The 51,491-nt window shown below is 61.8% G+C and carries 44 protein-coding genes, 1 tRNA gene and 1 pseudogene (1 of these 46 cut by a window edge); 11 read left to right on the plus strand and 35 right to left on the minus strand.

What is annotated here, in order from left to right; all coding sequences use genetic code 11:
- Window positions 1–104, plus strand: partial view of an ABC transporter ATP-binding protein gene (locus FLO80_RS08505; RefSeq protein WP_111365616.1) — the end only. Its footprint begins 880 nt before the window's first position; the window shows 104 of its 984 coding nt (coding positions 881–984); its start codon lies beyond the left edge, outside the window; the stop codon is at window positions 102–104.
- Window positions 105–125: 21 nt separating this feature from the next.
- Here the strand turns inward: FLO80_RS08505 and metG are convergent, their stop codons facing one another.
- From metG to dtd, 3 genes are all read right to left on the minus strand, one after another.
- Complete coding sequence (gene metG, locus FLO80_RS08510) at window positions 126–1,838, minus strand: methionine--tRNA ligase (protein WP_111365618.1); 1,713 nt, start codon at window positions 1,836–1,838, stop codon at window positions 126–128.
- A gap of 97 nt (window positions 1,839–1,935) precedes the next feature.
- Window positions 1,936–3,156, minus strand: a complete 1,221-nt coding sequence (locus FLO80_RS08515) for an MFS transporter (RefSeq protein ID WP_111365751.1) — start codon at window positions 3,154–3,156, stop codon at window positions 1,936–1,938.
- A gap of 256 nt (window positions 3,157–3,412) precedes the next feature.
- Entirely contained in the window at window positions 3,413–3,859 is a 447-nt protein-coding gene (gene dtd, locus FLO80_RS08520) for a D-aminoacyl-tRNA deacylase (protein WP_111365620.1), read from the minus strand.
- Window positions 3,860–3,970: 111 nt separating this feature from the next.
- Here dtd and FLO80_RS08525 point away from each other — a divergent pair, with 111 nt between their 5' ends.
- Window positions 3,971–4,387, plus strand: coding sequence for an Hsp20/alpha crystallin family protein (locus tag FLO80_RS08525; RefSeq protein ID WP_111365622.1), 417 nt, complete (start codon window positions 3,971–3,973; stop codon window positions 4,385–4,387).
- An 81-nt stretch (window positions 4,388–4,468) separates the two neighbouring features.
- Here FLO80_RS08525 and FLO80_RS08530 read toward each other — a convergent pair whose 3' ends face one another.
- From FLO80_RS08530 to FLO80_RS08560, 7 genes are all read right to left on the minus strand, one after another.
- Window positions 4,469–5,143 carry a nitroreductase gene (locus FLO80_RS08530; RefSeq protein ID WP_111365632.1) on the minus strand — a complete coding sequence of 225 codons (675 nt, stop codon included), beginning with the start codon at window positions 5,141–5,143 and terminating at the stop codon, window positions 4,469–4,471.
- The gene (locus FLO80_RS08535; RefSeq protein ID WP_111365634.1) at window positions 5,140–6,288 is read right to left on the minus strand and encodes a TFIIB-type zinc finger domain-containing protein; all 1,149 of its coding nucleotides are present in this window, start codon (window positions 6,286–6,288) and stop codon (window positions 5,140–5,142) included. Before FLO80_RS08535 ends, FLO80_RS08530 begins: the two co-directional genes overlap by 4 nt.
- An 80-nt stretch (window positions 6,289–6,368) precedes the next feature.
- Window positions 6,369–7,502 carry an SPFH domain-containing protein gene (locus tag FLO80_RS08540; protein WP_111365753.1) on the minus strand — a complete coding sequence of 378 codons (1,134 nt, stop codon included), beginning with the start codon at window positions 7,500–7,502 and terminating at the stop codon, window positions 6,369–6,371.
- Window positions 7,503–7,524: 22 nt separating this feature from the next.
- Complete coding sequence (locus tag FLO80_RS08545) at window positions 7,525–8,472, minus strand: DUF2927 domain-containing protein (RefSeq protein WP_188078243.1); 948 nt, start codon at window positions 8,470–8,472, stop codon at window positions 7,525–7,527.
- Window positions 8,473–8,493: 21 nt separating this feature from the next.
- On the minus strand, window positions 8,494–9,696 hold the full coding sequence (locus FLO80_RS08550; protein ID WP_111365636.1) for a toxic anion resistance protein: 1,203 nt from the start codon (window positions 9,694–9,696) through the stop codon (window positions 8,494–8,496).
- Between the two features lie 12 nt (window positions 9,697–9,708).
- Window positions 9,709–10,599 (minus strand): 5-bromo-4-chloroindolyl phosphate hydrolysis family protein, encoded by an 891-nt coding sequence (locus FLO80_RS08555; protein WP_111365638.1) that lies wholly within the window; start codon window positions 10,597–10,599, stop codon window positions 9,709–9,711.
- Between the two features lie 216 nt (window positions 10,600–10,815).
- Entirely contained in the window at window positions 10,816–11,724 is a 909-nt protein-coding gene (locus FLO80_RS08560; RefSeq protein ID WP_111365640.1) for a pseudouridine synthase, read from the minus strand.
- A gap of 53 nt (window positions 11,725–11,777) precedes the next feature.
- Between FLO80_RS08560 and FLO80_RS08565 the strand changes: the two genes are divergently transcribed.
- The 5 genes and pseudogenes from FLO80_RS08565 to FLO80_RS23185 all read left to right on the plus strand — a co-directional run.
- Entirely contained in the window at window positions 11,778–12,227 is a 450-nt protein-coding gene (locus tag FLO80_RS08565) for a nucleoside deaminase (RefSeq protein WP_111365642.1), read from the plus strand.
- 121 nt (window positions 12,228–12,348) lie between these two features.
- A complete protein-coding gene (locus tag FLO80_RS08570) occupies window positions 12,349–13,896 on the plus strand; it encodes a cation:proton antiporter domain-containing protein (protein ID WP_188078244.1) in 1,548 nt (515 codons plus the stop codon).
- Window positions 13,897–14,506: 610 nt separating this feature from the next.
- Entirely contained in the window at window positions 14,507–16,021 is a 1,515-nt protein-coding gene (locus tag FLO80_RS08575; protein WP_246156614.1) for a flavin monoamine oxidase family protein, read from the plus strand.
- 5 nt (window positions 16,022–16,026) lie between these two features.
- On the plus strand, window positions 16,027–16,968 hold the full coding sequence (locus FLO80_RS08580) for a Rid family hydrolase (RefSeq protein WP_146611034.1): 942 nt from the start codon (window positions 16,027–16,029) through the stop codon (window positions 16,966–16,968).
- 281 nt (window positions 16,969–17,249) lie between these two features.
- Window positions 17,250–17,405, plus strand: a pseudogene (locus FLO80_RS23185) (integrase); the annotation flags it as partial.
- A 170-nt stretch (window positions 17,406–17,575) separates the two neighbouring features.
- On the opposite strand, the gene FLO80_RS08590 reads toward FLO80_RS23185, so the two are convergent.
- From FLO80_RS08590 to FLO80_RS08605, 4 genes are read right to left on the minus strand one after another with little or no spacing between them, the layout of a single operon-like run.
- Window positions 17,576–17,899 (minus strand): AtuA-related protein, encoded by a 324-nt coding sequence (locus tag FLO80_RS08590; RefSeq protein WP_111365648.1) that lies wholly within the window; start codon window positions 17,897–17,899, stop codon window positions 17,576–17,578.
- Window positions 17,886–19,229, minus strand: coding sequence for an acyclic terpene utilization AtuA family protein (locus FLO80_RS08595; RefSeq protein ID WP_111365650.1), 1,344 nt, complete (start codon window positions 19,227–19,229; stop codon window positions 17,886–17,888). Before FLO80_RS08595 ends, FLO80_RS08590 begins: the two co-directional genes overlap by 14 nt.
- Window positions 19,226–21,088: a TRAP transporter permease gene (locus FLO80_RS08600; RefSeq protein WP_111365652.1), complete on the minus strand. Its 1,863-nt coding sequence runs from the start codon at window positions 21,086–21,088 to the stop codon at window positions 19,226–19,228. The genes FLO80_RS08595 and FLO80_RS08600 overlap by 4 nt, the downstream gene beginning before the upstream one ends.
- A 10-nt stretch (window positions 21,089–21,098) precedes the next feature.
- The gene (locus FLO80_RS08605; RefSeq protein WP_111365654.1) at window positions 21,099–22,061 is read right to left on the minus strand and encodes a TAXI family TRAP transporter solute-binding subunit; all 963 of its coding nucleotides are present in this window, start codon (window positions 22,059–22,061) and stop codon (window positions 21,099–21,101) included.
- Between the two features lie 97 nt (window positions 22,062–22,158).
- Here FLO80_RS08605 and FLO80_RS08610 point away from each other — a divergent pair, with 97 nt between their 5' ends.
- Window positions 22,159–23,088: a LysR family transcriptional regulator gene (locus tag FLO80_RS08610; protein ID WP_111365656.1), complete on the plus strand. Its 930-nt coding sequence runs from the start codon at window positions 22,159–22,161 to the stop codon at window positions 23,086–23,088.
- Between the two features lie 52 nt (window positions 23,089–23,140).
- Here FLO80_RS08610 and FLO80_RS08615 read toward each other — a convergent pair whose 3' ends face one another.
- From FLO80_RS08615 to FLO80_RS08660, 10 genes are all read right to left on the minus strand, one after another.
- The gene (locus FLO80_RS08615; RefSeq protein ID WP_246156615.1) at window positions 23,141–23,464 is read right to left on the minus strand and encodes a biotin transporter BioY; all 324 of its coding nucleotides are present in this window, start codon (window positions 23,462–23,464) and stop codon (window positions 23,141–23,143) included.
- A complete protein-coding gene (locus FLO80_RS08620) occupies window positions 23,440–24,237 on the minus strand; it encodes a crotonase/enoyl-CoA hydratase family protein (protein ID WP_111365658.1) in 798 nt (265 codons plus the stop codon). Before FLO80_RS08620 ends, FLO80_RS08615 begins: the two co-directional genes overlap by 25 nt.
- On the minus strand, window positions 24,234–25,109 hold the full coding sequence (locus FLO80_RS08625) for a hydroxymethylglutaryl-CoA lyase (RefSeq protein WP_111365660.1): 876 nt from the start codon (window positions 25,107–25,109) through the stop codon (window positions 24,234–24,236). The genes FLO80_RS08620 and FLO80_RS08625 overlap by 4 nt, the downstream gene beginning before the upstream one ends.
- A gap of 10 nt (window positions 25,110–25,119) precedes the next feature.
- Window positions 25,120–27,114, minus strand: a complete 1,995-nt coding sequence (locus tag FLO80_RS08630; protein ID WP_111365763.1) for an acetyl/propionyl/methylcrotonyl-CoA carboxylase subunit alpha — start codon at window positions 27,112–27,114, stop codon at window positions 25,120–25,122.
- A gap of 2 nt (window positions 27,115–27,116) precedes the next feature.
- Window positions 27,117–28,661, minus strand: coding sequence for a carboxyl transferase domain-containing protein (locus FLO80_RS08635; RefSeq protein ID WP_281286980.1), 1,545 nt, complete (start codon window positions 28,659–28,661; stop codon window positions 27,117–27,119).
- A gap of 138 nt (window positions 28,662–28,799) precedes the next feature.
- The gene (locus tag FLO80_RS08640) at window positions 28,800–30,089 is read right to left on the minus strand and encodes a TRAP transporter large permease (RefSeq protein WP_149187065.1); all 1,290 of its coding nucleotides are present in this window, start codon (window positions 30,087–30,089) and stop codon (window positions 28,800–28,802) included.
- Window positions 30,090–30,163: 74 nt separating this feature from the next.
- Window positions 30,164–31,165 (minus strand): TRAP transporter substrate-binding protein, encoded by a 1,002-nt coding sequence (locus FLO80_RS08645; protein WP_111365666.1) that lies wholly within the window; start codon window positions 31,163–31,165, stop codon window positions 30,164–30,166.
- Window positions 31,149–31,682 (minus strand): TRAP transporter small permease, encoded by a 534-nt coding sequence (locus FLO80_RS08650; RefSeq protein WP_223145470.1) that lies wholly within the window; start codon window positions 31,680–31,682, stop codon window positions 31,149–31,151. The genes FLO80_RS08645 and FLO80_RS08650 overlap by 17 nt, the downstream gene beginning before the upstream one ends.
- 34 nt (window positions 31,683–31,716) lie before the next feature.
- Window positions 31,717–32,853 carry an FAS1-like dehydratase domain-containing protein gene (locus FLO80_RS08655; protein WP_111365668.1) on the minus strand — a complete coding sequence of 379 codons (1,137 nt, stop codon included), beginning with the start codon at window positions 32,851–32,853 and terminating at the stop codon, window positions 31,717–31,719.
- A gap of 36 nt (window positions 32,854–32,889) precedes the next feature.
- Window positions 32,890–34,449 (minus strand): acetate--CoA ligase, encoded by a 1,560-nt coding sequence (locus FLO80_RS08660; protein ID WP_111365670.1) that lies wholly within the window; start codon window positions 34,447–34,449, stop codon window positions 32,890–32,892.
- 145 nt (window positions 34,450–34,594) lie between these two features.
- Between FLO80_RS08660 and FLO80_RS08665 the strand changes: the two genes are divergently transcribed.
- Genes FLO80_RS08665 through FLO80_RS08675 form a run of 3 tightly spaced genes read left to right on the plus strand, consistent with a single transcriptional unit; the run spans window position 34,595 to window position 37,032 of the window.
- Window positions 34,595–35,380 (plus strand): IclR family transcriptional regulator, encoded by a 786-nt coding sequence (locus FLO80_RS08665; protein ID WP_111365672.1) that lies wholly within the window; start codon window positions 34,595–34,597, stop codon window positions 35,378–35,380.
- 3 nt (window positions 35,381–35,383) lie between these two features.
- On the plus strand, window positions 35,384–35,812 hold the full coding sequence (locus FLO80_RS08670) for a PaaI family thioesterase (protein WP_246156616.1): 429 nt from the start codon (window positions 35,384–35,386) through the stop codon (window positions 35,810–35,812).
- Window positions 35,809–37,032, plus strand: a complete 1,224-nt coding sequence (locus FLO80_RS08675) for a CaiB/BaiF CoA transferase family protein (protein ID WP_111365674.1) — start codon at window positions 35,809–35,811, stop codon at window positions 37,030–37,032. Before FLO80_RS08670 ends, FLO80_RS08675 begins: the two co-directional genes overlap by 4 nt.
- Before the next feature lie 559 nt (window positions 37,033–37,591).
- Here the strand turns inward: FLO80_RS08675 and rpoC are convergent.
- The 11 genes from rpoC to FLO80_RS08730 form a co-directional block, all read right to left on the minus strand.
- Window positions 37,592–41,839 carry a DNA-directed RNA polymerase subunit beta' gene (gene rpoC, locus FLO80_RS08680; RefSeq protein ID WP_111365771.1) on the minus strand — a complete coding sequence of 1,416 codons (4,248 nt, stop codon included), beginning with the start codon at window positions 41,837–41,839 and terminating at the stop codon, window positions 37,592–37,594.
- Window positions 41,840–41,896: 57 nt separating this feature from the next.
- The gene (rpoB, locus tag FLO80_RS08685) at window positions 41,897–46,036 is read right to left on the minus strand and encodes a DNA-directed RNA polymerase subunit beta (RefSeq protein WP_111365676.1); all 4,140 of its coding nucleotides are present in this window, start codon (window positions 46,034–46,036) and stop codon (window positions 41,897–41,899) included.
- Window positions 46,037–46,272: 236 nt separating this feature from the next.
- On the minus strand, window positions 46,273–46,656 hold the full coding sequence (gene rplL, locus FLO80_RS08690; protein ID WP_111365678.1) for a 50S ribosomal protein L7/L12: 384 nt from the start codon (window positions 46,654–46,656) through the stop codon (window positions 46,273–46,275).
- A 72-nt stretch (window positions 46,657–46,728) separates the two neighbouring features.
- Entirely contained in the window at window positions 46,729–47,241 is a 513-nt protein-coding gene (rplJ, locus tag FLO80_RS08695; RefSeq protein ID WP_111365680.1) for a 50S ribosomal protein L10, read from the minus strand.
- Window positions 47,242–47,611: 370 nt separating this feature from the next.
- Complete coding sequence (gene rplA / locus FLO80_RS08700; protein WP_111365682.1) at window positions 47,612–48,310, minus strand: 50S ribosomal protein L1; 699 nt, start codon at window positions 48,308–48,310, stop codon at window positions 47,612–47,614.
- 1 nt (window position 48,311) lies between these two features.
- Window positions 48,312–48,737: a 50S ribosomal protein L11 gene (gene rplK / locus FLO80_RS08705; protein WP_111365684.1), complete on the minus strand. Its 426-nt coding sequence runs from the start codon at window positions 48,735–48,737 to the stop codon at window positions 48,312–48,314.
- A gap of 148 nt (window positions 48,738–48,885) precedes the next feature.
- Entirely contained in the window at window positions 48,886–49,419 is a 534-nt protein-coding gene (nusG, locus tag FLO80_RS08710) for a transcription termination/antitermination protein NusG (protein ID WP_111365686.1), read from the minus strand.
- Between the two features lie 262 nt (window positions 49,420–49,681).
- Window positions 49,682–49,879 carry a preprotein translocase subunit SecE gene (gene secE, locus FLO80_RS08715; RefSeq protein WP_111365688.1) on the minus strand — a complete coding sequence of 66 codons (198 nt, stop codon included), beginning with the start codon at window positions 49,877–49,879 and terminating at the stop codon, window positions 49,682–49,684.
- A 504-nt stretch (window positions 49,880–50,383) separates the two neighbouring features.
- Window positions 50,384–50,459 (minus strand) — tRNA-Trp (locus FLO80_RS08720).
- Between the two features lie 56 nt (window positions 50,460–50,515).
- The gene (locus FLO80_RS08725) at window positions 50,516–51,184 is read right to left on the minus strand and encodes a CatB-related O-acetyltransferase (RefSeq protein WP_111365690.1); all 669 of its coding nucleotides are present in this window, start codon (window positions 51,182–51,184) and stop codon (window positions 50,516–50,518) included.
- A 159-nt stretch (window positions 51,185–51,343) separates the two neighbouring features.
- A partial coding sequence (locus tag FLO80_RS08730) for an EF-Tu C-terminal domain-related protein (RefSeq protein ID WP_500676333.1) occupies window positions 51,344–51,491 on the minus strand: 148 nt, incomplete at its 5' end.

A 51,491-nucleotide genomic window follows, 5' to 3' on the forward strand; every position in this document is an offset into this window, starting at 1 on the left:
GCTGCCCGCGCGCGCAGGACATCTGCCGCGAGGTTCAGCCCGATCTCGAAGACAAGGGTCCGACCCGCGTCGCCTGCCACTTCCCCGGCCCGATCGCCGCCTGAGTCAGACGCCGCACCCGGGCATCACCCGCGTTTGCCCGCGAACCGTGCCTGCCACTCTTCGCGCTGATCGTCCGTGATCTTGGTAAACAGGTTCTCGGGCACGGTGAACCCGTGCCCCGGCTCCAGCTCTCCGAATGCAGCGGTCACATCATCGGGCCATTGCATGTCCTCGCAACGCAAGGCATCCCTGATCGTCTCCGTCGCATCGGGGATGAACGGCTGCGACAACACCCCGTAAAGCCGGATGAGGTTGAGCGCGACGCGAATCTGCATCGCCGCCTGCGCCTCGTCCTCCTTGAAGGTGGCCCAGGGCGCGGCCTCTTGCAGATACTCGTTGCCCACCACCCAGATCGCGCGCAGCGCGGCGGCGGCGCGCCGGATCTCCATCCCTTCCATATGCGCCTCATAGGCCTTGATCCGGGTGCTCAGATCCTCGAACAACGCCGCCTCTCGCGCCCCCTGTGTGCCGCCCGGCGGTACCTCTTCGCCGAATTTCGAGCGGCAGAACTTGGTGACGCGACTCACGAAATTGCCCAGGACGTCGGCAAGATCCTTGTTCACACCGGATTGGAAACTCTCCCAGGTAAACTCGGAATCCGAGGTCTCGGGCACATGCGACAACAGCCACCAGCGCCAGTAATCGGCAGGCAGGATGTCAAGCGCCTGGTCCATGAAGACGCCACGCCCCTGGCTGGTCGAGAACTGGCCGCCGTCATAGTTGAGGTAATTGAAACTCTTGATGTAATCGACCAGCTTCCACGGCTCGCCGCTCCCGAGGATCGTGGCCGGAAAGCTAAGCGTGTGAAACGGCACGTTGTCCTTGCCCATGAACTGGGTATAGGTCACGTCATCCGCGCCCTTGTCGGTGCGCCACCAGCGTTCCCAATTTTCGCCCTTGCCCGCATCGACCCATTCCATCGCGCAGGCGATATATTCGATCGGCGCATCGAACCAGACATAGAAGACCTTGCCCTCCATCCCGGGCCAGTCCTCGTCACCGCGTTTCACCGGAATGCCCCAGTCGAGATCGCGGGTGATCCCCCGATCCTGCAGCCCGTCACCATCGTCAAGCCATTTGCGCGCAATCGAGGTGGTCAGCACCGGCCAGTCGGTCTTCGTGTCGATCCACGCGCGCAACCGGTCGCGCATCTTCGATTGCTTGAGGAAAAGATGCGTGGTCTCGCGTACTTCAAGATCGGTCGAGCCGGAAATCGCGCTGCGCGGGTCGATCAGGTCGGTCGGGTCGAGCTGCTTGGTGCAATTCTCGCACTGATCGCCGCGCGCCCTGTCATAGCCGCAATTCGGGCAGGTGCCCTCGATATAGCGGTCGGGCAGAAACCGCTTGTCGGCATTGGAATAGACCTGTTTCTCGGTCACTTCCTCGATCAGCCCGGCCTCGTAGAGGCGCCCCGCGAAATGCTGGGTGAGCTTGTGGTTCTGCGGGTTCGACGAGCGCCCGAAATGGTCAAAGCTGAGCCGAAAACCACGCGCGATCCCGGCCTGAACCTCGTGCATCTCGGCGCAATATTCGGCCACCGGCTTGCCCGCCTTCTGGGCGGCGATCTCGGCCGGGGTGCCGTGTTCATCGGTGGCGCAAAGATAAAGAACCTCATGCCCGCGCGCACGCTGGTAACGGGCAAAGAGATCCGCGGGAAGCTGGCTCCCCACGAGGTTTCCAAGATGCTTGATCCCGTTGATATAGGGAATGGCCGATGTGATGAGGTGGCGTGCCATGGTCGCTCCGGTATCTGCGCTCGGCTCCCCTGTAGACCATCGCGCAGGCGAGTTCCAGCCGCGACGCGGGCGGCGAAATCCGCGCCGGCACCCGGGGTTAGCGTTCGCGCGATTTGCCCAGCAGACGCCCGATCAGGAACGAGGTGCGCGGCGCCCAGACGTAGGATGTGCGATCCTTCGGGGTAGCGCGGGCGCGCATCCGGGTCAGACCAAAGATCACCAGCACGATATGCCCCACCGCGATCATCGCGAAAAGTGCCGGCGGCCCGAACCATTCCATCAGGAACGAGGCGAGATAAGGCGCCGCGATGGCCCCCACCGCGAACCAGAACATGAGCGCGGCCGAAAGCTCGACCCGCTGGTCACTTTCGGCGAAATCATGGGCATGGGCGGCCGAGATCGAATAGATCGGAAACGTGGTCAGCCCGAAAATCCCGGCATTGAGCATGATGCCCGTGGTCGACAACCCGGTCATCAGCGCGGTGGCAATGCAACTGCCCACCGCGGCCAGCGACATGCCGATCAAAACCCAGCGCCGGTCGAACCGGTCGGCAAGCCATCCCACGGGATATTGCGCCAGCGCCCCGCCCAGCACGAAGGCCGCCAGAAACCACGCGATCTGCGACGTGGCCAGCCCCACCTCCTGCCCGTAAACCGGCCCCACCATGCGAAACGACGCCGATGAAAGCGCCGCCACCACCACGCCCGCCACCGCCAGCGGCGAAAGGCTGATCGCGAGCATCGGATGCAGCCGCGGCGCGCCGGGCGTTTCCGGCTGCGTGGTTCGGCTGAGCGTGAGCGGCAAGAGCGCCGCGCAACACACCAGCGCCAGCAGGTTGTAGGACACGTAAGAGGCCGGCTCCAGCACCGAGATCACCATTTGCGCCGCCAGCGACCCGGTCATGTCGACCACCCGGTAGATCCCCATGGTGCGCCCCCGTGTCTCGTTCGTGACCTTGGCCTGCAGCCACGCCTCGACCACCGTATAGGCACCCGCCACGCAAAACCCCGACGCCACGCGAAACAGCGCCCAGGCATAGGGGTCGATCCACAGGTAATGCGCCAGAAGCCCAATCGCGCCGCTGGCCGTGAAGGCGGCAAAGGCGCGCGAATGGCCGACCGCCCCCATCAAACGCGGCGCCCACCAGCAGCCGATGAAAAAGCCAAGGAAATGGGCCGAGCCCAACATGCCGATCTCGGCACGGGAAAAGCCCAGCACCAGCCCCGACAGCGCATCGAGCGGACCAACACCACCGGTCGAGAGCTGCAACAGCAGAACCGAGAGAAAGAGGGCGGCAAAGGAAATCAACAGGCGCATATCCTGCACCATGACATCCCCGGCTCCAATGGCAAGCAGGCCCGCGACGGGCGCATGTCGCAACCGGCCCTTTCAAGATCGACCGACGGGCGCGGCTCATGCTCCCGCCCGCTGCTCTTTCTTGGCAAAAATACTCATGTGCACGACCCAACGACCCGCCCCAGCCGTTAGTCAAAGACCGTCACAATCCCACACCCGGCCGAGCGAAGCGAGGCCCCGCCGCGACGCGGGCCATGCCGCGGCGCAATCCCCCGGCTCACGCCTCGCGCGTGTCGATCCAGATCGTCACCGGCCCGTCATTGACAAGGCTGACCTTCATGTCCGCCGCGAACTGCCCGGTTTCGCAGGCCACGCCCTGCGCGCGCAAAGCCTCGGTGAAATGAAGGTAAAGCCGCTCCCCCTCGTCCGGCGGTGCCGCCCGGGAAAACCCGGGGCGGTTGCCGCGGGCGGTGTCGGCGGCCAGCGTGAATTGCGACACCACCAGCGCCGCGCCCGGAACATCGCGCACCGAACGGTTCATCCGCCCCGCAGCGTCACGGAAAATGCGCAATTTCGCGACCTTCGCGGCCAGCCGGTCGGCATCCTCTTCGGTGTCGCCCTGCATCGCGCAGACAAGGATCATAAGGCCCGCACCGATCTGCCCGACCACCGCGCCATCGACATGGACCGAAGCCTCTGAAACACGTTGCAACACTGCGCGCATATGCGATCCTTTCCGCGTGGAACCCGGGCGAAACTTGTCCCAGGTCAAAGCGGCCCGGGGACGACTCGCCTTAAATATCCCCGTGTGTAAACTTGGAAAGGAGAGCCCACAATGGTCGAGAAATCCCACACGGCGGGCCTGTGGCCCTCGGTTTACGAACCGCTTCGCAATTTCGGGGCGCGGGTGGCTGACTGGCTGGCACCCGCCTCGGACGCAAGCGCCAGCGACGCAGCCTATCGCATCACGATGGAGTTGCCCGGCGTCGAGGAACAGGACATCGACATCTCGGTCAATTCCGGGGTGGTGAGCGTCAAGGGCGAGAAAACCGCCGAGCGCGAGGCAAAGGGCGCCACGTGGTTCTTTTCCGAACGCCAATACGGCGCGTTCTCACGATCGTTCCGCCTGCCCGAGGACGCTGATGGCGACGGGATCGAGGCGGATCTCAAGGATGGTGTGCTGAGCATCAGCGTGCCCAAACGCGCACCGGAAACGACCGAGACCAGGAAGATCACGATCAAGCGCGGGTGAAACTGGCAAGGGACAGACCCGCGCCCGCCCGGGGGCAGCAGGAGGAGCCACCCCCGGGCATCTTGGGGTATCGCCCCCGCGTTATCCTGCGCGCCAGTCGATCACCTCGTCGAGCGGCGCGCGGGTGGTGCGGAACCTGTTGGCCGGGTGGTCCGCGTCCTCGAACCCGAACGAGATCGCGGCGATCACCAACCGGCTGTCGGGAATGTCGAAAAACTCGTGCACGAAACGCCCATGCCCGGCAATCGCCGCCTGCGGGATCGTCGCCACGCCCAGCGCCTGCGCGGCAAGGCAGAACCCGGCGATGAACCCGCCACAATCCATCACGCCATAAGTGCCCAGATCGGCCTCGGAGGTGAGGATCGCCACATGCGGTGCGCCGAACAGGCGGAAATTCTCCATCATCTGCGCCATGCTGGCCGCACGGTCGCCCTTCTCGATCCCCACCGCCTCGTAAAGCTGCCAGCCACAGGCGCGGCGGCGATCCTTGTAGCGGCCGACATATTGTTTCGGCCAATCGAGATCGGGCTGCGAATTGTTGGCCTGCGCATGGGCGAAAAGCGCCTCGCGGAACCGGTCGGTCTCGGCCGCGTCGGTGATGATCGCCTGCCACGGCTGGGCATTGCACCACGACGGCACCCGGCAAGCGGCGGTGACGATCCGCTCCACCGTGTCGCGCGGCACCGGGTCGGACCGAAAGGCGCGACAGGAATAGCGGGCACCCAGAATGTCGGTCAACGTGTCAAAGCCGGTCATAGGGCCCCCTGTTCGAGTGCGATGAGATAGCCGACCCCGCCAGCCAGGATAAGGCCGACGAGGACGGCAAAGGCGATTTTCCACGCCGACCAGGGCCGTTCACCCTGCACCCGGCCGGTGCGGCCGTTGACGACGAAACGATAGCTTTGCCCGCGATACTTGTAAGCCGCAAGCCAGACCGGCAGCAGGACATGCTTGAACGTCACGTCGGAAACCGCCGTGTCGATCGTGTGGATGCGCTGCCGGTCGCCCCCGATGTCAAAACGCACATCGCGCTGGATCACCCGGTCCATGTGGTCGCGTGCCTCGGCAAAACCTTCGTCAAGCTCGACCTGGTAGGCCTCGGCCCGGAACCCGGCGAGGAATTCGGGCTGATAGGGTTCGAGCGCCGACAGATCCCAGGGCGCCAACCCGTCGGTAAAGCGCTTGGGCAGGCTGCGCGAGGCCAGCACCAGCACATCGTCAAAGAACCGCGCCACCCGGCCCGAGGCGTGGCGCCAGCGAACCTTTTGCACCCGCTGTTGCACCCGCTTGCCGTTGCGCGTCACCGTGCGGGTGACGTAATAGACCGTGCCCCGCTCTCCGGTATAGTCCGAGCGGGTGTCGGCGTCGAAGGTCCAGAACGGCACGTAGATGCCCTGCATCCTGCGCCCCTTGCGGGCGTAATCCTGCAAACCGTTCGGCGCGAACCAGAGCCGCCCGAGCCAATCGTTCATCGCCTGTTTGGCCGCGCCTTCGTCAAGCGCGAAGGGAAGCACGCCGCGCGGCTTTATATGGCGGTGCATACCGGTGCCGGTCACGACCGGCGTGGCACAGAACGGGCATTCGGTGGCGTGGATATCGGGGTCGAACTCGACCTCGGCACCGCATCCGGTGCAACGGGTGACGCGGGTTTCCTCGATCTCCTGTTCCGGCAGGCGGGCGTCGACCGCGGCCTTGAAATCAAGCTCCTTGATCGGGTGCAGGTCGCTGCCGGTGTCGGCGATCACCTCTTCATGCCCGCAATGATCACAGATGAGCCGCCCCGCGCCCGGATCAAAGCGATAATCGGCCCCGCATTGCGGACAGGGAAAGCGGTGATCCTGCGCCGGGGTGGCGGCGGTCTCTTCGTCCGGTTCGGGTGCGGGTGGTGAGGGGTGTGACATGAGATTTCATGCCTCCGGCGGGAGTATTTTCGGCAAGATGAAAGGCACAAGGCCGCAAGATGCAGCCGGGGCACGGCGCATCACGCGCCCGGCGGCGGCGGGGGCGGCGGCAGCACGGTGAAAAGCTGGGCCAGTTCGGCCACCTCGCCCGCGCGTTTCCAGCCGTCCTGCCCCGGGGTCCAGACATGGGTGTCGCGGCTGAGCGCGCCATCGGCGGCCATGCGGCCCATCGTGGCTTTGGAAAAGGGCCCCTTGGTCGCGCCGTTCTCGGCGATATGCCAGACATGTTCGACCGGCGGCGGCGGCGGGGCCATGGCGGGGGCGGCGGCAGGCTGCGCGCCCTGTACACCCTGCGCACCCGGGCGCGCGCCCCATGGCCCGGCCTGCGCGCCCATCTGCATGCCGATCCCCGCGCCCAGCCCGGTTTGCAGCGCCGCAGCGCCCGCACCTTCACGGCCCAGCGCCTCGGCGGCCTGAAACTGCATATAGCTCGACAGGTCGCCGACGATGCCCATCGACGTGCGCTTGTCGAGCACCTTTTCGACTGCCTCGGGGAGCGAGATATTCTCGACGTAGAGCTCGGGCAACTCAAGGCCATACTCGGCCAGCGTGGCCGCAATCTCACGCCCGACAAGCTTGCCCAGTTCGCGGGTGTTGGCCGCCATGTCGAGCACCGGGATGCCCGAACCCGCGATGCTGCGCGAAAACTCCTGCACGATGATGTTGCGGATCTGGAAACTGATCTCGTCCATGGTGAATTCGCCATCGGTGCCGACGATCTCGACCAGGAAACGCGCCGGATCGGCGACCTTGACCGTATAGGTGCCAAACGCGCGCAGCCGCACCGGGCCGAATTCGGGATCGCGCGCAATGATCGGGTTGCGCGTGCCCCATTTGAGATTGCCGAACCTCGTGGTGTTGACGAAATAAATCTCGGATTTGAATGGCGATTGAAACGCGTGATCCCAGTGGTTGAGCGTGGTCAGGATCGGCATGTTGTTGGTTTCAAGCATGTAGAGACCGGGGGTAAACACATCTGCCAACTGGCCCTCGTGGACGAAAACCGCCGCCTGCCCCTCGCGCACGGTGAGCTTGGCACCGTACTTGATCGCATGGCCCTCGCGCTCGAACCGCCAGACCAACGTGTCGCTCGTGTCGTCGGTCCAGTGGATGACGTCGATGAATTCGCCCTTGAGAAAATCGAGAATACCCATGCGGTCGGTCTCCAATGGTTTTTCAGGAAGTTTCGGGAAGCAGTTCCGCCGCGATCCGCCGGATCACCGGGCGGGCCTCTTCGAGGCCCATGCCGGACCGCAAACGGCGATCATAGAGGATCTTGAGCAGCAATTCGTCAAGACGGGTCAGCAGCGCGAATTCGTCGTCGTCGTTGAAGATCGACGGCCGGGCGCGGGCGCTGTCATTGGCCAGGCCCAACCCCTGCGCCAGTTCCTCATGATAGCAGGCGCGGCGCAGGAAATCGGGATGTTCGGCCCGCACGTAAGCGATGGCGAGCTTGTAGACATCGCCGTTGTCGGCGCCTGGAAAAGCAAGGACAAAGCAATGGATCGAACGGGGCAGGTTGCGAAAGATGCCAAGCGTCGACGCCGAGATATCGGGGGCGATCTCGCGCACCCGGCGCAGGATGTAATCCTCATCATCCACCCCGCCCACGAGGATATGGAAATTGGCCGATGTCGAACGCGTGACACCGACCGGATGGCCGGTGACCCGCCCCAGCCGCGCCGCATAGCGCGATATGATGGCGTTGTCCCTCTTGCTGATGTCCTGCGACACACCGGGGGCGAAATCGGCCTTCATCCGCACCGGGCTTTCCCAACGATGCAGCTTGCCCGGCCTGCCATCCGACGGGGTCAGCGCCCCGCGCGCATGCTCGTCGAAAAAGGCGATGATCTCGAAATTCCGCGCCAGGTCCTCGGCATCGAACGGCGTGTCGGCGCCACCGCCATCACCGCGCATCAGCCCCTGCGACAGGAGTTCGGATTGCACCCGCGCATAATATCGCGACAGCGCCTGGCTTTGCGTCGATCGGGTTGTCCCGTCCGGTTGCGGGGCAGACCGGTCCAGGCCCGGCGGCCGGGCCTGCGGCTTGAGCGTCGGCGCCACCGTGTCACAGGCCGCAAGAAGCGCCAGCGCCGACAGGGTCAGCGCCAGGGGTCGCAACATCTGGGCAAGAACAGACATCCGTCAGCCGTTTTCGGGAACGGCCGTGCCGGCAGTCTCGCCCAGCCCGGTCTTGCGCGCCTTGGCGGCGGCCAGCGTGTCGCGCAATTCCGCCTCCATCTTCTTGAGATCAGCCTCGGCGGCGGCGCGGCGCGCCTTGCCCTCGTCGGCGATCTGCAACGATTCCTCGATCGTGCCGATCAGGTCGGCATTGGCCTGTTTCACCGCCTCGATGTCAAAGACGCCGCGCTCCATCTCCTCGCGGATCATCTTGTTGCTCTCGCGCAGGTTCTTGGCGTTCGAGGTCAGCAATTCGTTGGTCAGGTCATTGGCCTCGCGTACGGCGCCCGCCGCTTCGGCGCTGCGCTGGATCGTCACCGCCTGCGCCAACTGCGTCTCCCAAAGCGGCACGGTGTTCACCAGCGTCGAGTTGATCTTGGTCACGAGGCTCTTGTCGTTCTCCTGCACCAGCCGGATCGAAGGCAGCGATTGCATCGTCACCTGCCGCGTGAGTTTCAGATCATGCACCCGGCGTTCCAGATCGTCGCGCGCGGCGCGCATGTCACGCAATTCCTGCGCCTTCATCACCTGGTCGTCCTGCGCGGCAGCCTCCACCTCGGCCTCCTTGGCGGGGATTTCCTCGTCGTCGAGCGTGCGCAGCTTTTCCTCGCCCGCCGCGATATAAAGCGCCAGCTCGTCATAGAAACTGAGCGTTTTCTCATAGAGCATGTCGAGCGACTTGATATCCTTCAAAAGCGTGTGCTCATGCTTGAGAAGGTTGTCGGTGATCTTGTCGATCTGGCCCTGCACGGTTTCGAACTTCGCGGTGAACTTGGCAAAGGGCGCGGCACGCCCCAAGAGGCGCTCCCACCATGTGCGCTTGCGGCGCACGTCCAGCTCAGAGACGGAGAAGCCGCGAATCGTGGTGACGATATCACGCAGCCCGTCACCCGCCGGGCCCACATCCTTGTTGCGCACATCGTTCAGCATCGCCTGGCTGATTTCCTGCAACTCGGCCTGCGCGGCCGAGCCGAAATTGACGATCGACCCGGTATCGGACATGTCGAGCTCGGCCATCCGGGCCTTGATCTCTTTCGAAACCCCCGCATCGGCCTTGGCCAGCGGCACCACCTCTTCGGCGGGCGCGGGTTCGGGCAAGATCACGGCATTGACCTCCTCGACAAGGGCAAGTGCCTCGCGGGCCTCGTTCTGGGTCTGTGTCGACATGGGAAATCCTCTTTACTGGTTGGCTGCGTCTGGAGATGGGGGCCGGAGCCCCTCGCGCCCCAGCCGGTCGCGCAGCACCTCGATCTCGACGGTGAGATCGCTGCGGTCGTCGAGCATCAGGCGCTTGGTCTTGGCCGAGAAACTCTGTTCGAGATCGGTGAGCAGGGCAAGGTAATCGGCCCGCGCCTGCATGTCATGGCCGCGGGTGTAAAGATCGGCGAATTTCTCGGACGCATCGCGCGCGCCCTGAAGATAAACCGACATGAACTTGCGCGCCGCGGTCAAATCGCGCGGGTCGTTCTCGACGGTGCGCAACAGATCGCGCACCTCGCTCTGGAAACTCTCGACACGCGCCGCAACCTCGCGGTCGCCGGTGCGCCGGATCGCCCCGGACATGGCCTTGAGATGGGCCTCGGCCTGATCAACGAGCCGCGCCACGCGGTCGGTCTGGAACGTATCGACCCCTTCCATCCCCTTGTCCGTCATCGGATCGGGGCCGAAGGCGGCGAAATGCAGCACCGTGCCGACAATCCCGTAAAGCACCGGTTCGGCCAACCCGCCATTGAGCGCGAAGGACGCCACCGCCAGCCCCAGACCGGTCAGCGCCGCGCCGAACATCTTGCGCGGGATCGCGGGGCGGCGCGCGACACGGCGCGCCTCATAGGCTTCCTGCGCCAACAACCCCTCGCGGGTCAGCCACGCGGCCAGCAACAAGACCCCAAGCGCCGCCAGCGACAGCGCCATCACCATCGGGCCATTGCCGAAAGCGTTCCAGATCAACGGCAGCGGCACGAGAAACAAGAGGTTCACCCGCCCACCCGCCCGGGTGCGCGCCGCCCCGCGATAGCCGCCCTTCGCGGGCGTGCCGTCAGGGCTGAACTTGCCGCCAAATCGCTGTGCCATCACACGCCTCCTGCCATGCTGACATAGAGGATGAGTATGACAAGCAGCACAAAGGCCAGCTTCTGTAGCCCGGTTCCTGACATGTGCCCCGCAACTTTCCCTAACCCGGTGAACGCCCTTGACAACTTAGGCGAAGGGACCGGCCAAGGCTAGGGGGAAGATCGGCGGCGGATTGCCCATAACCCGGGCACGGCCGGGCCCTTGCAACCCATCATGTCAATCCCGCCGCGGTTTGCGCCTGCGTTGCGGAACCGGCTTGGCCCCGGGTCTGGATGCCGGTTTCGAACCGGGGCCGGATCTCGCCCCGGGTTTGGTCCCGGCCTTGGCTTTCGGGGCCTTGGGGGCCTTCGGGTCCGGCGGCGTTTCGACCTCCTCCAGCCCCAGTTGATCGCGCAGCACCCGGCCACGCACTTCCTGCACCTCGCCGGGTTTGAGCTGGCCAAGCTGGAACGGGCCATAGGAGATACGGATCAGCCGGTTGACGCTAAGGCCCACCGCCTCCATCGCGCGGCGCAACTCGCGGTTCTTGCCCTCGCGCAAGGCCACCGTGACCCAGGCATTCGCGCCCTGCTGGCGGTCAAGCGTGACCACCATCGGCTGAAAGCTTTCACCATCGATGCTCAGCCCCTGGCGCAGCGGCTCGAACGTGGCCTCGGTCGGGCGGCCATTGACCCGCACCCGGTAGCGCCTGAGCCAGCCGGTCGAGGGCAGTTCCAGCCGACGCTTGATCGCCCCGTCATTGGTCAGGAGCAAAAGACCCTCGGAATTGAGATCGAGCCGCCCCACCGACAGAACCCGGGGAAGATCGGCCGGCAGATCGTCGAAAATGGTCGGGCGGCCCTGCTCGTCCTTCGTGGTGGTCACAAGGCCCGTGGGCTTGTGATAAAGCCAGAGCCGGGTCGGCGCGGGCGCATCGAGCGGCTTGCCATCGACGGTGATGCTGTCCTTCTCGGTCACGTTGAGCGCGGCACGAGTGATGACCTGCCCGTTGACCGCAACGCGGCCGATTTCGATCATACGCTCGGCCTCGCGGCGCGAGGCAAGGCCCGCGCGGGCTATGACCTTGGCGATACGGTCGCCCTGTGGCCCGGACGGCGCGGCTTTCTGTGGAGGTTTCTGGCTCATGCACCGGGCAATAGCGGATTGGCGCAGCGCACGGAAGGGGCTATGGAAGGGGCATGGAATTCAACGACCACATGCAGGCCGCACTGGAAGAGGCGCGCGCCGCCGCCCGGCGCGGCGAGGTGCCGGTAGGCGCGGTGCTGGTGTCGCCCGAAGGCGCCATCGTGGCCCGCGCGGGCAACCGCACCCGCGAATTGTCGGACCCGACCGCCCATGCCGAGATCCTCGTGATCCGGGCGCGCTGCGCCGAGTTGCAATCCGAACGCCTGCCCGGCCATGACCTCTATGTCACGCTCGAGCCTTGCGCGATGTGCGCCACGGCCCTCTCAGCGGCGCGCATCCGGCGGCTCTACTATGGCGCGCCCGACTCGAAAAGCGGCGGCGTGGCGCATGGCGCGCGGGTGTTCACCCATCCGCAATGCCACCACGCCCCCGAGATCTATGACGGCATCGCCGAGGCCGACGCCGCCGCCCTTCTGCGGAATTTCTTCGCCCCGCGCCGCTGAAAGTCGTGACCGCGCACGGCAGGGTCATCCCCTGCCTTGATTATGGGCAAGACTTCGCGGAATGATGAGCCGTCGCGTGGTGCAAGGGCCCGCGCAACCAAACGCAGGAGAGCTTTGCGCCTTGTTCGAAGTCATCACCATCAGTTTCGCCTTCTTTTTCGGCCTCGCCGTGCGCCAGATCGGCCTGCCGCCCCTCGTCGGGTTCCTCGCCGCGGGGTTTGCCATCAACGTCTTCGGACCATCGCTCGGCCTGCCCGAATACACCGGCGAAACGCTCGACCACGTCGCCCATCTGGGCGTCCTGATGCTGCTCTTTACCGTCGGGCTCAAGCTCAAGCTCGAACAGATCGCCCAGCCACAGGTCGTGGGCGGCGCACTCCTGCATTTCGCCATCTCCGTCGCCGTCTTCATGCCGGGACTCAAGCTTTTCATGGGGCTCGACTGGAACACCGCGCTCCTGCTGGCGATCGCGCTGTCGTTTTCCTCCACCGTGCTGGCCGCCAAGCTGCTTGAAACCAAGCGCGAGCTGGGCGCCTTTCACGGCCGCACCGCCATCGGCATCCTGATCGTGCAGGACATCATCGCGCTGGTGGTGCTGGCCATCTGGTCGGGCCAGACGCCCAATATCTGGGCGCTTCTCATATTCGCCGTGCCGCTCCTGCGCCCGGTCTTGCACTGGCTGCTGGATTTCGCCGGCCATGACGAGCTTCTCGTGCTCATGGGCATGATGCTGTCGCTGGTGATCGGTGGCATGGGGTTTGAGGCGATGGGACTCTCTTCCGAGATCGGCGCACTGGTCATGGGGGTACTCCTCTCGACCCATACCCGCGCCAAGGAACTGGGCCAATCGCTCTGGTCGCTCAAGGAGGTCTTCCTCGTCGGCTTCTTCCTCCAGATCGGGCTCACCGGCCTGCCCGACTGGGGCGCGATGGTCTTTGCCGTGGCCGTGGGCATTGCGCTGGCCCTCAAGGGGGCGCTCTTCTTCGCGCTTCTGATCGCCTTCAAGCTGCGCGCGCGCAGCGCCTTCCTCAGCGCGCTCAGCCTCACCGCCTATTCCGAGTTCGGCCTGATCGTCGCGGCGGGCGTTCTGCCCGAATACCTCGTGCCGCTGGCCATCGCCGTGTCGATCTCCTTCGTGATCTCGGCCCCGCTCAACCGCTTTGCCCATCCCCTCTTCGAGCGTTACGAAGAGACCCTGCGCCGCCATGAGCGCGACACCATCCACCCCGACGAACAGCCAAAGGAAATCGGCGACGCCAATGTGCTGATCTTCGGCATGGGCCGCACCGGCAGCGCCGCCTACCGGCAGATCGAGAAAGAGGGGATGAAACCGCTCGGCCTCGACGCCGACACCTACACCGCCAAGGCCCATCAGGAGGCCGGGCGCAACGTGCTCTTCGCCGACGCCGAGGACACCAATTTCTGGCGCAGTTGCGAACTGGGGCAGATCAAGGCCGCGATCCTCGCGATGGACGATCTCGAAGCCAAGCTCATCGCCGCCCGCTCCCTGCGCCAGCGCGGCTTTACCGGCCCGATCGTGGCGCACGCCCTGCATGAATCGCACCAGGAACAGATCCGCGAGGCCGGCGCGGATCATACCCACCTGACCATGAACCAGGCCGGGATAAGCCTGGCCGAGCAAACCGCCGAGGCCCTGAACGCAGGCTGACGCCGGGCCGAAAATGGTGTGCCGCCCGGGCGGGGAAACACCTTCGGCCACGCAGGGTTTTGCCGACATTCTCTGCCGGTGGCGCATGAACCGGGCTGGGTGGCAGCAACGCGCAAGAAGTGGACGCTGCAAAGCCGAGATCCGTCGACGTGTTTCAGAACGAGACGACCCAGAGCGGACGTCGTCCGCGGCACCAAGCGCCGCGAGCAGCATCTCGAGCGTTGGAATCACGTCGGCAGGCATCGCATCCTGATCTTCAACCATTGCGGTCCTCGTCGATGCGTTGGCCGCCCTCTCTGGCACCATCTGCCCAGTCTCGCCCAAGTGCCCACGTCGGGCATTGATGGCCCGCATAGTCAGGGATTCGGTCGAAAACGGGGCTGGTTCACTGCTCGCGTTGCGCCCGCTGTCGAGCAGAACATGGTGCGGAATTCTCCCGCGTCGGCGGAAGAAATTTGCCTTTTACTTCTTCTTAGGTTGTGCCCATCGTGGTAATATCGCGAATATTGGGCATCTCGAACTGCCCATATCAAGCACGGAGAGTTCCATGATTGAGATGTCACGACGCAGGTTACTGGGCATGATAGGCACGGTTGCCGGTAGCACAGCAATGTACAATGCCATGACTGCGATGGGCCACGCCCAGCCATCCAGCTATAGCGGTCCGATACAGCTCGACGGCGCACCGCAGGGAACCAAGATCCTGATTCTCGGCGCCGGTCTCGCGGGAATGACCGCCGCGCTTGAGATGCGCGCCGCCGGATATGAGGTCGAGGTGCTTGAATTCCGCGAGAAGGCGGGCGGCCGTTGCTGGACGCTGCGCAGCGGCGACACATACACCGAGCTCGGCGGCGCCACGCAGAACGTCGACTTCGCCGATGGCAACTACATCAACCCCGGTCCGTGGCGGCTGCCGCACAACCACTACGCGGTCATCGACTACTGCCGACGGCTGAACGTGCCGCTGGAGCCCTTCGTCCAGACCAATTACAACGCCTACGTTCATCGCGGCGATGCTTTCGGCGGCGCGCCGCAGCGGATGAAGCACATCCTGACCGACTATCGCGGCCACGTCTCGGAACTGCTGGCCAAGGCGGTCGACCAGGGCAAGCTCGACGGCATGGTCACGCAGGAGGATCGCGAGGTTCTGATCGAGAGCCTGCGCAGTTTCGGCGTGCTCAACGACAAAAATGCCTATGTCAAAAGTCTCCAGACCAGCGACTACCGCGGATATGACAAGCAAGCGGGAGGCGGCGTCGGTGCGGCCCCGATTCCGTCGGACCCGCTCGACCCGTCCGAAGTGCTGCAATCGCGGCTGTGGACCATGCTCGCGACGCACGAGACGATGAATCATCACGCGCCCATGTTCCAGCCGATCGGCGGCATGGACGGGATCGCGAAAGGGTTCGAACGCGAGGTCGGAGACCTGATTACCTACAACGCCAAGGTTGTCTCGCTGCAGCAGGACGACAGCGGCGTGACCGTGACATGGGAGGACACAGCCAACGGCGGCGCCACGCGGACCACGACGGCCGACTACTGCGTGTGCACGATCCCGTTCTCGATCCTCGGCCAGATCGACCACAACCTGTCGTCCTCGCTGGCGAACGTGATCTGGGGCATGCCCTACAACGGCTCGACCAAGGTCGGGCTCGAGTTCAAACGCCGCTTCTGGGAACAGGACGAGGACATCTACGGCGGCATCACCTACACGGACCAGGCGATTACGCAGATCAGCTATCCTTCGACCGGCTACCTGTCGGACGGACCGGCCGTGCTGCTGGGCGGCTACACCTGGCGCGGCGCCGACACGTTCAAGTTCAATGCGATGCAGCCCGCCGAACGGATCGAATGGGCCCTGCGGATGGGCGAGAAGATTCACCCGCAATACCGCGAGGAGTTCAAGGCCGGGGTCGCCGTCTCGTGGCACAAGGTTCCGTGGGTGCTGGGCTGCTCCGGCATATGGGAGGATCGCGAACGCGACTATGAGGATGCCGTTGCGATAGACAACCGTGTCGTTTGCGCGGGCGAACACCTGTCCTACCTGCCGGCCTGGCAGGAAGGGGCGATCCTCTCCTCGCTCGACGCCATCTCGCGTCTACACGACAAAATCATCAACGGGTGAGCATCATGAAATCACGTTTTCTCTCGGTTCTTGCCATGGCCGGCCTCGGCACTGCGCCGGTCTTCGCGCAAGACGACAGTGGCACGGAGCAATTCATTTCGCCCGTGTCAGACGAAGCGATGTTTGAAGGCGGCGGCGGATACACCTCCACAGATGGCGAGGAACTCTACAATACGTTCTGCGCCGGCTGTCACATGCCCGCTGGCGAGGGTGCCAGCGGCGCGGGAGAGTATCCCCCGCTCAGCGGAAACCCGAGGCTCGAGTTCGCTGCATACCCGATCACCATCATCGTCAATGGCCAGGGCGGCATGCCCGGCCTCGGGCACCTCCTGAGTGATGAGCAGGTGCTCGAGGTTACCAGCTATATCCAGTCGGACCTTGGCAACGACTACGCGCCCGATGGCACCCTGCAGATGGTCGCGGACACGCGTCCGGTCGAGGAGGGCGAAGTACTCGCCGAGCACGAGGTCGAGGAAGAGAATGTCGATCCCGACCGGGAGGACGGTGGTGGCAACGAGACCGGCGTGGTGCGCCACCGTATCCCCAACTCGAACTTCCCGATCCTCTTGGCGGCCGAAATTCCGGCCGATGCCACGCTGGTCTATCTTAGCGGCACCGTCCCCCAGGTGGTGAACCCCGACGCGGCCGAGGGATCGCCGGAGCGCTACGGCGACACCACCGCCCAGACCGTGAGTACACTGGCCTCGATCGAGCAGAAGCTCGCCTCGATTGGTCTCGATATGGCTGACGTGGTAAAGATGCAGGTTTACCTCGTCTCTCCCGAAGGGGCGGACGCGATGGACTTCGCTGGCTTCATGGAAGGCTATGTCCGCTTTTTCGGAACCGAGACGCAGCCCGAGCTGCCGACCCGGTCAGTATTCGAGGTCGCAGGCTTGGCCAACCCGTCATGGTTGGTCGAGATCGAGGTCGTTGCTGTCCGACCCTGAACCTTTGCCCGGGTCGGGACATTTCCCGACCGGGGCCAACGCTCTGCGTAGTCCGGTCATGCCGCACGCCGACAAACCGCCCCGCCGCCTTCGGCCCCGAGCCGCGCCCCGTGCACCAACGAGGTCGGATTCTGCGGAGCAACCCGCTGAACCTGCCATGCGCGCACCTGCAAAACCCGCAGCTGGCTGAACTCATAGTGTGCGGGACTTTTGCAACTTTGAACCACGCCCAGGTGGCCGGACCGTAGCGATCTCGCGCTGTTCAACCTGGCTATCGATAGCAAATTGCGCGGATTGTTCGGGATTGGGTGACGTCGATCGGGTTGGAGGCGAGCCCCCGCGGCACGCATTCGATGCGGCGGACAAAGATGGCACAGATCCACAGGAAGACCGGCAACCTGCGTCCTGTTCAGCTCTTGTCAGGCCATACCGAGATGACAACACGGCATGGCGCCGCGACAAGTTGAGCAAGTCTAGGACTGCCCTCACCGACGCAGCGAAAGACCGTCCATGGGCCGAACGGTTCCTGAAAACGCGAAATCCCTTGCCCCGTGGTGCGCGACGGCCCGGCAGTACTCCCGGGTCACTGCCAAATTCCCGTTGCAGGTCATTCCGATGTCTTCGCGGCGACCGGTATCTCCAAATCCAGCAGCACGGATGCCAGGCATTTGCCGTGGGCATCCAGTGCCAGCGAGCGGGTGACGCCGCCAGTCAGTGCGCCGTTGATGACGAAATTGAGCGCGTGGAGCTGGGGCAGCTCGTAACGGGTGACGTCCTTCGCAGAGAAGCTGCCGAAATGGGCGGCCACGCGATCGGGGGTGACAAGGTCACGGATCAGGGGCCAGTGGACCGGATCGTAGGCGATGACGGAAATATTCGAAATGTCGCCCTTGTCGCCGGTGCGGGCATGGGCAATGTCATGCAATCTCACGGTGAACCTCCAGGAGTTCGACGCCGGCATCCACCGCGCTCGCAGGTATCAGCGTCGAGGCGATGGCCAGAACTTCGCGCACGCCGCCGGTGGCGCCCCCACCCCCGGCAGGACCGGCGAGGTAAAGACCCTCGACCTCTTCCTGCACCCGGCGGGCCGCTTCGGCGCTGACACAGCGGGCAGCATAGCGCATCCTCACCTCCGGCGCCGTTGTCGACCCTCGAGCCCCGTGCCAGACCGAGTTGACGCCAATGAGTTCGCCCCGCTGTTCATGGAGCTCCGCGCCCAGAGGGGCCAGGCGGGCCCGGACAAGATCGAGAGCAAGCTCGCCTCGGGCCACGCAATTGGCCCCCGCGTAGCTGATCTGACCTTCACCGATCCACCCATCGTAATAGCCGACGGATACCTTGAGATGGCCGGTCGCCGGGCTGCCGCTGGCTCCGCAGACCGCGATCCGGTCCGGCGCGACCTCGGTGAAATCGACACCCGAGAAATCGGCAACCACATCGGGCTGAAGATACTGCGCGGGGTCGTGGATTTCGTATAAAAGCTGCTCGATACAGGTGGCGCGGGTGATGCAGCCGCCGGTGCCCGTCAGCTTGCTGATCGTGGCATTGCCGTCTGCATCCACGTCGGCCAGCGGGTGACCGACAGTTGCAAGGTCGGGCACGTCCTTCACCCCCGGATCGGCAAAGTAGCCGCCGGTAATCTGGGCCGCGCATTCCAGCAGGTGACCAACCAGCACCCCGCGTCCAAGCCTTGCCCAGTCGTCCCGTGCCCAGCCGAACTCGTGCACCAGCGGAGCGAGGAAAAGGGTCGGGTCCGAGGCGCGGCCACAAATCACCACGTCCGCGCCCGCCGCCAACGCCGAGACGAGGCCGTCGATGCCGACATAGGCATTTGCCGAAACGAGACGATCGCCCAGCATCGACGTCGGTTCACCGGTTTCGTCCAGGATGAAGCTGCCGATCCGATCCAGCACATCGTCGCCCGTGACGGCGGCGATCTTCAGCCCCGTCAGTCCCAGTTCACGGGCGATCCGGGCGGTCTCCCTTGCGGCCCCACGCGGGTTTGCCGCGCCCATGTTCGTGACAATCCGCGTCCCGTTCCTGGCGCAGGCGGGCAGCACCGCACGCATCCGCCGCTCCAACAGCGGGTCATAGCCACCCGCCGGGTCGTTCAGGCGGGCCTGCTGCGCCAACGCGATGGTGCGCTCGCCCAGGCACTCGAAGACGAGATAATCGAGCCCGCCGCGCTCCGCGAGGTCCAGGGCGGGGGCCAACCTGTCGCCCTGAAAGCCGGCACCGGCGCCGATCCTGATCGTGCTCATGGCATAGCCCTCCGCCTCTGGCTGCGCCGGGTCAGGTAGGCGCCGGCCAGCAACGCCAGCGCGACGAAGGGCGTCACCGGGTGCGGGTAGATCGCCAGCGCGATGATCACGAGATAGAGGCCGATATCGACGGCACGAACCCCGTGCAACCGCGCGCCCGCCAGAAGTCCCGGCACCGCGATAACCAGTACCAGCCCCGCCGCGACCGCCTCGAGGACGTCCAGCGGCCCGCCACCCAGCAGCATGCCCGGATAGAGCAGCAACAGGAACGGCACGATGTAGGTGACCGCGCCCAGTCGCACGGCCTCTCCCGCCGCGGGCAGCCAGTTGGTGCTGGCGATCCCCGAGCCGACGAAGACAGCCACGCAGACCGGCGGCGTGATGACCGAGATGGTTGCGAAGTAGAAGACGAAGAGATGCGCGGCCAGCGGATCGACCCCTACGGACGTCATGGCCGGGGCCAGCACCGCCGCGACGAGCACGTAAGCGGCGGTCGTGGGCAGGCCCATGCCCATGATCAGGCAGACCATGCCGACGATGACAGCCACCAGAACCACGGAATCCCCGGCGACCGAGACGATAAGTGAAGAAAGCGTCACGCCGATGCCCGTCAGGTTGATCATCGACACCAGGACCTGCGCGCCGGCCAGCAATACACCAATGATGACCATGCCCTTGCCGGCATCCTCGAGCCCACCCAGAAGTTTTCCGGCCATCGCGCGCGGGCTCAGCCGACCGGTTTCGGTGGCGAGGAAGGCGATGAGCAATCCGACAATGCCATAGAATGCCGAGGTGGCGATCGAACGCCCCAGCCAAATGCCCACGCCCAGGCCACCGAGTGCCGCGAGGATGGGAAGCACCCGACGCGGCGCAAGGATGGTGGCCCAGTCCGGCATCTCGCTATCCGGCACGACGGCAAGCCCGCGCCGCTGGGCAACGAAATGCACCGTCATGAAGACCGACAGGTAAAACAGCACCGCCGGAAGGATCGCGCCGACGATGATGGTGAGGTAGGGCACGCCCAGGATCTCGGCCATCACGAAGGCAGCGGCCCCCATAATCGGCGGGGCAATCTGTCCGCCGGTCGAGGCCACGGCCTCGACCGCGGCCGCAAAGGGGCGCGGATAACCGAGACGGATCATCATCGGAATGGTGAAATTGCCGGTGGTCGCCACGTTCGCGACGGCCGAGCCCGAGATCATCCCGAACAGTCCGCTGGCGATGGTGGCGATCTTCGCCGCTCCGCCCGGCTGGCGGCCGCCAAGTCGCATGGCGAGATCCATGAAAGCCTGCCCGCCGCCGGTATGCAGCAAAAGCGCCCCGAACAGGACGAAGGCGGCGATCACGGTGGCGGCAACCCCGGTGAGCATCCCCCAGATGCCGAGATCGCCCAGGAAAATCGTCTCGGTCACGAAATCCACGCCGAAACCGCGATGCCGCAACGGACCGGGCAGGAGGTTGCCGAACAGCGCGTAGCCAAGCCCCAGCAGCACGAGGATCGGGAATATCAGCCCGACCGTCCGCCGCCCGAGTTCCAACACCGCCAGCACGAGCCCCGCCGTCAGCGCCATGTCGAGCCCGGTGGCCCATGGCAGTTCGGTCATGATGCGGTCGTAGTTCACTACCACGTAGGCACAGGCGGCCAGCGTTACCACGGCCAGCGCAAGGTCGATTGCCAGCCCCACTGGACGCCAGGGTTTCCCGGCGCCCAATGGGTAGAGCGCGAAGCCGAGCGCGGTGACGAGTGCCAGGAACAGCGCGCGCTGGATGAGCCCTTCGAAGGGGCCTGTCGCCGCCGTGTAGAGGACGAAAAGCCCGACGAGAACCGCCAGTCCCTTCTGGATGCGCTCGACCGTCATCGCCCGGCCCTTACTCGGCCAATTTCAGCTTGGCGGGCAGGTCGATGCCCTGCTCCTCGAACCAGCGCGCGGCACCCGGATGCAGCGGGATCGTGCCGAACTGCACCGTCATGTCGGCAAGGCTCGCGCCCTTGAGGCTCGCCATGGCGTTGGCCTGCGCCGTCTGGTCTTCCATCACCGCCTTGACGATCTTGTAGGCCGTGTCGTCGTCCATCGAGCGCGGCGCGGCGACACCGACGCCAAAGCTCCATGTCGTATAGGCCGGGATGCCGCCCGCCGCGCCTTCGGGGATGTCCACGACCGAGATGTCGGGCATCTCGGCGCGAAGCGTGTCGGCCTGCTCGGGGGTCAGGCCGAGGATGGCGATGTCGGTCGAGGTCGCGATGTCCATGGTCGAACCGTCCAGCTTGTTGCCAGACCCCGACTTGACGTAACCGGCCACCCGGTTGTCCTTGATCATGCCGACGATGTCGGTGGTCGAGCCGCGCACGTAGTCGGCCTCAAGGCCGAGCGTCGCGAACACCGCCTCGGTGGTGGCCTCCGTCGCAGAGCCCTTGATGCCCGGATTGAAGCGAACGCCCTCCAGCCCCGCGAGGCTGTCGACCCCGGCATCGGCCCGCATGACCACATTCTGCGGCGCGCCAGTATAGACCCAGAGCAACGCGAGGTCCTGCGGCTTGCCTTCGAAGTCGTTCTTGCCCGCCGCGGCGTGTTGCACGACGTTGGTGGTCACGAGGCCAAGGTCCACCTGGCCGCGCTCCATCCGGCGGATATTGTCCATCGTCGCGCCGGTTTCGACGACCGACGCACGCAGCCCTTCGGCATTTTCATTGATCAACTGGCCCACGGCGACGAAATAGCCGTAATGGCTCGACGAGGCCGAAGTGGAGCCGATCAGCAGATCCTTGTCCTGGGCTGCCAACGGGCTGGCAAGCAGGGTTGCGCCCATCAGGGCGTGAAGAAGATGTTTCATGATGTTCCTCCCATGTGCCCGCAACGCGGGGTATGGGCGCAGGATCGCACAAATCCGCTATTGTCAGAATTGCTATATTGGCGATAATTAATGCATCATGCGCAACAATCCATCGCTCGCAGATTATCGCGTCGCCCTGACGCTCCGTGACCAGCAGTCATTTCGCCAGGCCGCCGAGACACTCGGCATGTCGCCCTCCGCGCTTTCGCGCCAGCTCGCGGCATTGGAGGCGGGCCTCGGGGTGCGCCTCTTCGATCGCGACACGCGCAATGTCACGCCGACGGCGTCGGGGCTGGCCTTCGCCCAACTGGCCGAGCGCATGCTGAACACGGCCGAGAACGTCATGGAGGAGTTCGACGCCCATCTCTCCGCCAGCCGGGGGCGGCTGACCATAGCCGGGCTGCCTTCGGTGACCGTCGGCCTTTTGCCGGGACTCCTGAAAAGCTTCGCAGAGCGCCATGCGGGAATAGACCTTCGGATCATGGATGCCCTGTCTGAAAGCGTGGTCGAAGCGGTCGAGGCCGGGCGGGCGGATATCGGCTTCACAGCGGGGACGGTCGCGGCTCGACTCCGGCTCGCCTTTCACCCGCTACTTGATGACACCTTCGTCGCGGTCGGCGCCCCGGACGGCCCTCTGTCCGAAGACAGGAGCTACGGCATGGCCGAACTTGCCGCCATGCCCGTGATCGCCATGGAAATCGGCACCAGCGTTCGCGAGTTGCTGGACGGCTCCTGCCAGCGTCTTGGCATTGCCATGGCGCCGCGGTTCGAGGTCGCGCATCTTGCCACCGCCGGAGCCCTGGTCGCCGAAGGTCTCGGGATCTCGATTCTGCCAACCCTCACCCTGCCCGTCCTCCCGATGGAGCGCCTGGTCCAGCGCCCCGTGCAGGATTTCGGCGCCAGGCGTCGCATCGGCCTGGTTCACCAGCAGGGCCGCTCGCTATCGCCCACCGGCAAGGCCTTTCTTGAACATACCAAGCAAAACCTCCCATTTCTGCGTCGGGCTGGCCAAGAGGCAACGAACTGATGTCAATTGCGAAGCAGATTGCCGCGACTCGTCCACGGCGCGGCCAAAGCCCTCAGGTCGACAGGACGGCTGAACCGGCAAAAACATCTACCCCAAGCGCGCCGCAAACCAAGTAAAGCGCAATGGTCGCAAGCCCGAGCCGCGGACCGTAGGCCGCAGCCAGACCAAGCACGGCAACGATGCCCGTCGTGATCGGCACCGGCCACATCGGAACAGCAATTTTGGCGCTGACTGCGATCAACAGAACGCCGACCAGAATGAGCAACAGGTCTTTTGCGACCTTCACGGGCCGCGAAACGCTTCCCAGCATTTCGGCATGAACGCTGTGTTTTTGTGTTGTCTGCTTGAGATTCATCCATGGTCCGATTGACGCCATGACGGCGTTTCTTTTGCAAAGAAGGCAGCGATGCCTTCTTGAGTTTCCTCGGTCTCCCAGCAGTCCGCGAGTGCGTTGGCAGAATAATCGGCCGCGTCAACAGGATCAGTCCCCACAAGTGCGCGGCACAGGGACTTGGCCCGCGCAACAGCGCCGGGCGCGCAATTCAAAATCGTCAGAATTTCGTCTTCGACTGCCGCGTCAAGTTCCTCGGGACCGCAGCAACGCGCAACCAGGCCCGCCCGCATCAGAAAAGCGGTGTCGAATGGCTTGCCCGTGAAAAACACCTGGCGCGCAAAAGCTTCTCCCATGCGCCCGACGACAAACGGCCCGATGGTCGCAGGGATCAGCCCCAACCGTGTTTCGGTCAACGCAAAGCGCGTTGTTTCTTCGGCCACCACCACGTCACAGACGGCAACCAAGCCAATGCCACCGCCATACGCTGCACCGTGAACACGTCCGATCAAAGGCTTGGGCAGGACGTTCCAAAGCCCCAGCATCGTGGCCAGGGCGCCGGCCTCTTTCATCTTTCCGGCACGGTCTTTTTCCGCCTGGGCGCGCATCCACCCCAGATCTCCGCCCGCACAGAAACTTGGACCCTCCGCGCGCAAAACCACAACGCGCACTGCGTTGTCGGCGGACAGGGAACGGGCTGCGTCGCTAAGCTCCGCAATCATCTGCGCGTTCATTGCGTTATGTTTGTCGGGACGATTTAGGGAGACCTCGGCAACGCCGCGCGCGTCTGTCGTCAATCGAATTGTTTCAAAGCTCATGGTGTTACCTTTTCGTAGCTGCGCGTCACAAGCGAGGCGACCAACGCCTCGGCCTCTGCCAACAGGGTGAGGTCAATCCCGGTATGAAAACCGCGTCCTTCAAGAAAAGTGACGAGCGACGTCGTCGACAGATTGCCCTTGGCCCCAGGCGCGTAGGGGCATCCGCCCAAACCGCCCACGGCGCTGTCGAACGTACGAAGCCCCATGTCGAGCGCGACGGAAACATTGTCGAGCGCCCGCCCGCCTGTGTCATGGAAGTGACCCGCAAGCGCGTGAGCGGGTACATAATCGACAACGGCCTCAAGCATTCGCAACACGGCGTCGGGCGTGGCCCGGCCAATGGTGTCGCCGAGCGAAATTTCATAGCAACCCATGTCCAGCATCGCAAAAGCGGTATCGCGCACGGCCACCGGATCAACCATGCCGGAATAGGGACATTCCACCACGCATGACACGTAGCCACGTAGCCGAATACCCGCCTCTCGCGCCGCAACGGCCACGGGGGCGAAACGCTCCAAGCTTTCTTCGATTGAACAATTGATGTTCTTTTGGCTGAACGCTTCCGACGCGGAGCCGAATATTGCGACCTCATCCGCACCGGCCGCTTTGGCGGCTTCGAACCCTCTTTGGTTGGGAGTCAGCACCGCATAGTCGGTGCCGCCTTCGCGGATAATTTGCGTCATAACCTCGGCGGCGTCGACGAGTTGAGGCACCCATTTGGATGACACAAAGCTGGTGGCTTCGATCTTTTCGAATCCCGCCCGGGACAGCAGGTCGATCAAGGCGATCTTGCTGGCAGTCGGAATGAATACCGTTTCATTCTGCAATCCATCGCGGGGGCCCACTTCGTATACGCGCACATGGTCGGTCATTCTTGGCACCTCATTCGGCGATCAGGCCTTCAAAGCTGACCAGAACCGAACCGCCTTCGACCGGATCACCGACCGCGCAAAACACCTCTGCCAAGATCCCGGCACGTGGCGCCAAAAGCGAAGTTTCCATCTTCATCGCTTCCATCACGCCCAGCTTCGCGCCCTCTTCCACATGATCCCCGACTGCAACGCCCAAAGCGACAATCGTCCCGGTCATGGGCGCCACGACGACATCGCCAAGATCCGCCACCATCGCGAGACCGGACCGTGGGTCGGGCAACACCAGATCGCGAACGACGCCATCGCTCAACACCGAGACCAGAAGCTCTGCGTTGCGTGTGGCCGTTTGCACCTGCGCCTTGATCGCTGTTTGCGCATCACCGAAGCGAGCCGTCATCACCGCCCCGTCAATCGTCAACCGCGATATCTCGAGCGGGTCGCCCTGATCGCCTGCAAGTGACACAGAGCCATCGGCGTGCAGGGTAATCCGACGCTCAACCAGCTCACCGTCATAGACAAAGCGCAGCGCGTGTTGTGCCTCGCCCCAAAGCCGGAAGCCGAAAGCGCGCGCCTTCGGGTCAAGCTGCAGCGCCTCTATCGCCGCAAACGCGATGTGTGCTTCGCTTAACGGCGCGCTCATTGTCAGCGCGGTGAGGTCGCGCTCGATCACACCGGTGTCGAACGTGCCGTTCACGAACCCTTCATGCCGCGCCAAAGCCGACAGGAATTCGGCGTTGGTGGCCGTGCCCGCAACATGCGTCTCGCCCAAGGCCCGCAGCAGCCCGTCCAACGCCTCGGCGCGCGTGGCTGCGTGGGTTATGACCTTGGCGATCATCGGATCATAGAATGGGCTGATGCTGTCGCCGCTGCGCACGCCTGAATCGTTGCGGGCGTGATCGCTGAACGCCAGATGTTCCAGCTTACCGGTGGCGGGCAGAAACCCCTTTGACGGATCTTCTGCATATAACCGCGCCTCGAAGGCATGACCATTGATGTGCAATGCGTCCTGGCCCAGGGGCAGCGGGGCCCCGGCGGCCACGCGCAATTGCCATTCAACCAGATCCACACCGGTGATCGCTTCGGTCACGGGGTGTTCCACCTGCAGGCGGGTGTTCATCTCCATGAACCAGAAACCGTCTACGCGCAGCGGGCCGGACCCGTCGACAATGAACTCGATGGTGCCTGCACCGCTGTATCCGATCGCCTTTGCGGCCGTCACCGCCGCGCTGGTCATGGCCTCGCGCACGTCCGGCGTCATGCCCGGCGCAGGTGCTTCCTCGATGACTTTCTGGTGGCGGCGCTGCAGCGAACAGTCACGTTCGAACAGATGCACCGCACCGCCGTGGTTGTCACCGAACACCTGCACTTCGATATGGCGTGGCGAGGTTATGAATTTTTCGATCAACACATGCGGATCGCCAAACGACGCCTGACCTTCTCGCTGCGCCGAAGCCAGGGCCTCGGTAAAATCGGCCGGATCGTCGACCTTGCGCATGCCCTTGCCGCCCCCCCCGGCGCGCGCCTTGATCAATACAGGATAGCCAATTTTCGCAGCCTCATCCGCAAGGAAACCTGCGTCCTGATTTGCACCTTGATATCCGGGCACCACCGGCACTCCGGCCTTGGCCATCAGATCCTTGGCCGCGTCCTTCAAACCCATCGCGCGGATCGCGGCGGACGTGGGGCCGACAAAAATCAAACCGGCGGCTTCGACCGCATCGACGAAATCCGGGTTCTCGGACAAGAACCCGTATCCGGGGTGGATCGCCTGCGCGCCCGTGGCCCGTGCGGCGTCAATGATATGCGCGCCCACCAGATAGCTTTCAGACACAGGCGGCGGGCCGATATGAACCGCCTCGTCCGCCATTGCCACGTGCATTGCAGAAGCGTCAGCGTCTGAATAAACCGCAACAGTAGCGATCCCCATCTGACGGGCGGTACGGATAACCCGACAGGCGATTTCACCACGGTTCGCGATCAATATTTTCGAGAAGGGCTTTTCCATCATCACATCCTGAACAGGCCAAATTTGGTATCTTCGACAGGCGCGTTCAGCGCAGCCCGAAGCGAGAGAGAGACAACTTCGCGGGTTTTTCGGGGATCGATGATCCCGTCGTCCCACAGCCGCGCCGAAGCATAGAGCGGTTGCGACTGACGCTCGAACATGTCGATAGTCGGCTGCTTGAAGTCCGCTTCCTCTTCAGCAGACCATGTGCCACCCTTGGCCTCGATGGCTGCGCGACGCACATCGGCCAGAACGCCCGAGGCCTGGGCACCGCCCATCACGGAAATCCGCGCATTCGGCCACATCCAGACAAAGCGTGGCCCGAATGCGCGCCCGCACATGCCGTAGTTGCCAGCCCCGTAAGAGCCGCCAATGATCACGGTGACCTTGGGGACGGACGCGGTCGATACCGCCGTCACCAGTTTGGCTCCGTCCTTTGCAATGCCGCCCGCTTCGTATTTCGAGCCGACCATGAAACCGGTGATATTCTGCAAGAACAGCAGAGGAATTTTCCGCTGGCAGCACAGCTCGATAAAATGCGCGCCCTTGGTCGAGCTCTCCGAAAACAGAACACCATTGTTGGCGATGATGCCGACCGGCACGCCATCGATATGCGCGAAGCCGGTGACCAGAGTTGTGCCATAGCGCGGTTTGAACTCGGCAAAGTCCGACCCGTCGACCAGACGTGCAATGATCTCGCGCACATCATAAGGCGTCTTGTCATTGGCGGGGACGACACCCATCACATCCTCGGGCGGGTACAGCGGCGCCTTGGGTTCCTTGAAGTCGATCACAGGGCGCATAACCGGCCCCAGGTGGCTGATGATTTCACGTGCCAGAGCCAGCGCGTGACGATCATCATCGGCAAGATAATCCGCCACACCCGAGAGCCGCGTGTGGGTATCACCACCGCCCAGCGTTTCGGCGTCAACGATCTCACCCGTGGCCACCTTGACCAACGGAGGACCCGCAAGAAAAATCGTGCCCTGTTCGCGCACAATGATGGTTTGATCGCTCATGGCGGGCACATAGGCCCCCCCGGCGGTACACGACCCCATCACGACGGAAATCTGCGAGATGCCCTTTGCGCTCATCCGGGCCTGATTGAAGAAGATCCGGCCAAAGTGGTCACGGTCGGGAAACACTTCGTCTTGATTGTTCAGGTTCGCGCCCCCGGAATCGACCAGATAGATACAAGGCAGGTGATTTTCTTCGGCGATTTCCTGTGCGCGCAGGTGTTTTTTCACCGTCATCGGAAAGTATGTGCCGCCTTTGATCGTCGCATCGTTGCACAGGATCATGCAGTCACGCCCTTCGACGCGACCGATCCCCGCGATGGCCCCCGCCGAAGGAACTTCGTCATTATACAGGCCCGATGCCGCAAACAGACCAATCTCGAGAAACGGCGATCCCGGGTCGAGCAATCCGGCAATCCGGTCACGCGGCAAAAGCTTGCCCCGCGCAACATGGCGTGACCGCGCGGATTCTGAACCGCCGGTGATGATACGCGCAGCTTCGGTTGCAATCTTTGCGTATTGCCCCTGCATGGATGCTGCATTCTCAAGGAATTCTGCAGAGGACGGCACCTGACTGCTTTGCAATATCGTCATTTCGCTTCTTTCTTCTCGGTCTCGCAGGAGTGCTTGGCCCCTGCGACGGTGATGTCTGAACATCGCGGCTGAACGTCAGCGGCTCATGAGGTCGGGCAGGAACAGTGTGATCGACGGGAATGCCAGCAGCAGGATCAGCACGACAATTTCCATTCCAAGGAAGGGCAAGATCCCCCGGAAAATTGTTTTCAGCGGCACCTTTGTTTGCGCTGCCGCCACATAGGCATTCAGTCCCAACGGCGGTGTCAAAAGTCCGATCTCAACCGTCTTGGTAACCACGATGCCGAACCATACCGGATTGCAGTCCAGGGCCATTGCCGTTGGAAAGGCCAGCGGCATGGCCAGCGACAGGATGGCAAGCTGGTCCATGAACATGCCCATGACCAGCAAGGCCAGAATGATGATGCCGATAATGACCTCGCGTGGCATGTCGGTGGTCGCCACAAATTCAAGCAAGCTGTGCGTGATACGGGTAAAGGCAAGATAGTTCGAGAAAATCGCCGAGCAGGCGACGATCGTAACAATCATGACCGTTGCGCGGATCGCGCTGCTGACGGAACGGTTGAATTTCACAAAGCTTATGGTGCGCTGTGCCAGGACGATCACCAGCGATCCCATCACACCAAGGGCTGCCGCTTCGGACGGTGACGCGATGCCACCGTAAATTGCGCCGATGACAGCAATTATCAGCAATACCATCGGGATAACGTGACGGCTTTGTTTGACAGCTTTCTTAAAGACAAACGGTTCGCCCTTGGGCGCTTGATCCGTGGTGTGGGCAATGAATTTTATCACCACGCCCAAGCCACACGCGGTCAGCAGACCCGGAATGATCCCGGCTATGAACAGCTGGCCGATCGAGGTCTCGGTCAGCACGCCATAGACAACCAACACGATCGAAGGCGGGACAACCACCGCCAAGGTGCCGCCGACACTGACGACAGCAGCAGCAAGCCGGTCGGAATAGTTGTGGCGGCGCATCTCGGGAAAGGCCGAGGCAGACATCGCGGCAGTGGACGCAGTCGAACTGCCAACCAGCGCGGCAAGAAGTACAGAGGCGCCAACCGTCGCGACGGCCAGCCCCCCCTTGAAATGACCGACCCAGGATTGGCAGGCAATGATCGCGCGACGGGTAACGTCGCCTGCGGTCAGAAGCTCGGCCATCAGGATAAACAGCGGGATCGCGACAAGTATGAACGAGGAAGACGAGTCAAAGAACGTGCGTTCCAACACCGCCAGCGCGGGGCCGAACCCCAGTTGAGCCGCAAGACCAAGCGTGCCGGTGATGCCCATGGCGAAAGCGATCGGCACGCGTGCTGCCATGAGAACGGCAAGAAGAATGAGGATGACGATGAAGGTAAGCATCTGGTGAACCTGCGCTCCGTATGTGGCAGGCGGTCGCCGAAGCGACCGCCTGGTAAGTGTTTCGGAACATGATGTTATTTGCTGGTCAGCTCACGATATGCCTCGAGCACGGCAGAGGCCTTGTCATCTTGAAGACGTTCGGCCCAATCCACACTGACAGCCACCAGAGAGTCTGAAATCGACGACAGCTCTTCATCGGTGAACTCATAAGTGTCGATACCGTCTGCCTTCCATTCTTCAATCAATCCCTCGACCGACGCGTCCTGGGCCCGTGCCACGTGAACAGCGGTTTCATTGCCAAGCTCGAGCATTGCCGTTTTGGCCTCGTCGGACAGACCATCAAACAGATCCGTGCGTACAACCATGATAAAGCTGTAGCCGCCGAACGACCCGTTGGTGGAAATATGGCTGACGATTTCGTTCAACTTGTAGCCCGGAACGGAGGCCAGCGGGAACAGGACCGCATCCAGACGACCGCGCTCGATAGCGGTGTAAACTTCCGGTCCAGGGATCGAAATTCCGACCCCGCCAAGCGCGCGCGCAGTCATCGCCTGCGTCGAGCCCGAGGTGCGCACATCAAGCCCGTCCCATTCTGCCGGCATCCCGAGCCGGTCCTTGGCCAGAACCTGGTAGGGAGGCAGAACGAACCCGAAGATAGGAGTCACACCCGAGGCCAGAATCTCGTCCCGCAACGGCCCTTCACCGAGCATCGTTTGCAGCGCGACAGTGCCTTCCTCGGCTGAACCGTAATAGCCGGGCAGACCGACAACCGAGTTCAGAGGCAACGCATCCGCATGATAGGACGCGCCAAGCAATGCAGCGTCCAGAATGCCGCTCTTTACCGCGTCCAGTTGCGCTTTGGATTTTGCCGCCTGTTGCGACGGAAAATGTTCAAAAGTGATTGCACCGTCCGTGGCTTCGGTAACGCCCGCCATCCATTTCGAGGTCCCTTCGACAGAAACGATGTGGCTGGTCGATTGGAAATCCCCCAGCCGCAGTGTTTCCGCCTGCACTGCCATACCTGCGAAGGCAAATGTGCCCGCGACAGTGGCGATCAGCTTATTCGTATGTTTCATTCAATTTTCCTCCCATAGGATTTGTTGTGGGTTCTGACCACGGCCCTCTTGTGAAGGCGTCGTGCAGCAGCCGCAGAACCAATACGCCGCATCCCAGAGGAACAACGGCATAGGCCCACCCGAGCGGCCAATCTACTGCTCCGTACTCGACATCGCCGTGGACGATGGCTTCGAGAGCGAATTTTCCGGACATCCACGTGACTGCGGCAAAGAAGACAGCAGGCAAAAGCAATCGCAATTTGGCGACCACCGTTCCCCAGCTTCCAGGCAGGTGTTCGGGGACGAAATCCAAGGCCAGATGCCCACCATCGCGAAACACCCGCGACAGCGACAACATGGCAAGGGCCGGCATCAAGTACAGTTCGGTCAACTCGAACTGGATCTGCACCGGCCGGTTGAACAAAAGCCGGAGCAGAATATCTGCGTTGATCAACCCCGCCACGGCGACGAGGCCGAGGCACCCCCCAAGATGGAGGATGTCCTCGATTTTAGTCAGAAGTTTTCCCAGAAGTTTCAACCAAGCCTCCCCAGCTGTTGAAGTGTGGTAGACCTCAGCGTTTGGGCAATTCCACGATTGCGGACCCAACAGCCGACATCTCGCCGTCTTGCTGTTCCGCACGTTGCCTGATTTCCAGCAGGTAGCGGCCGTCTTCCTCGAATTTGCGGACAACGGTGCCGTGGATCAGGATGATGTCGCCCTCGGGGTTGTGACGGCGCACTTCGCACTTCGATTTGGCAAGGAAACCGTCATCGCCCATCCAGTTGGTGATCTGGTGTGTCAGCCAGGATGTGCGCTCGGGGCCATAGTCGTAGGCACCTGGGGCTCCGACCTCCAGGGCGAATTCTTCTTCCCAATGCACCCGCTCGGGGCAATCGGGAATGCCGAACTTGTTCTTGATCCCCGCGCTGGGGTGTTTTTGCTGCAACTGCCAGGCCAACTTGTTGGCGCGGATGTAAAGACCACCCCAGCCTTGCGCATAGGCAATAAAGCCGGTCGCCGTCATCGGGCCCTTGACCATTGTGGGCAGTTCGTCACCTTCGCTCACATCGTCCCAATAGCGGGTCTCGGCACCGCGGATCGTTTCCTGCTCGTAATACTTGTAGTATTTATCAAGCTCTTCTTGCGTATAGACCTTACGACCGTTCTTTTTGGCCGCGGTGTATTTGGTGCCGTTTTCACGCGCCTGATCGCGGTCGGTGCGGAAACACCAGCTGTCGGCCTCGGCCAGCATTTCGCCGGTGTTCGCGTCATAGAAATCGACGTGATAGATTTGCTGGATCGCCTTACCTGCAAAGCGCGTGTCATGCTCGATCAGATCTTTCAGATACGCCTCGGTGCGGAACTCGGTGTTGCGCAGAATCGGTTTGTGCCATGTCCAGTTAGCGCCTGACCACATGGCGTGTACGCCCGGCAGACCACCAACATAGCCCGAGATGATCCGGCTGGTAGCAAACAGAAAGCTCGGCAGCGCCAGAACATCGCCGTACTTGGTGGTCTTGGCATACTCGGGATCACACCACAGCGGGTTGTCGTCACCGATACCATGGGCGTAGTGGCGAATATTGTCGCGGGTCGCTTCATAACACCAGGGCTCGACGGTTCTTTCGATCTTTACGCCAATGCGCTTGCGCAGGTCTTCCAGACCTTCATCCGTGATCTTCGGAAATTTGCGTGTCATCTCGTTCATTTCATTCTCCTTGGAAATGGGGGATGGCGTGGCGGATCATTCCGCTGCTGCCAGTTTTTCGGCTTCCTGATCTCTCAGGACTTTGCGGTTCACCTTCCCTGCCGGCGTCTTCGGCAGATCGGTGACAAACTCGATCTGTCTGGGATATTCGTGGCGGGCCAGTCTGGCGCGCACGTGATCCTGAATGTTCTTGGTCAGGTCGGGCGTCTCATCGCCCTTGAGGATGATGTAGGCCTTGACCACCAGCCCACGCAGCTCGTCGGGGGCCCCGATCACGGCGCATTCGGCAACGGCCGGATGGCTCAGGATCGCGTCTTCGACTTCGATCGCGCCAATGGTCCAGCCAGCGGAAATGATCACGTCATCGGCCCGCCCACCGTGGTAAAAATACCCATCCGCATCGACCCGGCCCAGATCTTTGGTCTGGAACCACTCTCCGCGTTTCTTGACCATCAACTCACCGGTTTCGCCGGGTTCTGCGGCTGTCCCGTCCGGCCGTTGCACCTTCACTTCGACGCCGGGCACAGCCTTGCCCATTGCGCCATCACGGACTTCCAGATCGTCGGCTCCGGGATAGTTCGCGATGATGACGCCGATCTCCGTGGTGCCGTACATCGAGCGCACCTTGGTGCCAAAAACCTGTTCGACGTAGGTCGCGGTTTCCGAGTCGATCGGCTCGCCGGTGAAGGACAGCTTGTCGAAGGCGTAGGTGAAATTCTCGGCCTCGCCGGAGTTGCGCATCATCCGGTAATGCGTCGCCGCAGCGGTGAGGTTGGTGATGCGAAAATCATGCAAGGCCCGCAGCAGGCGCACGGCATCGAACTTGCCGCTGAACGTGCCGGTCGAAACGCCCATCGCCATCGGCGCAAGTGTGCCGTGCCACAGCCCATGCCCCCAAGCGGGCGAAGACGGGCAGAAAAAACGGTCGCCGGGGCGGATGCCAGTCGCATAAAGCGCAGCCACCATCAGCGTCACGATCGACTGGTGGCTGTGCTTGACAGCCGCAGGCAACGCACGGGTCGTACCCGAGGTATACTGCAAAACCGCCAGATCGCGACCCGAGGTCGTCCACTCATAAGTCGCGGGCAGATCGTTCAACCCGTCCAGGAAATCCCGATCAACGACGGTCACATTCTCGGCCCCGCCCGCAACCGCGTCGGGCGCCTTTTCCGAATTGGTGAAGAACATCGAAGGCTTGCAATCCCCAACACGCAAACGAATTCCATCCGGCCCGAACAGCGAGAACATCGGAACCGCAACGGCGCCGCTTTTGATCACCCCGAACATCGCGGCATAGAACGCCAGCGACGGTTCGATCATCACGGCAACGCGGTCACCCTTCTTGATGCCGTTGGCGTTCAGATAATGCGCGATCTGCGAGGACCGGCGCGACACCTCTTCAAAGGTCAGAACTTCATCAGCTCCGTCGGAATGCGCGATCCGGAGCGCCACGTTGTCCCCGTCGACGTGCCGGTCGAGACATTCATGCGAGATGTTGAAGTGCGCTGGATCACCGTCGAACAGCTCCCAAAGCTTCTCTTTCGAGTAGTGCTTCTGAGCGTCCGCATAGGACGTGAATTCCGTCAGCCGGGTCATTCCCGTCTCCTCCCCAAAATTTTCCGCAGGCCCCCAGAAGGTGCGCCCTGGCTCGTTGACAAGGGTAGGGATAACGATCATCTATTGTCAATATGATTATATTATTGTATACAGACAACAATATGACATTGGGAAGAGGCCTGAAATGACCGGTGAAGACAAAAAATCCACGACCAAACGGCAGGTGCCTGCGGTCACGCGTGCCCTTGCTATATTGAGGTTTCTGGCGCGCTCGAACGAGCCCGTGGGCGTCAATCCCATCGCAAGAGAGCTTGGGCTGATCCCCAGCACCTGCCTGCACATCCTGCGCGTTCTCGAAGAGGAAGGGCTGGTTGAATTTGATTCGAATCTGAAGCGCTACACGATGGGAATCGGCATTTTGCCCCTCGCCCGGGCCGCCCTTCAGCGCAATACATTCTCGGTCTTGATCCAACCGAAGCTGTCAGATCTATCCGCAAGGTTCGGTGTGACCGGTATCGCCACCCAACTGTCCGAGCCGGGGCAGATGGTGGTCATCGCACTGTCGCAATCCAACATCCCGTTCCGACTCCAGGTCGACTTGGGCAGCCGCTTTCCCGCCCTGATCAGCGCCACGGGACGTCTGTTCGCCGCATTCAATGTGCAGGACGAAACCGAGTTGGCAAACCGTTTCCAAAAACTGACCTGGGATCACCCGCCGACGTTCGAAAATTGGCGCGAAGAGGTCAAATCCGCCCGCGAACTTGGCTACGCGGTAGACCAGGGCAGCTATATTTCCGGCGTGACGGTTGTTGCCGTCCCGGTCTTTGGCGCAAACCACACCATGACCCGCTCGATCGTTGCAATCGGCATTTCCGAGCGCCTGAAGGAAAAACAAATCCCCAAACTGGTCAAGGCGATGATGGCCATTCGGGAAGACATCGAAAACATGCAGATCGACACTGGGAGGTGAAGCGTGACGACACATGACATCGCGTCGGAAGATTGGCGGGAACTGACGATTGACGGGTTCATGGCGCTGATTGGTCCGCTTTTACGCGCGACGGATGCGGACCGTAAGCACAGCTATGCATTGCAAACCAACGAGAGTCACAAAAACCATCTGGGAATTATTCACGGCGGTGTCATCACCAGCCTTCTGGATCAGGTGATTGCGATCGCCGCATGGAACGCGGCGGATCGTCAACCAACAGTTACAGTGCAGATGGAAACGCGGTTCCTGGGGGTCGCCCGTGCCGGCGACTTCCTGAGAATCCAGCCTTCGATCCGTCAGGCAACGCGGTCTTTGATGTTTGTCGACGCGGACATCATCTGCGACGACAGACAGATCGCAAGCGCCTCGGCAGTGATGAAAATTTCAAGGACATCGGGAGAGAAACCATGAACGATACCCTAAAACAGGCCCCCGCTGGACCGCTGGCAGGCATTAAGGTTCTCGACTTTTCGCGCATTCTGTCCGGCCCTTATGCCAGCATGGTTCTGGCGGACCTTGGCGCTGAAGTTATCAAGGTCGAACCGATCACATCAGGCGACGAGACCCGCAACTTCCCCCCCTTTCAAAAGGGCATGAGCCATTATTACATCGCACTCAATCGCAGCAAGAAAAGCATCTCTCTTGATCTGAAATCACCCGAAGGGGTGCAGATCGCCAAGGATCTGGCACGGCAAAGCGACATCGTCCTGGAAAACTTCCGCCCCGGTGTGATGGATCGTCTGGGCCTCGGATACGACACGCTGCGCGCCGATAATGACCGGTTGCTCTATTGTTCGATCACCGGCTTCGGCGCCAACAGCCCGCATGGCGACAAGCCCGCTTTTGACATCGTGGCACAGGCGCTTTCCGGTGTGATGAGCGTCAATTGCGAACCGGGCCAGGCGCCGAACAAGTTGGGCATCCCCTTGGGTGATATGGCCGGCAGCATCTTTTCGGTGTTTGGTCTGCTCGCGGCCCTGCACGAGCGCAACGCCACCGGGCGCGGCAAGCATATCGAAGTCGCAATGCTCGACAGCCTGATCGCCTTGCAGGGGTATCTGTCGCAAATCTATTTTGTCACCGGACAAAGCCCGCAGCCGGTCGGCACACAGCATCCCAGCATTGTGCCCTACGGATCGTTCCCGACCTCGGACGGTCATGTCATCGTGGCCTGCCTGACAGAACGGTTCTGGCACAACTTTGCCCGCAGTCTGGACCGCGAGGACTTGATCGCAGATCCGCGTTTCGCACTCTATGACGCACGGCTGGCCAATCGTGACGCCCTGCAACCCATCATCCATGCGCGCATGACCCAGGACACCACGGCTTACTGGCTGCAAAGGCTGGAAGAATTCGACGTGCCCAGCGCGCCGATCCTGTCGATTGGAGAGGCCCTCGAGCAAGACCACGTTACCAGACAGGAACTTGTCGAAGAGGTCACCCACCCGGAAGTCGGCGATATGAAATTGGTCCGCGGCCCGATCCGGTTCGACGGTGTCGGTGCAGCCAAAGCCACCGCGCCGTCCATGCTGGGGGAAAACACCTTTGACGTCTTGTCCAGCCAACTGGGCCTTCAAGCATCGGACATTCAGAAACTGGTCGTCAAAGGGGTGGTGAAAGGCCTGCCCTGACGCAGGTCTTCAGGGGCTCCCGATATGGACCGGGCAGCCGTCCGCGCGATGTTTACCGATCCGAACCACCTGGGCGTCGAAGACCCGCGACAGATCCCACGTCGTCTTCACGTATGCCGCCTCAAGATCATCGCAGGCGCGTCCATTTCGGGCAGAGACCGGCCGATCACGCCTGCAGCATTTCAGCCCGGTGAAATGCCAGCTCCGGGCTCGGCTGTGATCCCAAGATGCGAGTTGGTGCCGCCATGGCGGCTTGCGGTGTCAGCGCCGACCGGCAAGGAAGGGGCAGAGCGGGCGTTGCGTTTACCATTTTTCGCCCGGCGAATGCTGCGATGCGGCGGTGCACGCCCAACAGCCGGGCAACAGCCGGAGATCACCCCCCGGTTTTCCGGCCGCCGTTGGCGTTAACCCCAGCGTTCTGCCGCGGTGCAGCATGGCCCTCGCAAGCGGTGTCGACCCGCCCGACAGCGCCCCGCCGAGCACTGCCACGCGGCCATGAAAAAACCCCCGACGAAACGATCGCCGGGGGCTTTTGTCTTTTTTGTCCGTGGGTTAAGGCTTATTCGTTACGGCTCTCCGGGGTTTCGACGAGCGTGTCGAACTCGTCCCCGCCGACCACGTCATCCTCCATCGGAGCCGCCAGCGCCGCCGCCGCTTCCGCCTCTTCACGGCGCGCCTCGATGACGACATTATCACGCTGCTGCGCAATATGCCGCACCTTCTGCGTCGCCCCCCCCGTCCCCGCCGGGATCAGTCGCCCGACGATGACGTTTTCCTTGAGGCCCACGAGCTTGTCACGTTTGCCTTGTACGGATGCTTCGGTAAGAACCCGCGTGGTTTCCTGGAATGAAGCTGCCGAAATGAAGGACCGGGTCTGAAGCGAGGCCTTGGTGATACCCAATAGGATCGGTTCTCCGTGAGCCGGGCGACCACCTTTGGCCAATGCCTTCTCGTTCGCAGCCTCAAGTTCCTGCTTCTCCACATGCTCGCCCTTGAGAAGCGTTGTTTCGCCGCTATCGAGGATTTCCCACTTCTGAAGCATCTGGCGAACAATCACCTCGATGTGCTTGTCGTTGATCTTCACGCCTTGCAGGCGATAGACCTCCTGCACCTCGTTGATCATGTAATCGGCCAGCGCTTCAACACCCATGATCGACAGAATGTCGTGCGGTGCAGGATTCCCGTCCATGATATAGTCGCCCTTCTGAACATAATCCCCTTCCTGAACGGGGATATGTTTGCCTTTGGGCACCATGTATTCGACTGGCTCCATCGTTTCGTCGGCAGGCTCGATCGTGACGCGGCGCTTGTTCTTGTAGTCGCGCCCGTACCGGACATACCCATCGATCTCGGCGATAATGGCGTGATCCTTGGGGCGGCGCGCTTCGAACAGTTCAGCCACGCGCGGCAGACCCCCGGTGATATCCTTGGTCTTGGCACCTTCGCGCGGAATCCGTGCGACGACATCCCCGGCCAGAACCTCTTGCCCGTCTTCGACGGACAGAATGGCATCGACCGACATCGGATAGGTCACCGGGTTGCCGGCATCGTTGCGAACCGGTTCACCGTCACCATCCACAAGGATAATCTCTGGCTTGAGCTCATTGCCTTTGGGTACGGCACGCCAATCGGTCACGATTTTCTGCGTCATCCCGGTCGCGTCATCGGTCTCGTCGCGGACCGAAACACCGGTGGCAAGATCGACGAATTTGGCCGTCCCCGCCTTTTCCGCGATGATCGGCAACGTATACGGATCCCATTCAAAGAGCTTGTCGCCACGCGATACCCTGTCGCCATCCTTGACAAAGAGCTTGGACCCATAGCCCAGCTTGTGACTTGCACGTTCGTTGCCATCTTCATCACGGATGATCAACTTCATGTTGCGCCCCATGACGAGCGGTTCACCGGACTGGTTCTCAAGAATCTGCGCGCTCTCGAACGCGATGATCCCTTCCTGGCTGGCCTCAAGGAACGATTGCTGGCCACCCTGTGCCACGCCCCCGATGTGGAAGGTCCGCATCGTAAGTTGTGTGCCCGGTTCTCCGATCGACTGTGCCGCGATGATGCCCACCGCTTCGCCCACGTTCACCAAGGTGCCGCGCGCAAGATCACGCCCGTAACACATGGCGCAGACCCCATCTTCGGCCTCACAGGTGAGCGGCGAGCGAATGCGGGCCGATTGAACCCCGGCCTCTTCGATTATATCCGCCATGCGCTCGTCAATCAGGGTGCTCTTGGGCACGATGATCTCATCTGTTCCCGGCGCATGAATATCATCAACCGTGAAACGCCCGAGAATACGTTCACTCAACGATGCGACGACCTCGCCATCATTGACGGCAGGTTCGGCGGTGATCGCGTTTTCAGTGCCGCAATCGTGCTCACGCACGATGCAATCCTGCGCGACATCAACCAGACGCCGCGTCAGATAGCCCGAGTTTGCCGTTTTCAAGGCGGTATCCGAGAGGCCCTTCCGGGCGCCGTGTGTCGAGTTGAAGTACTCAAGCACGGTCAGGCCTTCCTTGAAGTTCGAGATGATCGGCGTTTCGATGATATCACCGTTCGGCTTGGCCATAAGACCACGCATGCCGCCCAGCTGTTTCATCTGCGTAACCGACCCCCGCGCACCCGAGTGGGCCATCATGTAAACCGAGTTCGGTTCCTGCTCGGCGCCGAATTCATCGCGATTTTCGGCCGAAATAGTCGCCATCATCGCATCGGTGACCTTGTCGTTACACTTCGACCACGCATCAACGACCTTGTTGTATTTTTCACCCTGAGTGATCAGGCCGTCCATGTATTGCTGTTCGAATTCCTTGACCTGCTCACGTGCCTCTTCGACGAGGCTCCATTTGCTGTCGGGAATGACCATGTCATCCTTGCCAAAGGAGATACCGGCCCTGAACGCCTCGCGGAAGCCCATCGTCATGATCTGGTCACAGAAGATGACGCTCTCTTTCTGACCACAGTACCGGTAGACCGAGTCGATGACCTGCTGCACTTCCTTCTTGCGCAGCAGCCTGTTCACCAGATCAAACGGCGCTTTGGCATTTATCGGCAACAACGCCCCGAGACGAACGCGCCCGGGTGTCGTCTCATACCGCTTCATGACCGTTTCACCGGTTTCCGCGTCCACTTGGGGGATGCGGGCCGTGATCTTGGAATGAAGGTGTACAGCCCCCGAATCAAGTGCATATTGCACTTCTTCGATGGAGGAGAAGGCCATGCCTTCGCCTTTCATGCCCTCGCGCTCGATCGTCGTGTAATAAAGGCCAAGGATCATATCCTGTGACGGCACGATGATCGGCGCACCGTTCGCAGGCGAAAGCACGTTGTTGGTCGACATCATGAGAACGCGCGCTTCGAGCTGTGCTTCGAGCGAAAGCGGCACATGGACCGCCATCTGGTCACCATCGAAATCGGCATTGAAGGCCGAGCAGACCAACGGGTGCAGCTGGATCGCCTTGCCTTCGATCAGGATCGGCTCGAACGCCTGGATGCCGAGGCGGTGCAGTGTCGGTGCACGGTTGAGCATCACGGGATGTTCGCGGATCACCTCGTCGAGGATGTCCCACACCTCGGGGCGCTCTTTCTCAACCAGTTTCTTGGCCTGTTTCACCGTTGATGACAGCCCCTTGGCCTCAAGCCGCGAATAGATGAACGGCTTGAACAGTTCCAGCGCCATCTTCTTGGGCAGGCCGCACTGGTGCAGCTTGAGCTCCGGCCCTGTCACGATGACCGAGCGGCCCGAGAAATCCACCCGCTTGCCCAGCAGGTTCTGACGGAAGCGACCCTGCTTGCCCTTGAGCATGTCCGACAGCGACTTCAGCGGACGCTTGTTGGCACCGGTGATGACCCGACCGCGACGGCCGTTATCAAACAGCGCATCGACCGATTCCTGCAGCATCCGTTTTTCGTTGCGCACGATGATATCCGGCGCGCGCAGCTCTATCAGCCGCTTGAGGCGGTTGTTGCGGTTGATAACCCGGCGGTACAGGTCGTTGAGGTCCGAGGTCGCGAAGCGGCCGCCGTCCAGCGGCACCAGCGGGCGCAGTTCGGGCGGGATGACCGGGATGACCGTCATGATCATCCATTCCGGACGGTTGCCGCTTTCGAGGAAGCTCTCGACCACTTTCAGCCGTTTGATGATCTTCTTCGGCTTTAATTCCCCTGTTGCCTCGGCCAATTCGGCGCGCAGGCGCTCGGCCTCGGACTCAAGGTCGATCTGGGCCAGCATCTCGCGGATCGCTTCGGCACCGATATTGGCGGTGAACGCATCCATGCCGTAATGGTCCTGGGCGTCCATGAATTCTTCCTCGGTCAGCATCTGACCATAGGAAAGATCGGTGAGGCCCGGCTCGATCACCACGTAGTTCTCGAAATAGAGAACCCGTTCGAGATCGCGGAGCGTCATGTCGAGCATGAGACCGATCCGGCTGGGCAGGGACTTGAGGAACCAGATATGCGCGACAGGCGCAGCCAGTTCGATATGGCCCATCCGTTCGCGGCGCACCTTCTGAAGCGTCACCTCGACACCGCATTTCTCGCAGACGACGCCGCGATACTTCATGCGCTTGTATTTGCCGCACAGGCACTCATAGTCCTTGATCGGCCCAAAGATCCGGGCACAGAAAAGCCCGTCACGCTCTGGCTTGAAGGTCCGGTAGTTGATCGTCTCGGGCTTCTTGATCTCACCGTAGGACCAGCTGAGAATCCGCTCGGGACTCGCCAGCGAGACCTTGATTTCGTCAAAGACCTTTGTCGGGGTCAGCGGATTGAACGGGTTGTTGGTCAGTTCCTGGTTCATTTTGATATCCTCATACGTGCGTTGGAAGGGCATGCTTTTTCAGAGAAAATTGCAGCCTTAGTCTTCTTCCTCCGCATCCAGGAGTTCCATGTTGAGGCCGAGACCGCGGACTTCCTTCACAAGCACATTGAAGCTCTCGGGAACGCCGGCCTCGAAATTATCCTCGCCCTTGACGATGCTTTCATAGACCTTGGTCCGTCCGGCCACGTCGTCCGATTTCACCGTCAGCATCTCTTGCAGGGTGTAGGCGGCACCGTAAGCCTCGAGTGCCCAGACCTCCATTTCCCCAAGACGCTGACCACCGAACTGTGCCTTGCCGCCCAGTGGCTGCTGGGTGACGAGGCTGTAAGGCCCGGTGGAACGCGCGTGAATCTTTTCGTCGACCAAGTGGTGCAGCTTGAGCATGTATTTCACGCCGACCGTCACCGGCCGCGCAAATGCCTCGCCGGTACGGCCGTCATAGACGATCGATTGCCCGCTGGAATCAAGTCCGGCCCGCACCAACGCATCGTTGATGTTCTCTTCCCGGGCCCCATCGAAAACAGGGGTCGCGATGTGCATGCCACCCGTCGCAGTCCCTGCCACGCTGACGAGTTCGTCGTCGCCCATGGATGCGATGCCTTCTTCGTACACATCTTCACCATAGGCAGTGCGCATCGCATCACGCACAGGCGTCATATCGCCAGAGCGACGATACTCAGCCAGTGCTGCATCGATCTTGGAGCCCAATGTCCGGCAGGCCCAGCCCATGTGGGTCTCGAGAATCTGTCCGACATTCATCCGGCTCGGCACGCCCAATGGGTTGAGGCAGACATCGACAGTCGTTCCATCAGCGAGGAACGGCATGTCTTCCATCGGGACAACCTTTGAAATGACGCCCTTGTTGCCGTGACGGCCAGCCATCTTGTCACCGGGCTGCAACTTGCGTTTCACCGCGATGAAGACCTTGACCATCTTCATCACCCCCGGCGGAAGGTCATCGCCACGGCGCACCTTCTCGACCTTGTCCTCGAACCTTGCGTCAAGCATGCGCTTTTGCGCCTCGTATTGCTCGTGCAGGGCCTCGACGATCTGGGCATCCTTCTCGTCCTTGAGGGCAAGCTGCCACCATTGGCCGCGAGTCAAGGTTTCAAGAAGCTCCTCGGTGATCTCGGAATTCGCCTTCACGCCTTTCGGGCCCTTGACGGCGATCTTGCCAAGGATCAGCGACTGAAGACGCGCATAGATATTGCGATCCAGAATGGCCAGCTCGTCGTCACGGTCACGGGCTAGGCGCTCGACCTCTTCACGCTCGATCTGAAGCGCACGTTCGTCCTTTTCCACGCCGTGCCGGTTGAACACCCGCACCTCGACAACGGTGCCGAAATCGCCGGGCTTGACCCTGAGCGACGTGTCGCGCACATCCGATGCCTTTTCGCCAAAGATGGCGCGCAGGAGCTTTTCCTCAGGCGTCATCGGGCTCTCGCCCTTGGGTGTGATCTTGCCGACAAGAATATCGCCCGGCTCGACCTCGGCACCGATATAGACGATGCCCGCCTCGTCAAGGTTGCGCAGCGCCTCTTCACCGACATTCGGGATGTCACGGGTGATCTCTTCCGGCCCCAGCTTGGTATCGCGCGCCGCAACTTCGAATTCCTCGATATGAATCGAGGTGAACACGTCGTCACGCACGATCCGCTCGGAGATCAGGATCGAGTCCTCGTAGTTGTAGCCATTCCAAGGCATGAAAGCGACGATCACGTTCCGACCGACGGCCAATTCGCCCATGTCGGTAGCCGGCCCATCGGCGATAACCTCGCCCTTTTGAACCGTATCGCCCACTTTCACCAGGGGCCGCTGGTTGATACTGCTGTTCTGGTTGGATCGCTGAAACTTGCGCATCCGGTAGATATCAACACCGGCATCGCCCAACGCCAGATCCTCAGTTGCGCGAACAACAATCCGTTGCGCATCCACCTGGTCGATGATCCCGGCGCGCCGCGCAGTGATCGCAGCGCCCGAGTCGATCGCAACCTTGCCCTCGATCCCGGTCCCGACCAGAGGCGCCTCGGTCTTGATCAGCGGCAGAGCCTGCCGCATCATGTTCGCCCCCATAAGCGCACGGTTGGCGTCGTCGTTTTCAAGGAACGGGATGAGCGAGGCGGCAACAGAAACGAGCTGTTTCGGGCTCACGTCGATCAGGTCGACACTCTCGCGCGGGGCCAGTGTATACTCACCCGCCTGCCTGGTGTTGACCATCTCGTTGACCAAACGCCCGTCGTCGTCGAGGGTCGCGTTGGCCTGTGCAATGACGTGACGTGCCTCCTCGGTGGCAGACATATAGACGACCTCGTCAGTCACCTGCGCGTCAGCCACCCGGCGATAGGCCGTTTCAATGAAGCCATACTTGTTGACCCGCGCAAAGGTCGCAAGGCTGTTGATCAGACCGATGTTCTGACCTTCCGGGGTTTCGATCGGGCACATCCGGCCATAGTGGGTCGGGTGAACGTCACGCACCTCGAAGCCCGCGCGTTCACGCGTGAGACCACCCGGCCCAAGCGCCGAGAGACGCCGCTTGTGGGTGACTTCCGAAAGCGGGTTGGTCTGGTCCATGAATTGCGACAACTGCGAGGAGCCAAAGAATTCACGCACCGCTGCAGCCGCAGGTTTCGCGTTGATCAGATCCTGCGGCATCACCGTGTCGATTTCGACCGACGACATGCGCTCCTTGATTGCGCGCTCCATCCGCAAGAGGCCCACGCGATACTGATTCTCCATCAATTCGCCGACCGACCGAACCCGGCGATTGCCGAGGTGGTCGATATCGTCGATATCGCCCTTGCCATCGCGCAGCTCGGTAAGCGCCTTGATGCAGGCCACGATATCTTCGCGATCAAGGGTGCGTTGCGTATCGGGCTTGTCGAGTGCCAGCCGCATATTCATCTTCACGCGACCAACGGCCGACAGGTCATAGCGCTCGCCATCGAAAAACAGCGTGTCAAACAGGGCTGAGGCGGCCTCTTCGGTCGGCGGCTCACCCGGGCGCATCACGCGATAGATGTCCATGAGCGCGGATTCGCGGTTCATGTTCTTATCCATCGCCATTGTATTGCGGATGTAAGAGCCGACATTGATATTGTCGATGTCGAGCACCGGGATATCGGTGATCCCGGCATCGAGAAGCTCTTTCAACGAGCCGCCGATGATTTCACCATCCTTGTCGCGCTCGATCGTCAACTCGTCACCGGCCTCGACATAGATCGCGCCGTTTTCCTCGTTGATGATGTCCTTGGCGACGAATTTTCCGACGATGTTCTCAAACGGCACCAGGAGATCGGTGATCGCACCCTCGTCAATGATCTTCTTGACCGCGCGTGGCGTCACTTTCTTGCCGGCTTCGGCGATGATTTCGCCCGTCTTGGCATCGACCAGATCAAACGGCGGCCGGGTGCCACGAACGCGCTCGGGGAAGAATTTGGTGACCCATCCATTGTCTTTTTTGCGCAGCTTGTAGGAGATCGTGTCATAGTAAGCGCCCATGATCGCCTCCTGATCCATGCCGAGGGCATAAAGCAGGGTCGTCACCGGCAATTTCCGGCGGCGGTCGATCCGGGCATAAACGACATCCTTGGCGTCGAATTCAAAATCCAGCCACGAACCACGATAGGGGATGATACGGCAGGCAAACAGCAGCTTGCCCGAGGAATGGGTCTTGCCCTTGTCGTGGTCAAAGAACACGCCGGGCGACCGGTGCATCTGGGAAACGATCACACGTTCGGTCCCGTTGACAACGAAAGTGCCGTTCGGCGTCATGAGCGGCATGTCGCCCATGAACACATCCTGTTCCTTGATATCCTTCACGCTGCGCGCGCCGGTATCCTCGTCCACATCGAACACGATGAGCCGCAGCGTCACCTTGAGCGGTGCGCTGTAGGTCATGTCGCGCTGCATGCATTCTTCGACATCGTATTTCGGCTGTTCCAGCTCGTAATCGACGAATTCGAGAACCGAACTCTCGTGGAAATCCTTGATCGGGAAAACCGACTGGAATACGCCTTTGATACCCTCGCCGTCCTGCGGGATCTCCTGTTCTCCGGATTTTAGGAACAGATCGTAAGAGCTTTTCTGCACTTCGATCAGGTTCGGCATCTCCAGGACTTCACGGATCTTGCCGAAATACTTGCGCAAACGTTTCTGGCCAAGGAAGGTTTGTGCCATGAGCGATGTCACCTTTCGTTTCTCGCAGGAGAGCGCACCGTCGGGCCACGGCGGCCTGTCCATCAGAGATGGCTGGTTCGAATCAATTCGTGGCCGCCGACCCAAGGCGACCTCCCGATCCGTGAACCAGACCTTAGAAAATGCCCCGAGCAGGGGCCCTTGCTAAGACAGGTTCGACTGGACCCGGCGACGCCGGGTCCAGCCTTGAAATCACCCGGACTCCCGGGCAACATCGATTACTTGAGCTCGACTTCCGCGCCAGCCGCTTCCAGCTTGCCCTTGATGTCTTCGGCTTCGTCTTTCGAGACTTGCTCTTTGACGGCCTTGCCACCGGCTTCGACCAGTTCCTTGGCTTCCTTGAGGCCAAGACCGGTGATCGCACGGACTTCCTTGATGACGTTGATTTTCGAGGCGCCGGGGCTGACGAGGATGACGTCAAACTCGGTTTGCTCTTCTTCTGCTGCGCCACCAGCGTCGCCACCGGCGGGACCGGCCATCATGACCGCGCCACCGGCTGCGGGCTCGATGCCGTACTCGTCTTTGAGGATGGTTTTCAGTTCTTGTGCTTCGAGAAGCGTCAGACCGACGATCTCTTCTGCCAGTTTCTTCAGATCAGCCATTTTACTTGCTTTCCGTTCTTTGGTTTGTGTTCCAACGCGTGAGATGTCTCTCCACGCCAGTCATAGGGTTGCTTACGCGGCCTTCTCTTCGATGGTCGAGAGAATGGAAGCGATATTCGAAGCAGGTGCGCCAATGGCACCGGCAATATTCGAAGCAGGTGCACCGATCATGCCCGCAATCGTCGCGATAAGCTCATCGCGCGAGGGCATTTTCGACACGGCTTCGACGCCGGCCCGGTCGAGCGCGCTCTCACCCATCGCCCCGCCAAGGATTTCGAACTTCTTGTTCTCCTTGGCAAAGTCTTCGGCGACCTTGGCAGCTGCCACAGGATCTTCCGAATAGGTCAGAACGGTCATACCCGTGAGGTATTCGGCCATGCTTGCGCAGGGCTTGTCCTCGAGGGCGATCTTGGCGAGCCTGTTCTTGGCGACGCGGACCGACGACTCGGCCGCGCGGGCGCGGGCACGAAGATCCTGCATCTCAGCAACCGTGAGACCGGCGTAGTGGGCCACCACGACGACGCCAGAGCTTTCGAAGATCTGGCCGAGTTCCTCGACCACTTTCTCTTTCTGGGCTCTATCCACAGTTTCACTCCAGTTAAGGAAGGCTTTTAAGACCCTCCGGCTCATATTTCACCGGGTCAAAAAAACCCGGCAATCGGGTCCTTACGGGTCCGTTCCAAGTCGCCCCGGGGCGCGGCCACACGGGGCCACCCGAAGAAATCTGGTCTTTCCCGTCTCGGGCAGGATTTATTGCTGACGCAACCCACCGTCTCGGACGAATCGACAGGCCGCCACGACGGAATCGGGCGACCTGACGAGGCGCTGTTTAGAGGGAAATGCCGGGAGGGGCAAGAGGCCGAGGCAATTTACACTTCAAAAGGACCGCTCCCCCCTGCAACAATGCAAAAAAGGCGCCGTTAAAGACGCCTTTTTCAATTGGCTGTTCACCGGATCAATTGCCGGTGGCGCTATCCACATCAACGGAAACGCCCGGACCCATGGTGGAAGAAATCGCGATCTTCTTCATGTATGAGCCTTTCGCGCCTGTCGGTTTGGCCTTGGCCACGGCGTCGATGAAGGCGCGGATGTTCTCCACGAGCTTGGCTTCGTCAAAGCTGAGCTTGCCGACCCCGGCATGCACGATCCCGGCCTTCTCGGCCTTGAACTGCACCTGACCACCCTTGGCCGACTTCACGGCCTCGGCCACGTCCATCGTCACCGTCCCGACCTTCGGGTTCGGCATCAGGTTGCGCGGGCCCAGAATCTTGCCCAGACGACCGACGACCGGCATCATGTCAGGCGTGGCAATGCAGCGATCGAATTCGATCTTGCCGCCCTGAATGATCTCCATCAGGTCCTCGGCCCCCACGATATCCGCGCCAGCCTCCTGGGCCTCATCGGCCTTGGGGCCACGGGCGAAAACCGCAACGCGCACATCCTTGCCGGTGCCATTGGGCAGGCCGACGACACCACGCACCATTTGATCGGCGTGACGCGGGTCAACCCCAAGGTTCATCGCGACCTCGACGGTTTCATCGAACTTTGCCGAAGCGTTGGCCTTGATCAGAGCGACAGCTTCCTCAACCGTGACATTCTCCTTGTCGGCGAATGCCTCCCGGGCGGCTTTCAAACGTTTTCCGAGTTTTGCCATCTTACTTCACCTCGATGCCCATGGAGTTGGCCGAACCAACAATGATCTTCATCGCGGCTTCGATATCGGTCGCGTTGAGGTCCTTCATCTTGGCCTCCGCGATCTCGCGCACCTGTTTGACCGTCACCGATCCCACCGTTTCGCGCGACGGAGTCTTGGCGCCGGATTTCAGTTTGGCGGCCTTTTTCAGGTAGTAGGACGCCGGCGGCGTCTTGATGTCCATGGTAAAGGACTTGTCCTGATAATAGGTGATCACGGTCGGGCACGGCGCACCGGGCTCCATTTCTGCGGTCTTGGCATTGAATGCCTTGCAGAATTCCATGATGTTGATGCCGCGCTGACCCAGCGCCGGACCGACCGGCGGAGATGGGTTCGCTTGCCCGGCGGGGACCTGAAGCTTCATGGTCCCGGCAAGTTTCTTGGCCATTGGCCTTTCTCCTTTTCAACGCCCCATAAACGCGTTTGCGGGGCTTTTGCGTTGCGTGGTCCGATCCGCGCGGCGCGCCGCGCTCGCCTCCCACGTATGAACGGGGTCGCCCCCGCACAGGACAGGCATGTGCCTGCCATCCCGCCGATCAGCCCTGCTTGGTGACCTGCGTGAATTCCAGTTCGACCGGCGTTTCCCGGCCAAAGATCGACACCGTCACCTTGAGGCGCTGGTTGTCGTCGTCCACTTCCTCGACCATGCCGTCGAAATCCTCGAACGGGCCGTCGTTGACCTTGACCTTTTCGCCCACCTCGAACGAAATCAGCGTGCGCGGTGCCTCTTCGCCTTCGGCGACACGGCCCAGGATCGCCTCGACCTCGGCATCGCGCATCGGCATCGGGCGGCCCTGCGGACCAAGAAAGCCGGTCACGCGGTTGATCCCGTTGATCAGATGATAGCCCTTGTCCGACATTTCCATGTGCACCAGAACATAGCCGGGCATGAAGCGGCGCTCGGTCGTGACCTTCTTGCCGCGGCGCACCTCGATCACCTCTTCGGTCGGCACCAGAACCTCGTCAATCTGGTCCTCAAGCCTCTCTTCGTCAACAAGCTGTCTGATCTGCTCGGCGATCTTCTTTTCGAAATTCGAAAGGACGCTAACCGAATACCACCGTTTCGCCATATGCGTTTCGATCCTGTCTCTCGCCGACGGAGCCGCCGATCATTTTTCACGACGCGCGAATTGCTCCACGCAGTTCCCGCAACAAAAATCGGCGTGCAACACGAATCGCCGCACGCCATGTCAGGGAATGAAGGCCCCACTACCCCCATGACCCCCTGATTTCAAGTCCTGGCCACGGTTTTATTGCCGGAGCCAATTGAACACAAGCTGATGTCCAGAGCACCATGTGCCAATTTGGCGGCCCGTCCGGCCGAACCCATCTTTAGCCAAAAAAGCTCAAGATGCCCTGCAAACCACTACGGATAAGCAGATCAACCAGAGCAAAGAAAACCGCCGTCAATGCGGCCATGATGAAAACCATCACGGTCGTCAGGGCCACCTCGCGGCGTGTCGGCCACACCACCTTTGAGACTTCGGCGCGAACTTGCTGGATGAACTGAAGGGGATTGGTGCGGGCCATGGCGTTTTCTTTCGTGACTGTCAGCGCGTCACATACGCGGGCGCGCTCATGAATTCAACCCCGATGGCGGCACCTCGTCCGCTTCGACAGGCATCGCCCCCGATCCCCCCTCGACCCAGCTCCGACATGACCAAAATCACGCTCACGCTTGGCGGCAAGGCGATCAAACAGGTCGGGGCGGTTTTCTAGGCCGGCGTCGATCTGTGTCGTCGCACCCAATGCGGCGCTTCGATCCCCTCACGCCACCGCTCCGGCATTTTTTCCACGAATCGCGCGAGACAATCCGATCCGGCTTGTGCTTTATCCTCGTCGCTTCGGCCCTCTTGGGACACCGCGTCGCGAAACGGCGCCTGAGCGGCTCGACCAGTTCGATCAACCGGTCCGGTCCGACCGTCAAAGACACGATCAACGCGATCCCGATAGAAAGAAAGATCGGCCTGGGAACCCGCCATGGTCGCCACCAGACGACTCCAGCCAGAACACCCAGCGAATGGAAAAGTGGAATGGCAGGGGCAGCAGGGTTCGAACCCGCGACCTACGGTTTTGGAGACCGTCGCTCTACCAGCTGAGCTATACCCCTAAGGCCGGGCTTCGATTTACTCGCCGTGGGTTGGCATTGCAAGACCGAATTCCCGCTCAGCCATGCCCCGGACGCAAACGCTCGGACACGCGGCGCAGGCGTGCGATGTCGCGGCCGCAGATCGCCGCCTCTTCGGCGCATATCGTCTCGATCGGCCAATTCCACCAGGCGATTTGCTCAAGGGCTGCTATCGTCTGCTCGTCAAAACGCCGCCGCTGGATACGAGCCGGATTGCCGACGATGACGCAGTAAGGTGGAAACACGCCGGAAACGACCGCACCCGCACCGATGATGCAGCCATCGCCGATCCGCGCACCCGGCAGGATTCGCGCACCCTGGCCGATCCAGATGTCATTTCCCAGGATCGTATCCGGCCCGGGTCCGGGCATCGAAGCCGCGGCCTCGAATTCCCGATGAAAGACGGCAAAGGGAAAACTGGAAAACCCGTCATGACGATGGTTGGCCGAAGCGGTAATGAACACGGCCCCGTCGACGATCTGGCAGAACCTGCCGATCACCAGCTTTTCGGGCGAGAAGTCATAGAGGTAAGGCGCGAGATGTGCGGCCCAGTTCTCGGGTGCCTCGTGGGCGCTGGCATAGGTATAGTCCCCCACCTCGATCCGGGGGTGCGAAAGCGCGGGTTTGAGGAACACAGTTCCACGGTGCGGGCTGCCATCAGGCAGAATCACCGGATGATGGGTGTCTGGCGCAGGAAATGCAGGCATGGAAAGCTCCTGTTCGATTCGTCTGGGATCAGGTTCAAATCGCCGCCTTATCCATCACGCCCTCCATCTCCATGAATTGATTCCTGAACTCAATATACCGGTACGAAAAGGGCCGCCCCGCAGGGGACGGCCCGAATATTCCGGCAGCAGGGCCAGAACTTACTCGATGATCTTGGAGACGACGCCGGCACCGACGGTGCGGCCGCCTTCGCGGATGGCAAAGCGCAGGCCGTCTTCCATGGCGATCGGTGCGATGAGCTCGACCTTGAAGCTCACGTTGTCGCCCGGCATCACCATCTCGGTGCCC

This window comes from Aquicoccus porphyridii (assembly GCF_008369105.1).
Taxonomy (GTDB): Bacteria; Pseudomonadota; Alphaproteobacteria; order Rhodobacterales; family Rhodobacteraceae; genus Aquicoccus; species Aquicoccus porphyridii.

What these genes read in the sequence shown, in the direction of transcription:
- metG (WP_111365618.1), bottom strand. Translation starts at nt 1,838, where the DNA reads ATGGCACGCCACCTCATCACATCGGCCATTCCCTATATCAACGGGATC.
- FLO80_RS08515 (WP_111365751.1), bottom strand. Translation starts at nt 3,156, where the DNA reads ATGCGCCTGTTGATTTCCTTTGCCGCCCTCTTTCTCTCGGTTCTGCTG.
- dtd (WP_111365620.1), bottom strand. Translation starts at nt 3,859, where the DNA reads ATGCGCGCAGTGTTGCAACGTGTTTCAGAGGCTTCGGTCCATGTCGAT.
- FLO80_RS08525 (WP_111365622.1), top strand. Translation starts at nt 3,971, where the DNA reads ATGGTCGAGAAATCCCACACGGCGGGCCTGTGGCCCTCGGTTTACGAA.
- FLO80_RS08530 (WP_111365632.1), bottom strand. Translation starts at nt 5,143, where the DNA reads ATGACCGGCTTTGACACGTTGACCGACATTCTGGGTGCCCGCTATTCC.
- FLO80_RS08535 (WP_111365634.1), bottom strand. Translation starts at nt 6,288, where the DNA reads ATGTCACACCCCTCACCACCCGCACCCGAACCGGACGAAGAGACCGCC.
- FLO80_RS08540 (WP_111365753.1), bottom strand. Translation starts at nt 7,502, where the DNA reads ATGGGTATTCTCGATTTTCTCAAGGGCGAATTCATCGACGTCATCCAC.
- FLO80_RS08545 (WP_188078243.1), bottom strand. Translation starts at nt 8,472, where the DNA reads ATGTTGCGACCCCTGGCGCTGACCCTGTCGGCGCTGGCGCTTCTTGCG.
- FLO80_RS08550 (WP_111365636.1), bottom strand. Translation starts at nt 9,696, where the DNA reads ATGTCGACACAGACCCAGAACGAGGCCCGCGAGGCACTTGCCCTTGTC.
- FLO80_RS08555 (WP_111365638.1), bottom strand. Translation starts at nt 10,599, where the DNA reads ATGGCACAGCGATTTGGCGGCAAGTTCAGCCCTGACGGCACGCCCGCG.
- FLO80_RS08560 (WP_111365640.1), bottom strand. Translation starts at nt 11,724, where the DNA reads ATGAGCCAGAAACCTCCACAGAAAGCCGCGCCGTCCGGGCCACAGGGC.
- FLO80_RS08565 (WP_111365642.1), top strand. Translation starts at nt 11,778, where the DNA reads ATGGAATTCAACGACCACATGCAGGCCGCACTGGAAGAGGCGCGCGCC.
- FLO80_RS08575 (WP_246156614.1), top strand. Translation starts at nt 14,507, where the DNA reads ATGTACAATGCCATGACTGCGATGGGCCACGCCCAGCCATCCAGCTAT.
- FLO80_RS08580 (WP_146611034.1), top strand. Translation starts at nt 16,027, where the DNA reads ATGAAATCACGTTTTCTCTCGGTTCTTGCCATGGCCGGCCTCGGCACT.
- FLO80_RS08595 (WP_111365650.1), bottom strand. Translation starts at nt 19,229, where the DNA reads ATGAGCACGATCAGGATCGGCGCCGGTGCCGGCTTTCAGGGCGACAGG.
- FLO80_RS08600 (WP_111365652.1), bottom strand. Translation starts at nt 21,088, where the DNA reads ATGACGGTCGAGCGCATCCAGAAGGGACTGGCGGTTCTCGTCGGGCTT.
- FLO80_RS08605 (WP_111365654.1), bottom strand. Translation starts at nt 22,061, where the DNA reads ATGAAACATCTTCTTCACGCCCTGATGGGCGCAACCCTGCTTGCCAGC.
- FLO80_RS08610 (WP_111365656.1), top strand. Translation starts at nt 22,159, where the DNA reads ATGCGCAACAATCCATCGCTCGCAGATTATCGCGTCGCCCTGACGCTC.
- FLO80_RS08615 (WP_246156615.1), bottom strand. Translation starts at nt 23,464, where the DNA reads ATGGCGTCAATCGGACCATGGATGAATCTCAAGCAGACAACACAAAAA.
- FLO80_RS08620 (WP_111365658.1), bottom strand. Translation starts at nt 24,237, where the DNA reads ATGAGCTTTGAAACAATTCGATTGACGACAGACGCGCGCGGCGTTGCC.
- FLO80_RS08625 (WP_111365660.1), bottom strand. Translation starts at nt 25,109, where the DNA reads ATGACCGACCATGTGCGCGTATACGAAGTGGGCCCCCGCGATGGATTG.
- FLO80_RS08630 (WP_111365763.1), bottom strand. Translation starts at nt 27,114, where the DNA reads ATGGAAAAGCCCTTCTCGAAAATATTGATCGCGAACCGTGGTGAAATC.
- FLO80_RS08635 (WP_281286980.1), bottom strand. Translation starts at nt 28,661, where the DNA reads ATGCAGGGGCAATACGCAAAGATTGCAACCGAAGCTGCGCGTATCATC.
- FLO80_RS08640 (WP_149187065.1), bottom strand. Translation starts at nt 30,089, where the DNA reads ATGCTTACCTTCATCGTCATCCTCATTCTTCTTGCCGTTCTCATGGCA.
- FLO80_RS08645 (WP_111365666.1), bottom strand. Translation starts at nt 31,165, where the DNA reads ATGAAACATACGAATAAGCTGATCGCCACTGTCGCGGGCACATTTGCC.
- FLO80_RS08655 (WP_111365668.1), bottom strand. Translation starts at nt 32,853, where the DNA reads ATGAACGAGATGACACGCAAATTTCCGAAGATCACGGATGAAGGTCTG.
- FLO80_RS08660 (WP_111365670.1), bottom strand. Translation starts at nt 34,449, where the DNA reads ATGACCCGGCTGACGGAATTCACGTCCTATGCGGACGCTCAGAAGCAC.
- FLO80_RS08665 (WP_111365672.1), top strand. Translation starts at nt 34,595, where the DNA reads ATGACCGGTGAAGACAAAAAATCCACGACCAAACGGCAGGTGCCTGCG.
- FLO80_RS08675 (WP_111365674.1), top strand. Translation starts at nt 35,809, where the DNA reads ATGAACGATACCCTAAAACAGGCCCCCGCTGGACCGCTGGCAGGCATT.
- rpoC (WP_111365771.1), bottom strand. Translation starts at nt 41,839, where the DNA reads ATGAACCAGGAACTGACCAACAACCCGTTCAATCCGCTGACCCCGACA.
- rpoB (WP_111365676.1), bottom strand. Translation starts at nt 46,036, where the DNA reads ATGGCACAAACCTTCCTTGGCCAGAAACGTTTGCGCAAGTATTTCGGC.
- rplL (WP_111365678.1), bottom strand. Translation starts at nt 46,656, where the DNA reads ATGGCTGATCTGAAGAAACTGGCAGAAGAGATCGTCGGTCTGACGCTT.
- rplA (WP_111365682.1), bottom strand. Translation starts at nt 48,310, where the DNA reads ATGGCAAAACTCGGAAAACGTTTGAAAGCCGCCCGGGAGGCATTCGCC.
- rplK (WP_111365684.1), bottom strand. Translation starts at nt 48,737, where the DNA reads ATGGCCAAGAAACTTGCCGGGACCATGAAGCTTCAGGTCCCCGCCGGG.
- nusG (WP_111365686.1), bottom strand. Translation starts at nt 49,419, where the DNA reads ATGGCGAAACGGTGGTATTCGGTTAGCGTCCTTTCGAATTTCGAAAAG.
- secE (WP_111365688.1), bottom strand. Translation starts at nt 49,879, where the DNA reads ATGGCCCGCACCAATCCCCTTCAGTTCATCCAGCAAGTTCGCGCCGAA.
- FLO80_RS08725 (WP_111365690.1), bottom strand. Translation starts at nt 51,184, where the DNA reads ATGCCTGCATTTCCTGCGCCAGACACCCATCATCCGGTGATTCTGCCT.